Origin of the sequence: Streptomyces sp. NPDC006259 (genome assembly GCF_042870975.1) — a bacterium.
Taxonomy (GTDB): domain Bacteria; phylum Actinomycetota; class Actinomycetes; order Streptomycetales; family Streptomycetaceae; genus Streptomyces.
In genome coordinates, this window is the sequence record NZ_JBIAHY010000005.1 from 219,410 (window position 1) to 275,422 (window position 56,013).

Consider the following 56,013-nt stretch of genomic DNA (forward strand, 5'->3'; position numbering starts at 1 on the left):
CCGCAGCCGCAGCCGCAGCCGCAGCCGCAGCCGCAGCCGCAGCCGCAGCCGCAGCCGCAGCCGCAGCCGCAGCCGCAGCCGCAGCCGCAGCCGCAGCCGCAGACCGGAGGCGGAGCCGTGAGGGTGGCTATGCTGACGGGATGAGGATCATGGTGGGTGGCCTGGCGGCCGGGTCGGTTTTCGGATCGCTCACCTCGTTCGTCAACGCGCTGTCGTCGCCGTACGCGCAGCTGGGAACCCGCTTCACCGGCACCGTCTGGGCCAAGACCGCCAAGGTGCTCAGCCTGCTGATGGACGCGGGATGGTGCTGGGCCGCGCTGGCGGTGGGAATGGGCTGGCTGGCCGGCGGCCGGGCCCTGGGCGCGGCGACCGGTGCTCTGTCGCTGGTAGCGGCCTCGGCGGCCTACTACGCGACGGACGCCTACCTCCTCGGGGAACCGTTCGCACTGTTCGCGGGGGAGACGCTGATGTGGTCGGTGACGGGCCTGCTGTTCGGGTCGGTCCTCGGGGCGGTGGGCGCGACCGTCGGACGACCTGGGCTCCCCGGCCTCCTCGCCGCGTTGACGGTGCCGTTGGGGGCCGCGGCCCAGATGCTCGTGATGCCTCCCCGGCCGCACGCCACCGTGACCCCGTCCGTCCTCCTCGCCGAAGTCGTCGTCTGGACAGCCGCAGTGCTGGGCGCCGGCTGGGCCGTCCACCGTTTCCGGGTGACGAGGCGCGTCGCCGGGTCCGAGTCCGGGTCTGGGTCCGAGTCCCGGTCCGCGTTCGAGTCCCGGTCCGGGGTCGGCTCCGGGTCCGGGCGCGCGTGACGTCGTGGCGCGGTCGCCGAGCCACCTCGGTGATCGGCCGTCCCCGGTCCCTCCTCGCACCGCACCCTCGCGCAGCCTGAGGATCAGGCCTGGGACTGGCGCCTGAGACAGCGTCAACTCCGTCGGACCACAGGGCGGTTCACCGGTGCCCGGGTCAGCGCAGGACGAGCAGGACGGTCAGCGCGACGAGCAGCGAGTCGATCCGGTCCAGCAGGCCCCCGGAGCCGGGCAGCCAGCGGCCGGCGTCCTTCACCCGCGCACCCCTCTTGATCATCGATTCGAGGAGGTCCCCGGCCGGGGCGCCGACCGCGACCGCCGCGGCCATGGGCCAGCTGAACGCCGACAGCACGGCCAGGACGCCGAGTCCGGCCACGGCCCCCGCCAGGGTCCCGCTCCATCGCTTGGCCGGTGACAGGGACGACAGCCGAGGACCGCCGAGCCGCCTGCCGGCGAAGTACGCCACGATGTCGGCGATGGAGACCGCGACGAACAGCGCGAGCCCGCTCCCCCCGAGCGGCACCAGCGCGGCCAGGGGGCTCAGCCACGCCAGGCCGAGCAGTCCCGCGCCGAGCCGGCGCAGGCCGTGGTCGGCGTCCCCGGCCAGGAGCGGTACGGCGGCCACCGCGAGCGCCCCGACGGCCGCCACCCGAAGCACCTCTCCCGGCGTCAGCCAAGCGGCGAGTACGACGCCGGCGACCGCCGCCGCCAGCACCACCCGGTCCGCCCGGCCGAGCCGCGTCAGCCCGCCGTACTCCAGCACGGCGATCACCCCGACGGCGACGGCGACGGCCGCGGCTCCCGGGCGGCCCAGCCAGAACGCGCCGGTGACCGACGGCACGCCCACCGCCCAGGCACACCATCGGATCCGCAGCTCGCGGCGGCGGGAGGCCGCCACGGCGACACCGCTCAGCGCCAGCGCCCCACCGAGGTAGGGCACCAGCGAGGCCACGGTGGTCACCGGGCGGTACCCGCGGCCGCCACGTCCTCGGCCGCCGAGGCGCGCGAGACCGAACGCGACGGCAGCAGCAGCTCCAGCGCGGCCCGGAACGCGGCCACGATCCGGTCGTTCCCGGCAGCGTCGCGGACCGCGATGCGCACGGTGCGCCCCTGGTACTCCGGTGACAGCGGCGACAGATCGCGCAGGTACACGTCGTGACGGCGGCACTCGTCGACCAGTCGGGCCGCGCTCGGCCCGCCCGGCGGCAGGGTCACGGAGAGGAAGTTCGCCACCGACTCCTCGACCACCACGGTCTCGTCCGACTCCGCCAGATCGGCGGCCAGCCGACGCCGCAGTGTGTGCGTGCGAAGCCAGTGGTCGCGGTAGTGTGCCGGGTCGCGCAGGGCTGCCACCGCGGCGAGTTGCGCGGGGAGACCGACCGGCCACGGCGGCGTCCACCGGCGTATCCCGGCCGCGGTGCCGGGCTCGGCCACCAGGTAGGCGGCTCGCACGCCGGACAGGGCGTACATCTTCGACAGCGAGGTGCAGACCACCACCCTCGGGTCCGTCGCGGCGAGCCCGGCGAGCGACTCGGCCGGGTCGACGTAACCCAGGTAGGCCTCGTCGATCCACCAGCGGGTCCGGGCCGGTGCGGCGGCGATCAGGGATCGTAGCTCCGACGCCGGAGCGTGGCGTCCGGTCGGGTTGTTCGGGTTGACGATCACGACGAGGTCGTAGCGGCCGGAACCGACGACGGCGGACAGCCGGGCCGGGTCGATCCGCCAGCCCTCCTCCCGGCGCAGCCGGAACCGGTCCACCCGGCATCCGATCACCCTCTCGGTGACGTGCGCGTACTCGCCGTATCCCGGGTCCATCAGAAGGACCCTGCTCTCCGGGGTCAGCCACCGGCCGAACGCCCGGAAGATCAGGTCGGACGAGCCGGCGCCCACCGCGAGCGCCTCGACCGGAAGGCCGCGCACCGCGGCGATCTCCGCCATCAGGCCCTCGGCGCCGGTCGGCGGCGACGTCCGGGCCACCCAGCCCGGGTCCTCCGCGAGCGCCGCCCGCACCCCGGGGGCCGGCGGGAACCAGGCGTCCAGGACGTCGGCCGCGACGACCTCGTGGCGGCGATGCAGACTGCGGAAGTCCGTGCCGATGGCGGTGAACGAGGCACCGCCGTGCTCGCAGCCGTCGGGCCCGGGTGCGAACGGCACGTCCAGCCGCCAGTCCACCGCGGACCGCAGACGCTCCACCAGGGCGCGGTAGCGGTCCATCGAGACCCTCGTCAACTCGCCCACGCCGCCGTTCAGCACCTCGAACGTCAACGCACCGCCGCGCACGGTGCGGCCGACCGGTCGCAGGCCCGCGGCCAGGTACATGTCGAGCAGTTCGGTCCGCCCCATCGCCACGACCCGGCGGCCACCCCGGGCGGCGATCCAGCGCAGCGCCGCGTACATCAGCAGCGGTGCCGCGGCGGTGGCCCGCCAACGCGGCTCGACGGTGAGGACGCGCACCTCGAAGAGATCGTCCTCGGTCAGCAGCGGCAGCTCCTCGCGGGTCAGGTACTTGTCCAGCCCGTACCGCCCCGCCCAGGGGGGAGTCAGGCTGACGAAGCCGACGCGGGCCGCACCGCACGCCACGACCAGGTACGTGTTGTCACCGTCCAGCCCGTCACTGAGCCGCCCGGTCGGATTCGGCGCGTGCTGGCCCAACTCCTCCGCGTACACCCGGTGGCGCAGTTCGTGGATCCACGCGAGATCCGACTCGGTGGCAGCGCGCAGCTGTAGGTCACGGCCCATGGGCACCTCTTTCGACGCGGGGGTGGGGCCATGTCAGCCTGGGGCACCCGGACCGGCCGCGACTGAGCCGGGCGACATGATCGACTAGGTACGGATACTCAGGCGCGGACGGCCGCCGCGTGCCGGTGGCCCGCGGCCACGGAGAGCGGCCGGCGCGAAGTCCCGTCCACTGCCCCGGATCGGTCGGCGCCTCCTGCGGCAGCCGCCCCGCGGACCGTCCGGCGGGCACCTGCCCGACCACGCACGACCGTCACCACGACCGGCCGTCGCCCGGTATCCGCGCGGGCACCACGAAGGCCAGGGACGAGTGGGGGATCAACGGCACGAAACCCTGGTCGACGGCCCCCGTCCGCGCGCCGGACGGGGGCGCGCCGGAGAGGCCGCCGAGGCCGAGGGACGACGTCGGCCCGGCGGGACGAACCGCCGGGGCGTCAGCCCGACGGCGGGCGGTGACCACTCACACCGCGCGCTCCATGCACACCAGTTGGTCGCGAGCGTCCCATGACTCGGTCACGGTGAACCCGAACCGTTCGTACAGGGCGACGGCCTCGGTCCGCCATCTCCACACCGACAGTCGCACGGTGCCCACGCCGTCCTCGGAGGCGCGCGCCAGGGCGGCGTCGAGCAGACCGGAGGCGACGCCCCGGCCCCGGAAGGCCGGGTCCGTCCAGAGCCTCTTGATCTCCGACCGTCCGTCGGCGGGAGCGGTCACCACCAGGCATCCCACGGCGGTGTCCCCGCTCATGGCCACGAGCACGACATCGTCGGCGAAGACGCTCCGCGGGTCCGAGACCTCTGCCCGGTACCGTTCGGGCAGTTCGTCCACGCCCGCGACGGCCGCGCCCTTCTCGGCCTCCGTGCGCAGATGGTAGGCCGTCAGCAAGGCGGCCGGCCCGCCCTCGGCCGAAGGGAACCGGCCAGGCCAACGGACGATGGCCACCCCGCGCTGATCACTCATGGCATCAGCATCACACGACGGCGGGCTGGGAGGGCGCCGGCCGAGGCCGCCGCTCTCGCCCGCCGCGCGGCCGAGGCGGCAGGCACGGCCGCCGGGGTGGGGCGATCCGGCGACTGTCAGGGACGGGGCCGCAGTTCGGGGGCGGCGGGGGGCCGGCCCGTGAGGTTGGTGATCAGTTCGGCGCAGAGGTCGCGGAGTTTGACGTTGCGGTGCTGGGAGGCGGTGCGCAGGATGCCGAAGGCCTCGTCCGCGGTGCAGCGTCGCTGGGCCATGACCACGCCGAGGGCCTGGTCGATGACGCTGCGGGACTGCATGGCGGTCCTGAGTTGTTCGGCGAACTCCTGGGTGTCGTTGATGCGTTGGGCCAGGGCGATGCCGCCGGTGGCCTGGGCGGCCAGGGACCGCAGAGCGGCGAGGTCGGTGTGCTCGAACGCGTCGGGCGGAGCGGCGTAGAGGTTGAGCGCGCCGGCCGTGTGGGTGTGCGCGGCGATCGGCAGGGAGAAGGAGGAGCGGATCCCGCAGGACACGGCATAGGCGGGGTAGTCGCCCCAGCGCCTCTCGTCGAGCATGTCGGGAACGGAGACCTCCTCGTCGGTGCGGAGGGACTGGAGACAGGGGCCGTCGTCCTGCCCGTACTGCTTCTCGTCGAGCTTCGCCGCCACGGCCCCCGCACTGGCCACGGTGATGGGCCGGCCGTCGCGCTCCAACGTCACTCCGGCGCCGTCGGAGCAGGACAACTCCAGGGCGGCGTCGGCCAGCGACTGGAGGAAGTCCTCGAGGGAGTCGGTTTCCAGCAGCCACTGGGTGATACGGCCGCCGTCGTATGTGCCGTCGGAGTTCATGGTTTTTTCCTTCACAAGGCCCTGGGCCCCTCTGGTCGGCATCTGTCGTGCCACCGGGGTCGACGGAGTCCACGTTCCGAAGGAACAACCTCCAGTGTGACCACTGCCTGACGCCGGTCGACGTCGGGCGCTGCTGTGCTCCACACGCTACTCCTGCACGACGGCCGCACCGACCTGATGATTCGGCCGCCGCTCATGTGTGGCTCCTGTGACGCATAAGTGCTCCCGTGGGGCTTATCCGCTCACGTTCTGGGAACTCGGCGTCATGCAGTGGTCGCCGTCGGTCCCCTGACCGGCAGGTGGTCGTCCGGTGCGGATGAGGGAGAGCCGTGGCCGTTCGCATAGGGGTAGAGGAAGAATTCCATGTCGTGGACGTCGAGAGCGGGCTGCTGGTACCCCGCGCCGACGAGGTCCTCGGCCGCCTGCGCCGCAGGCCCGATTTCACGGCCGAGCTACAACGGTCGGCCGTGGAGTGGAACAGCCGGGTGCACGCCTCGCTGGACTCCCTGCACGCCGACGTGGTCAAGGCGCGGCTGCGGCTGGACGCGGCGGCCTCCGGTCTCGGACTGGCCGCCGTGGCGGCCGGCACCGTGCCGCTCGCCCGAGCCACACCCGGCGACGTCACCGCCGACCCGCGCTACCGGCACATGGCCGACGAGTACCGCCAGGTCGCCGACGAGCACCTCGTGTGCAGCGCACAGGTCCATGTCGACGTGGCCGATCGGGACACGGCCGTACGGATCATGTGCGTGATCTCGCCGTGGCTGCCCCCGCTGCTGGCCCTGTCCGCCAGCTCACCCTTCTGGCTCGGCGCGGACACCGGATACGCCAGCTGGCGCTCCATGCTCTGGCAGCGGTGGCCCACCTCCGGGCCGGCCGGCTGCTCCGCCGGAGCCGACGAGTACGACGCCACCGTCACGGGCCTCGTCGCCTCCGGGGTGATCAGCGATCCCGGAATGGTCTACTACGACGTACGGCCGTCCGATCACCAGCGGACCCTGGAGCTGCGCATCTGCGACGCCTGCCCGCGCGCGGAGACGGTCGTGCTCATCGCCGCGCTGTTCCGCGCCCTGGTCGAGGACGCGCGCGTCCGGCTGGAGCGGTCCGGCGGCCAGGGGGTCGACTGCGACGGACGCCACGAATGGCTGCGGGCCGCGAACTGGCGGGCCGCCCGCGCGGGCCTGGAGGGCGTTCTCGTCGACCCGGCCACCCGCCTCGCCGCGCCGGCCCCCGCCGTCCTGCGGGACATGCTCCGGCGGCTGCGCCCGGCACTGGAGGCCCTCGGCGACTGGGACACCGTACGCGTCCTCCTGGACGAGGCCCTGGCCGGCGGGAGCGCCGCGCACCGGCTGCGCGGGGTCGTCGAGGAGAACGGTCTGCTCGCCGGCGTGGAGACACTGGTCGCCCAGACCCGTGGCCGGCGCGGACCCGACCTCGCACCCGCCGCCGTACACCGGCCCGTCGCGACGGCCGGTGCCGCTCCGGCTGTGTCCGGGGCCGGGGCCGGGGCGCCGGGCTGGGGGAAAGCCGTGGGCGGCTGACGCCCGCGCGGCCATGCGGAACAAGTCAGGAGCCGGCCCGTCGCCCCCCGACGGGACGGTGGCCGCAGCGACGACGCCCGGCTCGCGCCGTCGTGCGGCGAGGACCGATCAAGGAGAGCAGTTCACCATGCCCAGCAGTAGGACGACCCCGCACCCCATCGGCCCGTGCGCGTACCGGTGCGCACCCCGCACCCCTTCGGCGACCAGGCCGGGCCTGGCCGACGGCGCCCGGCGAGGGGGTGCGGTCTGATGTGCGGCCTCAGCGGAGAGGTCCGTTTCGACGGCGGACGCCCCGACCTGGCGGCGGTCGAGCGCATGACCGACCGGCTCGCCGCCCGGGGGCCGGACGGCAGGGGTCTGTGGTCGCAGGGCGCCGCCGCGCTGGGGCACCGCCGCCTGAAGATCATCGACCTGTCGGAGGACGGGGCCCAGCCGATGGCCGACCCCGCGGGGCGGATCGCCGGCGTCTTCAACGGTTGCATCTACAACTACCAGGAGTTGCGGGCGGAACTGCGCGGTCTGGGCCACCGCTTCGTCTCCGGCTCCGACACCGAGGTGCTGCTCAAGGCGTACCAGGAGTGGGGTACCGCCTGCGTCGACCGCCTGTACGGCATGTTCGCCTTCGTCATCGTGGAACAGGCCACCGGCCGCGTCGTCCTGGGACGGGACCGGCTGGGCATCAAGCCGCTCTATCTGGCGCAGGCGCCGGGGCGGCTCCGTTTCGCGTCCTCGCTGCCGGCGCTCCTCGCGGGCGGCGGCGTCGACACCTCCCTCGACCCGGTCGCGCTGCACCAGTACATGAGCTGGCAGGCCACCGTGGCCGCGCCCCGTACCGTCCTGGCCGGCGTGCGCAAGCTGCCCCCGGCCACCGTGCGCGTCGTGGAGCCGGACGGCCGCCAGCGCGACATCCGCTACTGGCAGCCGTCGTACACCCGCCGGGACGAGTACGCGCACCTGGGCGCCGACGACTGGCGCGACGCGGTCCTCGACGCCCTGCGCACCGCGGTACGGCGCCGCATGGTCGCCGACGTGCCCGTGGGCGTCCTCCTGTCGGGCGGCCTCGACTCGAGTCTGATCGTGGCGCTGCTGGCCGACGAAGGGCAGCGCGACCTCGCCACCTTCAGTGTGGGATTCGAGTCGGAGGGCGGCGAGGAGGGCGACGAGTTCCACTACTCGGACCTGGTGGCCCGGCACTTCGGGACGGACCACCACCAGCTGATGGTTCCCTCGGACCGCGTGTCGACGGCGCTGGACGCGGCGATCGCCGCCATGAGCGAGCCGATGACCAGCCACGACGTGGTGGCCTTCCACCTGCTGTCGGAGCAGGTGGCGAAGGAGGTGAAGGTCGTCCAGAGCGGTCAGGGCGCGGACGAGGTCTTCGCCGGCTACCACTGGTATCCGGCCATGGCCGCCGTCCCGAGGCGGCAGGCGCCCGAGGCGTACGCCGACACGTACTTCGACCGGTCGCACGCCGACCTCGCCGAGCTCCTCCGGCCTGCGTTCCTGCCCGACCACGACGTGTCCGGCCGCTTCGTGCGCGAGCACATGGCGGAGCCGGGCGCCGAGACCGCCCTCGACGCGGCGCTGCGGCTCGACTCCCACGTGATGCTGGTCGACGATCCGGTCAAGCGCGTCGACAACATGACCATGGACTGGGGCCTGGAGGCCCGCGTCCCCTTCCTCGACCACGAGCTGGTGGAACTCGCCGCCGCCTGCCCGCCGGAGCTGAAACTCGCCGACGGCGGCAAGGGGGTCCTCAAGGCGGCCGGCCGCGAGGTTCTCCCCAGGGAGGTCGTCGACCGGCCCAAGGGCTACTTCCCGGTCCCGGCCGTCAAGCACATGGCGGGCCCCGTCCTGGAACGCGTCCGCGAGGCGCTGTCCGCTCCCGAGGCCAAGGCACGGGGCGTCTTCCAGGAGGCCTACGTCGACAGGCTGCTGTCGGCCCCGGACGAGCACCGGAGCAGGCGTGGGGCGAACGCACTGTGGCAGGTAGCGTTGCTGGAGATATGGCTGCAGACGCACGGGATCAGGTGACCGGGGCGCCGGGGCCGCACGGCCCGCCCCCGGTGACGGGGGTCCGGCCGCACCTGCTCGGAGTCCCTCCGCTGCGCCACGCCCCCGGCAGGGACCTCACCGAGGGGGTGCCGCCGCGCTCCTGGCACGAGGCCCCCCGCGTGGTGACGCCCGCGGCGGCCGACGGCCGCGTGGATCCGGCCACCGTCGCGGTGACGGCTCTCACGGGGCCGGTGCCGGTGCCGCTCCCCGACACGGCCGGGCCGCGGGACACCCCGCAACGGCTCACGTCCCACGGCTGCTGGTATCCGTCGGTGGACCCGAGCGGCAGGTCCGTCGCGTTCATCTGCGACCGCGGCGGCGTGCCGCAACTGTGGACCGGACCGGTCGACGGACACGAGGTGCGGCTGCTCGACTCCGACCCGCACCCGGTCAAGGAGGTGGCCTGGTCGCCGGACGGCCGCTGGATCGCCTACACCACCGCCCCGGGGGGCGGCGAACACACCCAGGTGCTGTGCGTACGCCCGGACGGCACCGGGCGACGCGTCCTCGCCGGCGCCGAGCCGGGCAGCTCGGCGCACCTGGGCTGCTGGCAGCACGACGGCTCGGCGCTGGCCGTCACCGTCGCGGAGCCGGTTCTCGCACGGGCCGCGGGTGACCCGGAGGAGGGGCCAGCCCGGGAGGAGCCGGGACTCGCCGATCCGGGCACCTACACCACCCCGCGCGCGGCCGGCTGGGCCTCCCGTGACGGCCGGGCCGTGCTGCTGGGCAGCCCGCGCTACGGAGACGCCAGCCCCGCCGCCCACCCCCGTGAAAGGGAGACCGGCGCCACCGCCCCAGGGCCGCTGCGGCAGGACGCCCCGCCGGCCGGAGCGCCACGCGCCCTGGACGCCCTACGCGCCGTATCGCTCCGTACGGGCGACGGATACGACGGCGTCGCGGCGGGCCACGGCGCGGGAAGCCCGGACGCGCACGGCGAGAGCGGGCCGGACGGCACGGCCGGCGGAGGACTGGCCGCCTACCTCGTCGACCCCGAGGGCGCCGCCGCGCCCGCCCTGCTGGCGGTCGAGCGCGGCGCCGCCACGCTGCGGGTGTGCGACATCAGCCAGGACGGGCGGTTCGCACTGGTGCGCCGGGGCCCGCGCGGCCGACGCGAAGCCCTCGTGGTCCGCACCGCCGACCTGCGGACCACGTACGCGCTGCCGGTCGCCGACGGCGATCCGTGGATCGGCCGTTTCTCGCCGGACGGCAGGACGCTGTGGCTGCGCAGCGACGCGGCACGCGAGTTCGCCGCGCTGTTCGCCGTCCGTCTCTCGCCCGCGGGGGAGAGGCTGGGGCTGAACGTCGTCGCGGAGCGCGCGGACTGCGGACTGGAACTGCTGGCCTTCGGCCGCGACGGCCGCACCGTGACCCTGGCCTGGAACGTCCGCGGTGCCAGTGAGCTGGAAGTCGCCGGCGTCATCTCGCGGGCCCCTGCCGGGGACGCCCTGGCGGGCCCGCCGCGAGCGGTGCCCCTGCCGCACGAGGTGGTGACGCGCGTCGCGCAGGCCGACAGCCGGGCCGGACTGGTCCTGGCGCTGTCCGGGTCCCAGCGCCGCCCCGGCGTGTGGTGGCTCGCCGACGGGTCCGGACTGCGCACTCCGTGGTCGTCCCGTGACGAGGACGCCGTCCCACCGGACCGGCCACCCGTCCGTCCCGTGCCGCTGCGGCTGACGGCACGCGACGGACTGCCGCTGAGCGGCTGGTACTACCGGGCGCCGGGCCGGGGAGCCGGAGAACCGGCCCCTTGCGTGATCCATCTCCACGGCGGGCCGGAGGAGCAGGAGAGGCCCGTGTTCAACCCGCTCTACCACGAGCTGCTGGGCCGCGGCCTGGACGTCTTCGCCCCCGACGTGCGCGGCTCCTCCGGCCACGGCCGGTCGTTCGTCGACGCCGACCTCGGCAAGGGACGGTTCGCGGCCATCCAGGACGTCGCCGACTGCGCCGCCCACGCCGTCGTGGCCCGTCTCGCCGATCCCCGGCGGCTGGCCGTCATGGGCCGCTCGTACGGCGGCTACCTGGTGATGGCCTCACTGGTCTGGCACCCGGAGCTGTTCCGCACCGGCGTCGCGGCCTGCGGCATGTCCGACTTCGCGACCTTCTACGCCGGCACCGAGCCGTGGATCGCGGAATCGGCCGCCCACAAGTACGGCCATCCGGAGCACGACCGCGAACTGCTCCACTCGCTGTCACCGATGGCCCGCGTCGACGCGCTCCGGGTGCCGCTCCTCGCCGTCCACGGCGAGCACGACACCAATGTGCCGCTCGGCGAGTCCGAGCAGTTCGTCCACGCCGCCCGCGAACGGGGGCTGGCCGCCGAGTTGTTGGTGCTGCGCAACGAGGGCCATGACTTCCTGAGGGCGGACAGCCGGCGGATCTTCCGACGGGCGGCGGCCGACTGGATCCAGCGCCACGTGGAGGCGTGACCGGGGCGCCGGGACGCGGAGACGTGACCGGTAGCGGCGGGAGGCGGTGAGGTGATCGGTAGCGGCGGGACGTGGAGACGTGACCGGTAGCGCCGAGACGCGGAGACGTGACCGGAGCGGCGGAACCGGGATGCGTTCGGGGCGCAGGAGTCAGGCGGGCGGCACAGCCGCGGACCCGCCGCTTCCGTCTGCTCCGGAAGGGGCGGGTCCGCAGTCGGCACCGCCGTGTACGCCGATGCCGCGGTCATCCGGTGACGTCGTCCTACGGCTCCTGCGGATCTTCCGTGGCGCTGCCGTCGGACGTGTCCGGCTCGGGGCGCCCTTCCTCCTCCGGAGGAACGTCCCGTTCACCGGTCTCCCGCTCCAGGGGGGACTCCGGCTCGCGTTCGGCCTCGGGACTGCTCATGGTCACTCCTTCCCGGATTCCCTGCACAGGCCTGCCGACTTCCCGACGGCCGCGAGACGAAACTCCGCGCTCTCCGCGCGGGCATGATCGAGACTTCCCTGGCCGCGCTGCCGGACCAGGAGCGGCGGGCGGTGGGGTGTGCCGACACGGGATGGTCGACTGGGCCGGGGTACCCGCCACCCGGAAGCCCCGGAAGCCCCGGAAGCCCCGGAAGCCCCGGAAGCCCCGGAAGCCCCGGAAGCCGCCCCGCCGCCCTCTCGGACTGGGTGTGGGCGACAGGCCGTCCTGCCGACCGCACCGGAGGGAGAGTTCCCCATGACTCCACTGGCCGACGACTCGGTCCACATCCACTTCATCGGCAACGCGACGGTCCTGCTGCGCTACGGCGACCTCACCCTCCTGACGGATCCGAACTTCCTCCACCGCGGTCAGCACGCCTATCTCGGCTACGGCCTCGTCAGCCGCCGCCTGACCGAACCGGCTCTCGACATCCGCGAGGTGCCGGAGCTGGACGCCGTGATCCTGTCGCACCTGCACGGGGACCACTGGGACCGCGTCGCCCGCCGTCACCTGAGCCGCGCGTTGCCCGTCGTCACCACCCCGCACGCCTCACGCCGGCTCCGAGGACTCCACGGCTTCCACCACGCCCTCGGCCTGCGCACCTGGCAGGACCACGTCCTGCGGGGCCGGACCACACAGGTCCGAGTCACCGCCATGCCCGGCCGCCATGCCGGGAACCGGCTGCTGCGCCGCATGCTGCCACCGGTGATGGGCAGCATGCTGGAGTTCGGTCCCCTTCGCGGGCCGGTCCGGATGCGCCTGTACATATCGGGTGACACGCTGCTGTTCGACGGCCTCGACGAGATCGGCCGACGCTACCCGGACGTGGATCTGGCCGTCCTGCATCTGGGCGGCACGCTGCTTCCCGGCGGGATCCTGTTGACGATGGACGGCGCCCAGGGGGCCGAGCTGGCGAGCCGCCTGCGCCCCGGTGCGATCCTGCCGGTGCACTACGGCGACTACACGGTGATGCGTTCGCCCCTCGAAGCGTTCCTCCACGAGGCGGAACGGCGCGGACTGGCCGATCGGCTCGTCCACTGCCGCCACGGACAGCACGCGACCGTCAGGGCGGACGGCGGCCCGCCCACGGTCGCCTGACCCCCGAGGTGGGTCACGGGCCGACCGGACGATCGCGCTCGCGTGCCGTGTGCCGCATGCCCTGTCCTCCGGGCCCAGTCGACGAGGCGGGCTGCCGGTCCCACCCCGCACGGCCCGACGCGCGAGCGAAATGATCACGCGTCCGGACTTCTCGTCCGCAAATGTGTTGGGTTTGTGATGAAGCGATCGCGGCACTCGGAGGCAGCCCCCGGCGTGCGTCTCGCGAGGCGATGGACGCCACCGCACGGGCTGGAAGCATCGCGAGCCGGTCCCACGGCGGCGACCTGAACAGAGGGCGGTCGATGACCACGATCGGTGTGGAAGAGGAGTACCTGCTGGTTGACCCCATCGTGGGGCTTCCGGTGCAGCAGGCGGAGAAGGTGCGCGTGGCGGCGGACCTGGGGGACATCGCGGGCGGCAAGGAGGTGCAGTCCGAGCTGTTGCAGGTGCAGGTGGAGGTGGCGACTCCGGTGTGCGACACGCTGGAGGAAGTGGGTGGGCACCTGCTGCGGCTGCGGCACGCCGTCGGTTCGGCCGCCGAGGAGCACGGGTGCCGGATCGCGGCCGCCGCGACGCCGCCGCTGCGCGACGGCCGACCGGTGGGCGTCACGGACGAGGCACGGTACCGGGCCATGATGGTCCAGGCGCCTCAGCTGGTGGCGGAGCAGCTGGTCAACGGCATGCACGTGCACGTCGCCGTGCCCAGCCGGGAGGCGGGCGTGCAGGTGCTGAACCGGGTACGGACGTGGCTGCCGGTGCTGACGGCGATGTCGGCGAACTCTCCGCTGTGGGACGGCCACGACACGGGGTTCGCCAGCTGGCGAACGGTGATCTTCAATCGCTGGCCGGTCGCCGGCATCCCTCCGGTCTTCCGCGACGCGGAAGACTACGACCGCCGGGTGGAGCGCCTGCTGGAGAGCGGTCTGATCTCCGACACCGGACAGGTGTACTGGCAGGCCCGTCTCTCGGAGCGCTATCCGACGGTCGAGGTGCGCTGCCTGGACGTCCAGTTGCGCGCGGACGACGCCGTCATGCTCGCCGGAATCGTGCGTGCCCTGGTGGAGACGGCCCTGGCCGAGGCAGCCACCGACCGGGCTCCTTACCCGGACTGGGCGCCGGAGCTGCTGCAAGCCGCCATGTGGCACGCCACCCGGCACGGGCTCGGGGACACCCTGATCGACCGGAGTGGCGACCGGCGTCGCGCCGGTGACGTGCTGTGCGGGCTGCTCCGGCATGTCGGCCCCGCTCTCGACGCGTCCGGCGACACCCGGCAGGTCACCGCCCTCGTCCACCGGCTCCTGCAGAACGGCACCGGCGCCGACCGGCAACGGGTGGCCCTCGCGGAAGGCGGCATGCGCGCCGTCGTCGACCTGATCACCAGGGAAAGCACCGCGCCATGATCTCGGCCGCCCCGAGCCGTGGGTGCCGAAGCCGCTGTGGCCGCTGTAGCCGCCGTAGCCATCGTGGCAGGAGAGCCCTCGCGGGAAGGCGGCGGGGAAGGGCGTGTCCCATGTGAGTCCTCCGGAACACCGTTGCCTCCGGGCCCTCAGCGGCGGCGCGGCATGATGGAGCCATGATCACGATTCATCTGAAGTACGAGATCGACGCCGACAAGATCGAGGCCTTCGAGGAGTACGGCCGTCGCTGGGTCGGGCTCGTCAACCGATTCGGCGGGACGCACCACGGCTACTTCCTGCCGAGTGAGGGCGACAGCGACATCGCCTACGCCCTCTTCTCCTTCCCCAGCCTCGCCGCGTACGAGCGGTACCGCACGGACAGCATGTCGGACCCGGAGTGCCTGGCCGCCTTCGAACTGGCCCGCAGCACCGGCTGCATCAAGCGGTACGAGCGCCGGTTCCTCCGGCCGCTGGACGGTGTGTCCTAGGCACCGGCGGGGGCGGCGCGGTCGCGGTCGGTCGCGGGCACGGCCGGCGGGATGACGAACGCGAACTCGGGGCGGTCCCACCCGACGGCGGGTGGGCTCGCGGGCGCGGTCCCGGTGCGCACCGCACCCACGCCGCGGTAGAAACCCTCTGCCGGAGGATGCGACACCACTCGGACACGGTCGAGCCCCGCGGCGCGCGCCTCGGACTCCATGTGTGCGACGAGCAGCCGCCCGATGCCCCGTCCCTGCGCCTCGTCGGCGACGAACAGCAGGTCGAGTTCCTGTGCGGCGAGGAGCAGCGAGTAGAAACCGAGGACGCGGCCGTCGGGCCCGTCGCCCTCGACGGCCACGAAGACGCGATGGGCCTCGATGTAGTCGCGGCCCACCCGGTAGTCCGCGACCATCGCCGCGTACTGCCCCTCGTATGCGCGCGAACCGCGGACGAGCCGCGTGAGCCGCTTGGCGTCCCTCGCCACGGCCCGCCGTACGGTGCTCGTCCCGATCCGTGGCGTAACACTCGACTTCATGAGGGGAGTATTACGCATCGGAGGGCGCCGAGGCGTGCGGGCGGGAGCCTCTCGTCGGTCTCTCGTCCGCTCGTGTCACGACGGGGCACCGCCCGCCGCCGTCGACCGGGCGCGCCGAACGGGGAAGAACGTCGGGACCGGATCGTGCCCGAGGTGGTCCAGGACGAGGCGGTTGACCTGCTCGGGCTTCTCCATGGGCAGCGCGTGCGAGGTTCCGGGGACGACGGCCAGCTCGGCGTCGGGGACGGCGCGGTACAGGGCGATGGTGTGTTCCAGCGTCACCAGGTCGTCGTCTGCGACCATCACCAGGGTGGGTGCGCGGATGCGTCCCAGGTCGTCGGTGGAGATCGTGGGCTGGGTGCGGATCATGTCGACCACCTTCCCCGCGACGATCGGCCAGTGCGCGGGACCGTCGGGCGACGTGGCCTCGTACATGTCGCGGAACATCGCCATGTCCGGAGCGTCGGGACTGAGGTGGTCGAGCATCTCCGGTGCCGCGGAACTCTCCGGACCCGGCAGGAAGTTGGCCCCCATGACCGCGACCTTCCGGACCAGCTCCGGACGGGCGAGGGCGACCAGCAGCGCCACGATCCCGCCGTCGCTCCACCCCACGAGATGGGCCGGACCCTCGACGACCGCCTCGATGAAGTCGATGGTGTCCTCGGCCATGGCGAGGTAGGAGAGCGGTCCGTCGACATCGGGGGTGTGGCCGTGCCCGCGGCGCTCGGGAAGGAGGACGCGGTACCGCTCCGCGAACGCGGCTCGCTGCGGCCCCCATGTGTCGTTCGTGCAGAGACCGCCGTGCAGAAGGAGCAGCGCGTCGCCGGTGCCCTCGGACTCGTACCAGGTCCGCACACCGGGGAGCTGCACGTATGTGCCCATGGGTCCAGGCCTCCTCGACCGCGACTGCCGCCGGTGATTCCAGTCTCCTCGCCCGGCCGGACGGCCCGCAACACGGGACCCGATCGGGAGACCTGGACCGCGCGGTCGTATTCGGCGGCACGTCGGGTACTCGTCGCCACGGGCCCGACCGCCGTCGGGCCGACTGTCTGAGGGGTGACCGCCTCGTGGCCGACGGCCCTGGCGTCACCATGGAGAACGGAGCGCGCAGATGGGTACGGTCAAGGAAACGGTCGAGGTCGACGTTCCGGTCCACACCGCCTACAACCAGTGGACGCAGTTCGAGGAGTTCCCGCGATTCATGGAGGGGGTGGAGGAAGTCAGGCAGGTGGACGACCGCCACAACCACTGGACGACCAAGATCGGTGGAACTCGGCGCGAGTTCGACACCGAGATCGTCGACCAGCTCGCCGACGAACGCATCACATGGCGCACCACCAGTGGCGACACCCAGCAGAAGGGCACGGTCCGCTTCGAGCGCCTGGACGACACGCACACCCGGGTGGAGCTGGTGATGGACATCGAGCCCAGCGGTGCGGTGGAGAAGGTCGCGGATGTGCTCGGCACGATCGACCGGCGCGTCAAGGGGGACATGAAGCGCTTCAAGGAGTACGTCGAGGAACGCGGAAGCGAGTCCGGAGCGTGGCGCGGCCGCATCAGGCCGGGCGACGCCGGCCCCTCCCTCTGACACGGCGATCCCGCTCGTGGTCCGCGGCACCCGCCGCGCGAGCGGCCGGACGGACCGCGGCGGCTCCGGCGGAGCGATGACGGCGAGATGCGCCAGGCTTCGGTACCGGGGGACGGGGATGCCGCTGTGCTCCCGCCCCCGGTGCCAGGGCGCCGAAGCGGTGACGAGACTCAGGCCGTGCCGGGTACGGCAGCCGACCACGGGCTCGGCGCGTGCGGGCGGTATGCGGCGGACTCAGCGGACGCGGTCGTAGACCAGAGCCAGGGTGCCGTGATCGCCGACGGCCTGGCTGACGAGCGTCCACCGACCCGTGGGGAGGCCGTCGTCGAAGAGGCGCGGTCCGCCGCCGAGGAAGACCGGGAAGACCGTGAGCGCCAGCCGGTCGACCTCGTCCGCCGCCAGCAGCGCCTTGATGACGCTCGCGCTGGACAGGACGAGGACGTCGCCGTCGCCGGTGGCCCTGAGATCGGCGACCACCTCTGCGGCCGGTCTGTCCACGACCGTGCTCCGCTCCCACGGCGCGTCGCCGAGGGTGGAGGAGAGCACCACCTTCTCGGTGCCGACGAGCCACTTCGCGAAGGCCTCGTCGCGCGGGTCGACCCCTTCCATACCGATGACGGTCGGCCAGAACCCGAGGAACCCCTCGGCGTTGACCCGCCCGAGCAGAGCCGTCGTCGCGGGCTCCCAGAGGCTGGTCAGGTGGTCGCGGGCGACGTCCGTGTGGGCGTACGGCATCACCCAGCCCATGTCCTCGGGGCTGTCCGGTCCGGCGTAGCGGCCGTCGAGGGAGAGCGCCATGTTGGTGACGATGCGGCGGCCCGCGGTCTGCTCGGTCATTTCGTACTCCTTGTGTCGGTGTCGGTGTCGGCGTTGGCGCCGGTGTCGGTGTCGTGCGCCTCGTCGGTGAGGGTGGCCGCGAGCTTGTCGAGGCTCTGGCCGAAGCCGATCTCGATGCCCGCGACGAAGTCCGCGGAGTCGACCGTGCTGTCGGTGATCCGGTAACGGACGTCGAGGTCGGTGCCCGCGTCGGTGGGCCGCAGTCCCAGGTCCAGGTGGGCGGTGAAGGCGAGGCTCCCGTCGGGAAGGAGCGGTGAGAGCCGGTAGGCGAGACGCTCACCGGGGCGTACGTCGTCGACGGTTCCCTCCGCTCGCCCGGCCACCGGGTCGAGGCCCTGGGTGTCCTCCACGTCGCGGTACTCCTGGACGATCCGTCCGCCCGGCCGCGCCTCGAAGATCAGCTCCGAGACGCGCAGGTCGTCGGGCGTCCACCACCTGGTGAGCAGGGGGGCCTCGGTCAGGTGGCGCCACACCAGGTCGGGCCGCGCGGCCAGCGACCGGCGGAACGTGAACGAGCGCCCGTCGGCCCACCCCGGCTGCTCGGCGGCGAGCCGCTCCGCCTCAAGGCCGGCCCCGTAGCGGTCGTGGGTCTCGTTCGCCCCGCCGGGCCGGTCGGCGGAGCCGGCGAGCCGGTCGAGCGCGGCCGCCAGGTCCCGCAGGGGGGCGGACCGGAGGGCGTAGACGCGGCGCCGGCCGGTGCGCTGAGAGGTGACCACGCCGGCGCGCTCAAGGGTCTGCAGGTGCTTGGTGGTCTGCGGCTGACGCGCCCCGGCGAGCTGGGCGAGGACGCCGACCGGCCGCGGCCGCTCCGCCAGGAGGTGCACGAGCCGCCAGCGGGCGGGATCGGCGAGTGCGGTGAGGAGTGCGTCTGCGTCCATGCCGCAAGTATTCACGCCAGAGAATATTCGTGTCAAGGAATATGTGGGGGTCGTGGCGTCGTGGCAGAGACTCCTGTCCAGCCATGGACCCACCGTGCGACGAATCCGGGTGGGCGCACTGTGCGGGGTCGCTGCGACCTCCTGCTCCGATGCCTGAGCGCGGAGTTCACGTTTCGATTTCCCGGGGCGGGGATGGGTAGAGGTCCGGGATGGGTAGAGGTCTCCCAACAGGAGAGCGTGACGCGCTCGCCCGGGGTGCCGGTGCCGCGGTGAGGTCCGCGACCACGCCTTGCGAGCACCTCCGCCGACCGACGGACGCGACCCACCCGCCCTGTCGGTCACCATGGACGGTGCGACCCGCGTTCACGCGCTCGCGTCCTCGGAAGGGGGCCCTATGGATCCCTGGCTGGTCTGGTTGATCGTTGCGGGGTTCCTTGCCGTGGCGGAGATCTTCACGCTCACCACCGCGCTCGGCATGCTCGGCGCGGCCGCGCTGGTCACGGCCGGCACCGCTGCCCTGGGGCTGCCGGCGCCCTTCCAGTTCCTGGTGTTCACCGTCGTCGCCACCCTCGGCGTGGTGTTCCTGCGCCCCGTCGCGCTGCGGCATCTGTCGCAGCCCCAGACGGAGCGGTTCGGCATCGACGCGTTGATCGGGAAGTCCGCCTACGTCGTCTCGGAAGTGACCGGCCTCGGTGGCAGAGTCCGCATCGAGGGGGAGGAGTGGACGGCGCGCGCCTACGACGAGACGTTGGTGATCCCCCCTGGAACGGCCGTCGACGTCATGGAGATCAGCGGCTCCACCGCACTCGTCTACCCCCGGGAGTGAACCATGGAAGCTTCGGCGTTCCTCATCGCCGGCCTGATCGTCGCGCTGATCGCGGTCTTCACCGTGGTGCGGGCGGTGCGCATCGTGCCCCAGGCGCGCGCTCGCAACGTCGAACGACTCGGCCGCTACCACCGGACGCTGAAACCCGGCCTCAGCCTCGTGATCCCGTACATCGACCGCGTGTATCCGGTGATCGACCTCCGGGAACAGGTCGTCTCCTTCAAACCGCAGCCGGTCATCACCGAGGACAACCTCGTCGTCGAGATCGACACCGTCCTGTATTTCCAGGTCACCGACCCCCGAGCGGCCTTCTACGAGATCGCCAACTTCCTCCAGGCGGTCGAGCAGCTCACCGTCACCACCTTGCGCAACGTGGTGGGCTCCATGGACCTGGAGAAGACCCTCACCTCACGCGACACCATCAACAGCCAGCTCCGCGGAGTGCTGGACGAGGCCACCGGGAAATGGGGCCTCAGGGTCAACCGGGTCGAGATCAAGGCCATCGACCCTCCCCAGTCCATCAAGGACGCGATGCAGAAGCAGATGCGGGCCGAGCGGGACAAGCGGGCCGCGATCCTCGGGGCCGAAGGCCAGCGCCAGTCGCAGATCCTGACCGCCGAAGGTGACAAGCAGGCCGCCGTCCTGCGCGCGGAGGGCAACCGCACGGCCGCGATCCTCCAGGCCGAAGGACAGTCCCGGGCCATCGACGAGGTGTTCCAGGCCGTGCACCGCAACGACCCCGATCCCAAGCTGCTCGCCTACCAGTACCTCCAGACACTGCCCCACCTCGCCCAGGGGCCGGGCAACAACTTCTGGGTGATTCCCAGCGAGATCACCTCCGCACTCCGCGACGTCTCCCGGGCGTTCACCGACGTGCTGCCCCAGTCGCCGGCCACCCGCGAGAAGCGCCCGGACGACGGGGTGGCCCAGGCCGCCAACGACGCCGCGCAGGCAGCGGAGGCGGCTGCCGAGGCCCTCGCCGACGCGGCCAAGGCCGACGGCGTCACCTCCGTCAGCCCCGTCGCCCTCCCGGACGACCGGACACCCGGAAACGGGTGATCGGTGCCGCCGTGGCGCCGAGGGGACGACCGCCTGCGCCGACCCGTCGGGGTGCCGGGGCTCTGGGGGCTGGTCGTCACCGAGACCTGCGCTCGTTGGGGCTGACGTCGTGGGGAGGGGCCGTCGTCAAAGCCTGGCCGGTCGACCGCCGGGGCACCCTGTCCGTTCCCGACGCCTTCGGCCAGGACGGGCTGAGGAAGTAGCGATCACGCACCCGGAAGCGCCACACGAGCCGGGCGGCAGGTGTGACGGCGCGGGTGATCCGGGCTTCCCTGACGCCGAGCGCCCGCCCCGGTCACGGTGACGCCGCCGGGGACGGCGCTGCCTGACCGCTGGTCAGTTCGCGCCGCGCAGTCCCGCGACGAGGACCTCGACCAGTCGGCGCGCGTCGTAGCGGGGGTCGCTCTCCGCGCCGATGCAGAGGTTTCCGACGCCGCGCATCAGGGCGTAGGCCTCCAGGTCGTAGTGGATCTCGTCGGCGGCCGCGGCGGCTTCGAGCAGCTGGGCGCAGACGGGCACGAGGCGGTCGAGGAAGTAGGCGTGCAGCGCGTCGAAGCCGGCGTTGTCGGACTGGAGCACGGCGGCGAGACCGTGCTTGGTGACCAGGAAGTCGACGAAGAGGTTGATCCATCGGGCCAGGGCGGCGTGCGGGGTCGGGCTGGTCGCCAGCAGGGCCGGACCGGCCTCGGCGCAGGCTTCGACCTGGTGCCGGTAGACGGCGATGATGAGGTCGGCCCGGGTCGGGAAGTGCCGGTAGATCGTGCCCAGTCCGACGCCGGCCCGGGCCGCGATGTCGCGGACCGGAGCCTCCACGCCCGAGGCGACGAAAACGGCGGCGGCCGCGTCGAGAAGGGTTTCCTTGTTGCGCCGGGCGTCCTTCCGCTGGGACTGCGCCGCCTCTCCCGTGCGCTCATCGCTGTCGTTCACCGCTCGGCTCCTTCCGTCACCGGCCCTGCACAGCGGAACGGTGTCTGATATTTCCTGTTCCGGAACAGGGTTCCGCTTGCTCATGATGCCAGAGCACGGACCGACCACCAAGCCACGGGTTCGCCACCGCAGCCTCACCCGTCCACGGAGGAGACACGGTCATGCGCTACCGCACCCCGTGGCGCACCGGTCGGTGTACAGGTCGGCTCGCTCGTGCTCGGCGCGATGAACTTCGGCACGATCGGACGCACCACACGGGGTGAGGCCATCGCCATCCGTCGTCGTCTCCCCGGGCGCCGCCCTGGCCGCACGCGAGAAGCACGACACCCCGCCCGCACCGCTCGACCCGGCTCTGCGGCGCCGCTGAGCCCCTCGGCCGACGGCGGCGACAGAACACCTCCGGGAAGCGACGGCCGGTCACCGCCAGGGCGGAACGAGCAAGGTGTGTACGTCCTGGCCGGCGAAGATCAGGCCGTCGGGGTGGCCGAGGTCGATGGCGAGTGCCAGATCCTCGTCGGTGGGCCAGTTCGCCGCCAGCAGACCGAGCGGTATCTGGTGCCCGATGCGTACGTCGGGGAGCGCCTCGAGCATGCGCTCCACCGATGTGAAGACGGGGACCGTATGCGGTTGCGGCGGGTCGTCGATCACCGGGAGGGTCAGCCGGCCCTCCTCGGGGGAACGGCGGGCGATGAACTCGTCCGGCTCCGGGACGAGGATGTCGCAGGCGACCAGGGTGTCCAGCACCGCCCGGTCGTCGGGGGTGCGGTTGAGGTCGCGCAGCGCCTCCTGTGCGGCCGTCACCAGCAGTTCCTCGGGGATGCTGTCGTCGCGCATGGCCTCACCCCATCGTGGCCGCGGCCGGAGCGCCCGGTGCGGGATGCGCCAGGCGGCGGCGTCGCTTCACCTTCCCCGTACCCGAGGCCGGTGGGCCCATGCGGCGTCCTCGCGTACGGCGCGTACGGTACGGCGCGTACGGGCTTCCGGCGGGTGCCCCGACAACCGGTCCGGTCCCTCTCGTCCGCGGGGGGCGTTCGTGGTGCCGGAGGCCGCCGAACCGCTGGACACGGGCCGCCGCGGACACGGCCGCCCCGTCGCCGGCCTCCGGGCGCGCGCGGGGACGAACTTGGCGAGACGGACGCGGAGATCGCCGACCTGCCCACCCTCCCCACCGCCTGACCGCCGACGTCGACGCCGGGTGCGACGGCCTGACCGTCCGCGCGTCCCGCTCCGGCTGCCGCATCCCCTTCACCGGCCTTGCCGAGAAGGACCGCCCCTCCGAACGCCGCTCCTGATCGCGCTCCGGGCGCGTTCGGCGGTCAGGCCAGGCCGCCGTTGGCGTACAGCACCTGTCCGTTGATCCAGCGCGCCGGGCCGGCGAGGAACGCGACGGCTTCGGCGATGTCGTCGGGTGTGCCCAGGCGCTCCAGAGGCGCAGCCTTGGACAGGTTGTCGATCGTGGCCTGGTCCTTGCCTTCCAGGAACAGGGGCGTGGCCGTCGGGCCGGGGGCCACGGCGTTGACGGTGATGTCCTTGCCGCGCAGTTCGCGGGCGAGGACGAGGGTCATGGCCTCGACCGCGCCCTTGCTCGCCGCGTAGGCGCCGTACGTCGGGAACTGGAGGCGGGTGACCGAGGTGGAGAAGTTGACCACGGCGCCGCCGGCGCGGACCCGTCGGGCCGCCTGCTGGGAGACCACGAAGGTGCCGCGGATGTTGGTGCGGTGCATCCTGTCCAGGTCGTCCAGGTTCAGCGTGGCGATCGGCGACAGCAGCATGATGCCCGCCGTGTTGACGACGACGTCGATGCCGCCGAACGCCTGCTCCACGGCGTCGAAGGCCTCGGCCATAGCGGTCTCGTCGGCGACGTCACCGCCCACGGCGACCGCCCGGCCGCCGGCGGCGGTGATCGCGGCGACGGTGTCGTCGGCACGGGTCTTGTTTCCGGCGTAGTGGACGCCCACGGCGATGCCGTCCTTGGCGAGGCGCTCGGCGACGGCGCGGCCGATGCCGCCGGAGCCGCCGGTGACCAGAGCGACGCGGGAGGTGGAGTCGTCTGTCATGGTGATCCGTCCTTCGTGAGAGGCCTTGGGGGTCCGGGTGACCCGCAACCGGTCGCGCGGCCATGGGTATCGCCGCTAACTTTTCTGTCATATCAACGCTAACACATCGATGATGTGGTGGAAGTGTTAGCATCGATGCATGGCGACGGTCGACACGACGACAACCCAGCCCCGCGAGCGGATCCTGCGGGCCGCGACGGCCTTGCTGGCCGAAGGCGGCCGCGACGCGGTCTCCACACGCGCGGTCAGCGCGGCCGCCGGTGTGCAGGCGCAGACCATCTACCGGCACTTCGGTGACATGCAGGGGCTGCTCGACGAGGTGGCCCAGCGGGGATACGCGACCTATCTGGCCGCCAAGCAGGCCCAGGACGGCGACGGCGACCCCGTGGCGCAGCTGCGCCACGGATGGGACGCGCACGTGGCGTTCGGACTGGCCAACCCCGCGCTCTACAGGCTCCTGTACACCGAACCGCGGCCCGGCCGGCAGTTCGCCGTCACCGGTGACGCCCACCAGGTGCTGCTGCGGATCGTCGAACGGGTGGCCAGGGACGGCCGGCTGCGGACGGGGGTCGAGCCGGCCGCGACGATGGTCCACTCAGCGGGCATGGGCGTGACACTCACCCTCATCGCCGCGCAGGCCGACGGCAGGCTCGCGCAGTATGAAGGTCTGTCCGAGAACGTCCGGGAAGCCGTCCTCGGCTCCGTCCTCGCCCCCGCCGCCGGCCAGGACGACGACGCCTCCCGGCCGGGCATCGCGGCCCACTCCGCGGCCGTGCACGCCGTCGCCCTCAAGTCCCTGATACGCGACCGGGTGCGGACGCTGACCTCCGGTGAGCGCACGTTGCTCGCCGAGTGGCTGGACCGCATCGCGGCCGAGGAGGACCTGGCGCGGGGCGACTCCGGTCGGGACGGTGCGCGGGCCGACCCTGGTACAGCAGGGCCCGGCGTGGGCCCCGCACGGCGGCAGCGGTGAGCGGTGGCGGCGCGACAAGCCACGGGTGCCGTCCGTGGAGGGGCCTGTGCGGGGGCCCGGTGCGGCAGTGCCTGCCGACGCCGGACCGATGCGGCGGCGGACCCCGTTCGTGCCGGGCCGCGCCCGACCGCCTCGCCGTCGACGCCCCGGACGGCCGACGGAGAGGCGTGGCAGCTCGTCGGCTTGTCAGCGAGTTCCGCGGGCGTTGAGCCGGGCCGCCTGGCGTGTCAGGTGGTCGCGCTCGGACAGGGTGGCTGCCTTCTGGGCCGCCTCGGCGTACAGCCGAACCGCCGTCGCCAGGTCGCCGTCGCGCTCGTGGAGGTAGGCCGCCACCGCGGTGTGGCGGGGCAGTGAGGCGTCCAGCGCCGCGAGCGCCGCCAGGCCGGCCCGCGGTCCGTCGGCCTCTCCCACGGCCACCGCGCGGTTGAGCAGGACGACCGGGCTGTCGGTCAGGCGCGCCAGCTCGTCGTACCACTCGACGATCTGCACCCAGTCCGTCTCCTCGGCGGCGGGCGCGTCCGCATGCAGCGCGGCGATGGCCGCCTGGGCCTGGAACTCGCCCAGCCGGTCGCGGGCGAGAGCCGCCTGGAGGATCTCGACACCCTCGGCGATCGACGCCGTGTCCCACCGGCCGCGGTCCTGCTCGGCGAGTGTCACCAGACTGCCGTCGGGCGCGGTCCGGGCGGCGCGCCGTGCATGGTGGAGCAGCATGAGGGCGAGCAGCCCCGCCACCTCCGGGTGATCGATCGCGGCAGCGAGCTGCCGGGTGAGCCGGATGGCCTCCGCGGCGAGGTCGACGTCACCGGAGTAGCCCTCGTTGAAGACCAGGTAGAGGACGCGCAGCACGGTGGCGACGTCGCCGGGCTGGTCGAACCGTACGCCGGAGACGGTGCGCTTGGCCCGGCTGATCCGCTGCGCCATGGTCGCCTCGGGCACCAGGTACGCCTGGGCGATCTGGCGGGTGGACAGCCCGCCGACGGCACGCAGTGTGAGCGCGACGGCGGACGACGGCGTCAGCGACGGGTGGGCGCACAGGAAGTACAGCTGGAGCGTGTCGTCCACCGCGGGCGTCGGCCCGGGCGCCGGCTCCTCGTCGACGCGGTCCTCACGCCGGCGGCGGGCGGTGTCCGCCCGGGTCGCGTCGAGGAACTTGCGCCAGGCGACGGTGACCAGCCAACCCTTCGCGTCCCGCGGCGGTTCGGACGGCCAGACACGGACCGCCTCGACCAGGGCGTCCTGCACGGCGTCCTCGGCCGCCGCGAAGTCGGCTCCGCGGCGGACGAGGATCCCGAGCACGCTCGGCGTGAGGCTCCGTAGCAGGGCCTCGTTCACCTCAGAGGTCACTCGGTCACTCCGTGATGGTGGGCGACACGCCGTAGAACGGACGCAGCTCGAGCCACTCGTGGATCGGGTTCCCGCCCGCGCCGGGGGCGGCCGACAGTTCCCCGGCCAGCTCGACGGCGCGCTCGTAGCTGTCGACGTCGATCACCATCCAGCCGGCGATGACGTCCTTGGTCTCGGCGAACGGGCCGTCGGTGATCGGCGGGCGGCCCTCACCGTCGTACCGTACGAACGTCCCCTCGGGGGCGAGCGCCTGACTGTCGACGAACTCGCCGGTCTTCTCGAGCCGGGCCGCGAAGTCGTTCATGTACTGCACGTGCGCCGAGATCTCCTGCGGCGTCCACTGGGCCATGGGCACGTCGTTGACCGGGGCCGGGGCGCCGCGGTAGTGCTTGAGCAGCAGGTACTTGGCCATGGTGTCTCTCCTCGATGCCGTGCGACCCATTGTGGTCGCCTTCACCACGGGGACGGAGCCGACCACGCGTTCTCGACATGCCGTCCGGAGTTGTTTTCCGCTGCCTCTCGTGAAGCGTCCTCGCACCGGTGAGCGGCGATCCGAGGACATGGCCGTGGAGTGACCGGTCAGCGGCGAACGGAGCGAGGACCGAAGACACGCGGAGCCGCCGTCCGCCAGCACGTCACCCGCGGCCGACGCTCCCGCTCCGGCGTCCGCTCCCATCCGCGCCCTCGACACATGCGCACGGTCTCCGGCGCCGTCCCCGTCGAGGGCGCGGGCCGTCGAATAATGCCGCGCCGGGACCACCGACGGTGGTGCAGACTCGCCTGCATGGCGGACATGCGGGCGTTCCGGGACGAGGTGAGTGCCTGGGCGGCCGGCGGTTCCGGGACGTCGGCGAGTGATCTCGCGAAGCGGCTGGGGGTACGGACCGCGGTGCTGCTGGAAGGGCCCAGCGACCTCGCCGCCGTCGAGGCGCTGGCCGCACGGCGTGGCCGGGACCTGGCCGGCGAGGGAGTGTGCGTCGTGTCCATGGGCGGGGCGATGAGCGTCGCCCGTTACGCCGATCTCCTCGGACCCCCGGGCCTCGGCCTCCGGCTGACCGGACTCTGCGACGAGCGTGAGCGGCCCTTCTACGACCGGGGCTTGGACCGGGCGGGGGCGCCGCGCCAGGGCTTCTTCGTGTGCGTGTCGGACCTGGAGGACGAACTCGTCCGCGCGCTGGGCACGGCAACGGTCGAGGAGGTCGTCCGGGCAGAGGGTGACCTCCGCGCGTGGCAGACCTTCCTGCACCAGCCCGCACAGCACGGCCGGCCCCGACAGCAGCAGTTGCGGCGCTTCCTCGGCACGAAGAAGGGCCGCAAGATCCGCTACGGCCGCCTCCTGGTCGAGGCCCTCGGCCCCGCACAGGTACCTGCCCCGCTCGACGACCTCCTCACGAGCCTGGACTGACGGTCCGGTTGCCTGCGGATCGGTGGCTGACGGTCCGATGGCCTGCGGATCGGTGGCTGACGGTCCGGTGTTTTCACCGATCGGTGGCTGACGGACCGGTGGCTGACGGTTCCGCGGCTGCGGTTCCACGGACGAGGTCCGTGTGACGCGATGGAGACACGACGGCCGTGTGACATGCCGGACGAGGACGATCGTGGTGACCGCGGTGACCGAGCGCCGGTCGTTAATGAGTTGACCGGGAGCCGCCGCCTGGGCAGGGTCGGCCGGGTCCAGCCACGCCCCTCTTCCAAGCCTTCTCGCCGGTGGCCCGTCCCGCACGACCGGACGGTGGGACAGCGAGCCGGCAGACCGGAGCTGACACACGATGACCACTCACCTCCAAGCGCTCACCTTCGACGCGAACGACGCACCCCGTCTCGCGCGCTTCTGGGGCGACTTCCTGGGCTGGGAGACGGCCGACGACCACCACGACGGCATCCAGCTCCTACCGGACGACGACACCGGGTTCCGGATGCGTTTCCTTCCGACCCAGGAGCGGAAGACCGGCCCCAACCAGATGCACTTCGATCTGACGAGCACGTCCCTGGACGACCAGCGACAGGTCGTGGCGAGGGCGCTCGCGCTCGGCGGCCGGCACATCGACATCGGCCAACGCCCGGAAGAGGGGCACGTGGTGCTCGCCGACCCGGAGGGCAACGAGTTCTGCGTCATCCCGCCGGGCAACAAGTTCCTCGAGGACTGCGGATTCATCGGAGCGCTCTCGTGCGACGGTTCACAGGACGTCGGGTACTTCTGGAGCCGTGCGCTGGAGTGGCCGCTGGTCTGGGACCAGGACGAGGAGACCGCGATCCGCTCGCCGCACGGCGGTCCGAAGGTCACGTGGGGCGGACCGCCGCTGATGACGAAGACCGGGAAGAACCGGCTGCACCTCGACATCGCCCCGCCTGCCGACGGTGATCAGCAGGCGGAGGTCGACCGACTCGTCTCCCTCGGGGCGAAGCGCGTCGACATCGGCCAGGGGGACGTCGCTTGGGTGGTGATGGCCGACCCCGACGGCCACGAGTTCTGCGTCCTGCCCCCTCGATGATCCGCACGCCCCCGTGAAACCGGTGCTGCCGCACGGCGGCGCGACGGCCGATGCCGGAGCCGGCGACGAGCGTGCGCCGACCTCAGCCGGGGGCGAGCTGATCGCCACCGGGTTCGGCGGCGTTGACGAACATGCCGGTCCCGCGGCGTCCGGGCCCCGTCCGGCGGGCCGCGCGTGACGGCGTGGGATTTCGCGACCGACGTCGCGGTGGCGGGACACGGGCCGTTCGCAGCGCGGACAGCCCGTCGTCCGTGACGTCGAAGGGCCGGCATCGAGCAGCCCGGCGTCGGCGAGGAGGCGGCGTGTGATCGTCTTCCTCGGCCCGCCACCAGCGTGTACGTTCGGACGTACTCGGCGCGGGGCGATGCCCGCCCTGCCTTATTCGCGTGAAGAGAACACCTCCCCATGGACCTGGCTACGCGCCGCCGTCGAGCGGCACTGTTCCTCCTCTTCCTGGTACCGGGTCTGTCGATCTCCTCCTGGGTGACACGGACGCCCGACATCAGGGACCGACTCGGCGCGTCGACCGCGGAGATGGGGATCATCCTGTTCGGGCTGTCCGTCGGCTCCATGATCGGCATCCTCGGTTCCGGAGCGATGGTGGCCAGGTTCGGCACCCGGCCCGTCATGGGAGCGGGGACGCTGCTGATCATCGTCAGCATGGCAGTCGTCGGTGGCGGGGCGATGCTCACCTCCGCGCCGGTCGTGACAGCCGGTCTGTTCCTCTTCGGTGCCGGAATGGGCGGGGGAGAGGTCGCCGTCAACGTCGACGGGGCCGAGGTCGAACAGATCTCGGGGCGCACGGTGCTGCCCACGCTGCACGGCTTCTTCAGCCTGGGCACCGTCGTGGGAGCCGCGTGCGGCATCGTGTGCACCGCGGCCGCCGTTCCGGTGCAGTGGCACCTGGCCGCCGTCGTCGCCGTCACGGCCGGCATGTTCGCCTACGCCTTCCGCGCCATCCCCGGCGCGGTGGGAAAGACCCGGCACCCGAACCGGCGGTCCGAGAGCGGTTCCGCGTCGACCCGGGGCACGGTCTGGAGGGATCGACGGCTGCTCCTGATCGGCGGTGTCATCCTGGCCATGGCCCTGGCCGAGGGGGCCGCGAACGACTGGCTGCCGCTGCTCATGGTCGACGGTCACGGCACGGACCCCGCCCTGGGTTCCGCCGTCTACACGGGGTTCGCCGCCGCCATGACGATCGGCCGCTTCGGCGGCGGCTTCTTCATCGACCGTTTCGGACGCACGCCCGTCGTCCGGGCCAGCGCTGTCTCCGCGACCCTCGGCATCGCTGTCGTCGTCTTCGCCGACTCCGCCGTCCTGGCCGGCGCCGCGGTGCTGTTCTGGGGCATGGGAGCCTCGCTCGGCTTCCCCGTCGCGCTGTCGGCGGCCGGTGACTCCGGACCCGACGCGGCCGCCCGTGTCAGCCTCGTGGCCATGATCGGCTACGTCGCGTTCCTCGTCGGACCTCCCGGCCTCGGGTTCCTCGGCGACCACTACGGCCTCCGAACCGCCATGATCGTCGTCCTCGCGTTCACCGCCGTGGCCATCGCCCTCGCCCCCGCGGTGGACGCGCGCTCCGCCACGGCCACGGACGACGCTGACGCCCCGGTGCCCTCCTGAGTCGCCGAGGGCTGAGGCCACTGAGGTACTCAGGGCCGAGGCCAGCCCGGCGTCGTCCCACGAGTGACCGGCTGACCAGCTGACCAGCGCGTTGTCGGCGCAGCGATTGTCCTCGACCTCGGCCGGATGATGGCACGGTGGGCGGATTCGACGTTGCCTCCTGCGCCGTGTTCTGGCTGATCGGGGCATGGCGTGATCTCGTAGCGACGCCGGTCCCGGCTCTGACCCCACTGTTCTTTCGGCCCCACTGCCATTTCGGCCCCACCGTTCGGTCGGCCCCACCATTTTCTTCGGCCCCACCGTTCCTTCGGCCTCCCGGTGGAGCGGGAGAAACCCACCTGCCCTGCGGAGGCAGTCGCTGCCGCGTCAACGGGACCGAAGGCCCTCGGTTCCAGCCGGGGCCTCCAGAGCCTCACCGAAAGCGCCGGCAGCGTTCCGAGGGGGTCGCCTCGACTGACGGATGCGGTCAAGTGCCTTAGATCCCACGGCTGTTGGGCAGCCGTCGCACCAACCGGTGCCGGGTGACCAGGAGCCATCCAGGGGTGTACAGACCCGGATCACTCCGCGATGCTGAGCTGGGACCGAACCGGGGCCGGAAGGGGTGCGTGAATGAACCTGGAGGAGCGCTTGGAATGCCGGTCCCACACGCCGCGCACGTGGTGGATCATGCGGCCCTTCCGTCGTGTGAACAGGCCGCAGTGGATGACTCCGGCGGAGATCACATGGCGCTTGGACCACCTCGTCCGGGCTCTGGGCCCCGATCACCCGGACGCCGTCACCGCCCGTTCGCACGCCGCGTACTGGCTGTCGGAGCGCGGTGACCACGCAGACGCCGTGCTCGTGTCAGAAGCGCTGGTCGCGCGTCTGAGGGCGACGCGCGGTCCGAACCACCCCGTCACCCTCAGGCATCGCCAGTCGCTCGCCGACCATCTGGCGAAGGACGGGCGTCCGGGCGCGGCGATCGCCGAACGGCAGGACATCGCCACGGCCATGGCCGACTCGCTTGGCCGCGACCACCCCGACACCCACGCACAACTGCGCATCGCCGCCTACCTGCGGGGCAGGAACGGGCAGACGGCCGAGTCCGTGAGGCTGCTGACCGCCCTGCTCGCCCAGAGCGAGTCCCGCTTCGGACCGAAGGACTACGGCACCTGCGTGTGCCGGCAGTACCTGGCGGAGGTACGGGAACTCAACGGTGATTTCGCCAAGGCGCTCCAGCTCGTGAACCGGGCGATCGCCGAAGAGGAGGACCGCGTCTTCCGCCTCGAATGCGGGCCGACCCGTGACCTGGCCGACCTGCGTGCCGCGCGGGCCCGGCTCACGGCACGGGTGTGAGCGCTCCCGCCGCACGACGCGTCCACACGCTCACGGCACGGGTGTGAAGGCTCCCGCCGCACGACGCGTCCACACGCGTCGGCACAGTGCCGTGTTCGACGCGGACGGCCGGCCGTGTCCGACCTGCCCTGGCTCTACGGCGTTTGGTGTGCTCGACGGTAGTCGTGCTGCTCGGCAGGAGGCGCCGCGGCCGCAAGTCCGCCCCTGGTCTCCGGGTCCTCATCCTCCCTCGGCACCCGAGGGTGGCGCCACGACCGGCTGTCTCCCCCCACCTGGCAGGTGGAGTCCCGCATCGTTCTGGCGTGAAGAGCGCGCAGCCACCCGACCGCCGTGCGCCGCGAAGTCGGGGAAGTCAGGGAGGTCGGGGAAGTCCGGGAAGAAATCCTCGCGTGCTGACATAGATGCCGGGGGCGTCCGCCGTCTGAGACGTGTAACCGATCACCGATCGGACGGAACACCGGAGGAACCCATGAAGACGAGAAGGCTTGTGGTAGCGGGAGTCGCCGCGATGGCCCTGGCGGGCGGGGCCGGCACCGCGCTCGCCGTGGGCGGCCTGACGCCGCCCGCCGAGGCCGGCGCCCCGGACACCGGAAGCCGTCCGGTGGCGGCGGGCCAGGAAGCAGCGGGCGTCCACCTGCCCGGGCGAGGCCCGGCCGCCCCGAACGGTCCGCGCGTCGTGCGGCCGTACCAAGCGGTGGAGATAGGCCAGGGCGCGAAGATGGGGCTCCTTCCCGAGGGCAGGCAGAACTACGTGGTGGCCTGGGACGACTACGAGGACGCCGTCGAGCAGGCCAAGGGCCTCGCCGGTGACAACATCCGCCCCGACAGCATCAGCGGCGGGATGGGCGTCGACGGCGACGACGTGCTGTTCACCGGCGCCTTCCGGACGGACACGGTGCCGGCGCGCATCACCCTGCGCATCGGCACGGGCGCCGAGGTCGAGGCCGGCATGCTGATGCTGCCCGGTAGGCCCGGCTGGGGCACCTACTACCACGACGCCGGCGGAGCGGGCAGCCCGCGGGGGACGGTCGAGGTCACGGCGTACGCCCAGGACGGTTCCGTGCTCGCCCACCTGGCATACGACCCCTCGCCCGCGATCCGCTGACGGCCGTTCCGCCCACCCGGTGGTGACGTCACGCCGTCGCGCCCCGCGCACACCATGGGCACGACGGCGTGACACCGACCGCGCAGGCGGCAGAACACGAGGACTCGATTGAAGACGAGCACGGAGGCGGACTTCCGGGCGTTCATGGTCAGCCGCTGGCCCCGCATGCTCCGCACCGCCCACCTCCTGACAGGGCACCATCAGGACGCGGAGGACCTGGTCCAGGCCGCCCTGGCCAAGGCCTACGTGAAGTGGGAACGCGTACGGCGCACGGACGACCCGGACGCCTACGTATGGCGCATCATGATCAACGCCAATGCGGACCGACTGCGGCGCATGAAGGTCCGCGAATGGCTGACCACGCGTTTCCCGGAGCCCGCCGCCCCGGACGACAACGAGGCCTTCGCCGAGCGAAGCGCGGTACTCGACGCGCTCGCCCGGCTGCCGGCGAAGCAGCGAGCGGTCGTCGTGCTGCGGTACCTGGAGGACCGCAGCGAGACCGAGGTGGCACGCCTGCTCGGCACCGGCGTCGGTACGGTGCGCAGTCATACGGCCCGCGCGCTGAGGAAACTCCGCGAACAGGCGGTGACGACCGAACCGGTCACACTCGGTGTGGACCGCGGCACACAAGGGGGACAGCGGCCGTGACCGACGACGCACGACTCGGCGAACTCCTCCGCCGTGAGGCGGACACGTTCCCCAGCAGCCCCGCTCCCGTCGACGCGGTGCTGCGCAGAGGCCGCAGCGCGCGCCGCCGCCGCACAGCCGCCGCGGTGGGCGCGGTCGTCGCGGTGACGGCATGGGCCGCGGCCCTCGGCCTGACCGACCTCGCCCGCCCCACGCCCACGACCCCGCCGGCCACGGCGCCGGTGTCCACGACTCCGCCCGGCCCCGTGCCGTCGGCGGAACACCCGGGCCCCCGGACCGTGTCCCCGTACGAGGTGGTGGGCATCGGCCACGGCCACAGCATGGCCCTGCTCCCGGACGGCCGGCAGAACTTCGTCGTGGGCACGGGGGACATCGTGGCCGCGGTCGAGCGGGCCAAGGGCTCCCTCGGCGACAACGTCCTTCCAGAAACGCTAAGTTCGGGCAGGAGCGTCGCCGGGGAGAACGTGCTGTACTTCGGAGCGTTCCGCGCGAAGACCCTCCCGTCCAGGATCGAACTCCGCTTCGACTCCGGACGCCGCCACACCGCCGAGGCGCTGACCCTGCCGGGCCACCCGGGGTGGGGTACGTACTACGTCTTCTGCGACGCCTCGACGGCGGACACCGGCTACACGGTCACCGCCTCCACACAGGACGGCGAAGTGCTGATCGGCCAGCACTTCGACGGCACCGCCTCCCCCTAGCGGCCGGCCACGGGGGCAGGCATCCGGCCGGGCATCCCTGCGGGGGTGCCCGGCCGCTCGGGGGCCGCGCGCCCCTTCGTGCCGACCGTGGCCGTACGCGGCGGTCGCGGCCACCCCGGCCACCGGGAACGCCGCGAACACCCGCGACCGCACGCGGCGATCGCGCACACCACCGCATCCCGCTCCGGCGCGCGGGCCGCCCTCGACCGCGTGGGCTGCCCTCGACCGCGCGGGCTCCCCTCGACCGGGCCGGGGGACCGTGCCGGCCAGGCCGTCGCCGGCGGCGAGGCCGACAAACCGGTGTTCCGGGCGGCACCCGACTGTGATCATGGGGAGGGAAGACACTGACACCGCGTCCACGAGGATCCACTCGCCATGCCCGTGCCCCTGCCTGCCGACCCGACCGTGCTCCACCCGATGCCCGACCAACCCCGCGTGGTGCTGCTCAGGCCCCTGATCACCTCCCCGTTGATCGAGGTGGGGGAGTACTCCTACTACGACGACCCGGACGATCCGACCGCGTTCGAGACGCGCAACGTCCTCTACCACTACGGGCCGGAGAAACTGGTCATCGGCAGGTTCTGTGCCCTGGGCACGGGAGTGCGGTTCCTCATGAACGGCGCCAACCACCGCATGGACGGCCCCTCGACCTTTCCCTTTCCCACCATGGGCGGCTCGTGGGCGGAGCACGTCGATCTGCTCACCGGACTGCCGACCAGGGGTGACACGGTCGTGGGCAACGACGTCTGGTTCGGTTACGGCGCCACGGTGATGCCGGGCGTACGGATCGGGCACGGCGCGATCATCGGGGCCGGCGCCGTGGTCGCGTCCGACGTGCCCGACTACGGGATCGTCGTCGGCAACCCGGCCCGCCTCGTCCGCACCCGCTACGGCGACGAGGACGTGGCCCGGCTCCTGGCCGTGTCCTGGTGGGACTGGCCCGCCGAGCACCTCACGCGGCACGTGCGGACGATCATGTCGGGCAGCGTCGCCGACCTGGAAGCCGCCGCCCCGGACCCCCGTCGCACGTGACGGGGACGAGGGGACTTCGGCCGAGCCGCTTCGCCCGTCCGACGACGAGGCCCTCGGGGCCGCGGACGTGGCGGAGCCGACAGCTGTCCTCGAACCGCCCCACCTCGCCGAACCGCCGCACCTCGCCCAACCGCGCCACCTCGCCGGCGAGTTCCCACCGCGGGTGCGCAGGCGGAGGAGGACGTCCTCGATGTCGTCGACGGCGAACACGACGCGACGCACGGTCTCCCGCGCGGTTGCCCCGTGCCCGGCGTGACCTCGGCTCCGTGGCGGCGTCCGCGGAGCCGAGCGGGGTCACTTGGTCGCGCCCTGCGAGAAGCCGTTGTAGATGTAGCGCTGGAGGAAGAGGAACACGAGCAGGGTCGGGGCGATCACCAGGATGGTGCCGGCCGAGATGTTCTCCCAGTGCGCGCCGAAGGGTCCCTTGAAGCGGAACAGCGCGGTGGAGATGGTGCCGAGGTCCTCTGCGGGCATGTAGAGGAAGGGGATGTAGAAGTCGTTGTAGACGGTGATCCCCTTGATGATCACCACCGTGGCGATGGCCGGCTTCAGCAGCGGCAGGATGATCTTCCAGTAGATGGTGAGGGAGTTCGCCCCGTCCAGGCGCGCGGCCTCGTCGAGGGAGACCGGGATACCCCGGATGAACTGCAGGAAGATGTAGATCGAGACGATGTCCGTCCCCATGTAGAGCAGGATGGGTGCCCACAGGCTGTTGAACAGGCCGAAGCTGTTGACCACTTGGAACGTGGCGACCTGGGTGGTCACCCCGGGGACCAGCGTGGCGATCAGGAACAGCGCCATGACCGGCTTCTTCGCGCGGAAGGCGAAACGGTCGACGGCGTAGGCCGTCATCGAACCGACGAGGACCGTCCCGGTGATGGAGAAGAGCAGGATGAACGCGGTGTTCCCGAAGGCGGACAGCATCTTGCCGTCGGTGAAGGCCGTCGCGTAGTTGCCGAAGTTGAGCCAGTCGCCCGGCAGTGTCAGGGCGCCGCCGTCGGCGACCTCCTCGGACGTCTTCAGCGAGGTCAGGAAGACGACGACGAGGGGGACCAGCACGATCAGGGACGCGGCGACCAGCGACACGTAGGTCAGGGCCGGTCCGATCCGGCGTCGGCGCGGGGCGGGCGGCGGCGTGGTCATACGAGGTCCACCTTCTCGTCGGGTACCAGGCGGCGCTGGATCCAGGTGACCAGCAGGATGATCAGGAGCAGGACGACCGCGGCGGCGGACGCCAGGCCCGTCTTGTTGAACTGGAAGGCGAGCTTCACCGTCTGGATGACGAAGGTCGAGGTGCCGGTCGCGCCGCCGGTCATGATGTACGGGATCTCGAAGACGGACAGGGACCCGGAGATGGCCAGGATGACGCTGAGGCTGACGACCGGTCGGATGCTCGGCGCGATGATGTGCCGGAACTGCTGCCACCGGGTCGCCCCGTCCAACTGCGCCGCCTCGTACAGTTCGGCCGGGATCGACTGGATCGCGCCCAGGAACAGGACGAAGTTCAGCCCGGTGAAGCGCCAGACGGACACCCCGGCCAGCGAGGTGTTCGCCGACGTGGGATCGCCCATCCACGCGTGGTCGGAGCCGGCGCCGAACCAGGACAGCACCGAGTCCAGCGTGCCGCCGTCCTGGAAGAAGTAGAGGAAGACGAACCCGATGGCCACACCGTTGACGAGGTAGGGGAAGAACAGGATCCCCTTGAAGAGGTTCCTGAAGCGCAGGTCGAAGCTGAGGACGGTCGCGAAGTACAGCGCGATCACGATCTGCACGGCGGAGGCCGCGAGGTAGTAGAAGCTGACGAAGAACACCCGGAACAGTTCGGGCCGGGTGAAGATCTGCCGGTAGTTGTCGAAGCCCGTGAAGTTCCGGTCGGGGCTGACACCGTCCCAGTCGGTGAAGCTGTAGAAGATCATGTTTCCCACGGGCACGTAGGTGAACGTGACCAGCAGGGCCAGGGGCGCGGCGAGGAAGAACCACGGGGTGAGGCGGCGCAGCAGCGGGGGGCCGCCCCGGGGCGTCGGGCGGCGTGCCGTCCTGGGGGGCCGGGTGGCGGCGCGCGGCACCTTCGCGGGTGCCGTCTCGGTGGTCTCGGGCATGTCGGGCCTTTCGTCGTCCGCTGATCTGCGGCGGGCGACCGGCCCCGTCCGTGGGTCCGGACGGGGCCGGTCGCGGCTGGGGGAGGGGGAGAGGCCGGCCGGCGGTCAGGAACCGACGGTCCCGGCCGCCTCGTTCCACCTCTTGTCCAGGTCCGCGAGGAAGTCCTCCCTGCTGCCCTTCTGCGCGCCGCGAGCGGTGTCGACGAGCTTCTGCCGGTAGTCCGGCTTGTTCAGGCCGATCTCGGCCGCGTTGTCGATCGCGTTCACCTCGCCCGTCTCCGCCTCGGAGCGGTCCAGGAAGGTGACATCGTTGTCAACGAAGTCCTTGAGGGTGCTGGGCATCGCGGCGGACTTCAGCGCGGACACGGCGCCCTCCTTGGCGGGGAAGCCGGACTTCTCCGCGAACCAGTCGACCCAGGCCCGCGCGGCGGCCTTGTGGTCGGAGTGCGCGTTGACCGCCTGCTGGTAGTCGGAGGCGAGCAGGGCGCAGTACTTGCCGTCCTTGCGCACCGGGAAGGGCATGAAGCCGATGTCGTCGGGATCGGTGCCGGCCTGGCGGGCGGCGTCGCGCATCTGGGTGATGGCCCAGGAGCCCAGCTGCATGGTGGCGACCTGCCCCTTGGCGATCATTGCCTTGGACGCCTCCCAGTTGGTGGTGTTGGGGTCCTTCTCCGACAGGCCGGAATCGACGATGTCGTAGAGGAGGGAGTCGATCGTGTGCAGCTCCCCGCCCTTCTTCCACGGGGAGACCGGGCCGGCCAGCTTGTCGTTGGCCCGGGCGTCGCAGGTCACGGAGCCGATGTTGTTGCTCCACGCGGTCAGGGGCCAGCCGTCCTTGAAGTTCGTGTAGTAGGGCACCGAGTCCGTCCTGGACTCGATCGCCTTCAGATCGCCGAGGAACTCCTGCGGCGTGGTGGGCCAGGCGGTGACGCCGGCCTTCTTCCAGACGGCCTTGTTGTAGAGGAAGCCGTTGGCGGTGCCGAAGGTGGCGATGCCGTAGATCTTGCCGTCGACGTCGGTCTTGTCGCTGAAGCGGTACTTCCCGCCCAGGTCCGCGCTGCTGCCCAGCGGGGCGAAGAACTTCGGGTAGTCGTTCTTGGCCACGACGGACGGGATCATCAGGACGTCACCGTAGTCCTCGGTGTTCATCCGGATCTTGACCTCCCCCTCGTAGTCGGTGAGGGCCTCGAACTTCACCTTCACCTTGGGGTAGGTCTTGTTGAACTCGGCGGCGTACTTGTCCATCGTCCCGTTCTGGACGAGGTCGGTGCGGTGCGTCAGGACCTTGATGGTGCCCGAGGCGTCGGCGGGATCGGCGGGTGCCGTCGCCGTCTCTCCGGAGACCGCGGCCTGGCCACTGCAGCCCGCGACGGTCAGGATCGCGACGGCCAGAAGCGCTCCCGTGAGCGTCTTCCTCTTCCCCATGTGCCCAGCTCCTTCAGGATTGCGGCTCAGCTCTGCGGGTGGGATGTGGGCACTATGGCAGCCAGGGGTTAACCGGTAAAGCTCAGATTTCCAGCACGATACTCAATCGTTACCAGGTCGTGCGCCTGCGGGCGCTGACGTGCTGCCGACCGACGCCTTTCCGCCACCGCTGCGACTAGACCGGTTTATGGACAGGGGCTGATCAGCGGGTTAGGTTGTCGGCCGTTGTCCATCCACCCGGCCTGAGTCAGGCGATTGGAGCCGCACCATGAAGGACGTCACCCAGCTCTCCGAGGGCTGGAGCCTGCGCCACGGACAGGAGCTGCTGGAGGCCACGGTGCCCGGCTGCGTCCACACCGATCTGCTGACCGCCGGGGTCATCCCCGACCCGTTCATCGGACTCAACGAGACCGAGGTGGCCTGGGTGGGCCGCCGCGCCTGGACCTACGTCCGCGATCTCGGGCACGTCAGCCCGCACGAGCGCACCGATCTGGTCCTCGACGGCCTCGACACCGCCGCGTCCCTCACCCTGGCCGGCCGCCCGGTCGGCACGACCCGCAACATGCACCGCCGCTACCGGTTCGACGTCACCGGCCGTACCGGGCGACTGGAGATCCGCTTCGCCTCCGCCTACGACGAGGCGGCGGCCGTCCGCGCCGTCACGGGGGAGCGGCCCAACGTCTACCCGGAGCCGTCGCAGTACATCCGCAAGATGGCCTGCAACTTCGGCTGGGACTGGGGTCCGACGCTGGTGACCGCCGGCATCTGGCGGCCCGTGCGACTGGAGCACTGGTCCACCGCCCGCATCGCCCGGGTGCGCCCGCTGGTCACCGTGGACGAGGGCACCGGCCGGGTGGAGGTGCGTCTGGAGGTCGAACGCACCACGCAGGGGCGGGGACGCACGCTGCGCGCCGAGGCGCGGATGGCCGGCGCGCGCACGGAGGCCGTCCTGGACGGCGACGAGGCGGTGCTGCGCCTGGAGGTGCCCGACGCGCGCCTGTGGTGGCCCCGCGGATACGGCGCCCAGCCCCTCTACGACCTCCACCTCGCCCTGAGCGACGACGAGGGCCGCCCCCTGGACACCTGGCACCGGCGGGTCGGCTTCCGCACGGTCGCACTCGACCGCTCGGCCGACGAGCACGGCACCGGCTTCACCCTCGTCGTCAACGGTGTGCGGATCTTCGCGCGCGGCGTCAACTGGATTCCCGACGACGCCTTCCCCTCCCGCGTCACCCCCGAGCGCTACCGGACCCGGCTCACCCAGGCCGCCGAGGCCAACATCGACCTGGTGCGGGTGTGGGGCGGCGGCATCTACGAGGACGACGCCTTCTACGACGCCTGCGACGAACTCGGTCTGATGGTCTGGCAGGACTTCCTCTTCGCCTGCTCCGCCTACCCGGAGGAACAGCCGCTGCGCGGCGAGGTGGAGGCCGAAGCCCGCGACAACGTTGTCCGGCTCATGCCGCACCCCTCGCTGATCCTGTGGAACGGCAACAACGAGAACCTGTGGGGCTTTCGCGACTGGGACTGGGAGGGCCCACTCGCCGGCGACTCCTGGGGCGAGGGCTACTACCTCGGCCTGCTGCCCCGCATCGTGGCCGAACTCGACCCGACCCGTCCGTACGCCGCGGGCAGCCCCTGGTCCGGCTCCTGGGACCACCACCCCAACGACCCGGCGCACGGCACCCATCACTCATGGGAGGTGTGGAACCGCCAGGACTACGCCGAATACCGCGCGAGCGTCCCCCGGTTCGTCGCGGAGTTCGGCTGGCAGGCGCCGCCCGCGCTCACCACCCTGCTGCGCGCCCTGCCCGGCGAACGGCTCGCCCCGGACTCCCCGGGCATGCTCCACCACCAGAAGGCCGAGGACGGGAACGGCAAGCTCGACCGGGGCGTCGCACGCCACTTCCCGCCGCCCGGCGACGACTTCGACCGCTGGCACTACCTGACCCAGCTCGTGCAGGCGCGGGCGGTCGCGGCGGGGATCGAGCACTGGCGCTCCCACTGGCCCGTCTGCGCGGGAACCGTCGTGTGGCAGCTCAACGACTGCTGGCCCGTCACCTCCTGGTCCGCCCTCGACGGCGACGGCCGCCCGAAGCCCCTCTACCACGAGCTGCGCCGGGTCTACGCCGACCGGCTCCTGACCCTGCGCCCCGGAACCGACGGTTCGGTGCTCGCCGCCGTCAACCAGGCCGCCGAGCCCTGGCGCACCACGGTGACGCTGCGCCGGTGGCGAGCGGACGGAACCCTGATCCACGAGAGCGTCCTCGACGTGGCCGCCGAGCCCCGCTCGGTCGTCCGGCTCCCCGTGCCGCACGACCTCGTGCCGGACGGGCGGTCCGCGAAGGAGTTCCTGGTCGCCGACGCCTGGGAGTCTCCCGGCCCGGACGGGACCGGGAGCGGGGGAGGGCTGCGCGCCCTGCACTTCCCGGTCGCCGACAAGGACTTCGCCTACCCCCGGCCCCGCTACGACGTCAGCGTGGAGCCCGTGGCGGGGCAGCGGGATAGAGTCGACGTCGTGGTGAGCGCCCGTACCCTCGTCCGAGACCTTCTGCTCCAGGCCGACCGGCTGGGCCCGGCCGCCGTCGCGGACCGAGGCCTCCAGACCCTGCTGCCCGGCGAGCAGGCGCGCATCCGGGTCACCGGCTGCGCCACCGCCGACGTACAGGACGTCAGGGCCGCCCTGTACTGCGTGGACGTGGCGTGAGCAGCTCGACGGAACGGGTCACCATCAAGGACGTCGCCGCGCGGGCCGGGGTGTCCAAGGGCGCGGTGTCGCTGGCGTTCAACCACAAGCCCGGTGTCTCTGCCGCCACCCGCGAGCGGATCTTCGAGGCGGCCCGGGAACTGGGCTGGGCCCCCAGCGCCACCGCGCGCAGCCTGTCCAACCAGCGGGTGGACGTCGTCGGCCTCGCCCTGTGCCGGCCCGCCCGGCTGCTCGGCCTGGAACCCTTCTACATGGAGTTCATCTCCGGCATCGAGAGCGTCCTGGCGGAGCGGTCGTGTTCGCTGCTGCTGCGGCTGGTGCGCGACCTCGACGAGGAGACGGCCGTGTACAAGGCGTGGTGGAGCGGCCGGATGATCGCCGGGGCGATCCTGGTGGACCTCCGTGAGGACGATCCGCGGCTGCCGTCCCTGGAGGGCGTCGGGCTGCCCGCCGTGGCCGTCGGCCATCCCTCCCTCACCGGTCCGTTCCCGGCGGTGTGGACCGACGACGCCTGCGCGGTCGGCGAGGCCGTCCGCTACCTGGCGGCACTCGGCCACCGCAGGATCGCCCGCGTCGGCGGCCCCGCCGACCTGGGGCACAGCGCCATCCGGACACGCGCGTTCGCGTCCACCATGCGCGAACTCGGGCTGGAGGAGGCCCGGCAGATCGCCACGGGCTTCGACGAGAAGGAGGGCGCCCGCGCCACCCGCTCGCTGCTGCTCGCCGCCGACCGGCCCACCGCCATCGTCTACGACAACGACATCATGGCGGTGGCGGGCGCCGGCGTCGCCGCCGAGATGGGCTTCACCGTTCCCGACGACCTCTCCCTGGTCGCCTGGGACGACTCCCAGCTGTGCCGCATCACCCACCCGACGCTGTCGGCGATGAGCCACGACGTGCACCACTTCGGGGCCGAGGTGGCGCGTGTCCTGTTCGACGTGATCGACGGGACGCACACCGGCCCGCACCAGGCGCCGACGCCCACGCTGACGCCGCGGGGGTCCACCTCCCGGGCGCCCAGGACCGGCGGGTAGTCCGGCGCACGTGCGCAGGGCCGCTCCGCTGCGGGACGCGACCCTGCGCCCGGCTGCCGGCCGGCGTCAGTTCGTCGTGCAGACCGCGCCGTTGAGGGTGAAGGACGCGGGCACCGCGTTGGTTCCCGTGGAGGAGCCGTTGAAGCCGAAGCTCACCGTGCCGCCGGCCGGGATCGTCTCCGTCCACGACTCGTCGGTGGCCCGCACCTGGCGGCCCTGCTGGGCGGCCCGGGCGTTCCAGGCCTGGTTGAGCCTCTGCTCACCGGGGAAGGCGAAGTCGAGCCGCCAGCCCTTCACGGTCGTGGTGCCGGTGTTGCGTATGGTCACGTCCGCGTTGAACCAGCTGCCCCAGTCACTGAGCCGGTACGTGACCGCGCAGGCTCCCCCGGTGGAACCGTCGTCCGGACCGGAGGTGAAGACGCCGGCCTCGCGCGCGGTCTGCCGGATGCCGTGGGAGCCGTCGAAGAGGCGTCGGCCCCAGTCGGTGAGCCGGGAGGCGTCGAAGCCGGTGGCCATGTCGAGGTACTCGACCCCGCCGCCGTTGCCGCTCCAGGACCAGCCCAGGTAGCCGACGCCGAGGCGCTGGGCGGCGGCCATGATGGCGTCCTCGTCCGGATCGCCGTCCGAGTGGGCGTTGCCGAATTCCCCCACCACGATGGGCAGACCCTGGGAAGTGAACCGGTTCAGGTAGTCATTCACCTCGGCGGCCGTGTCGAAGACGCCGTACATGTGGATCGAGAATACCGTGTTGCGGGCGGGGTCGGCCGCGAAGACCTTCCCGGCGTTGTCCCGCATGGTGAAGGTCCAGTCCTGCCCCCAGTTGGGCGCGTCGACCATGAGGGTGTGGTCGAATCCGGCGTCGCGCATGCGGGCGACGGCCTTCTGGGTGTCGGCGGTCCACGTCTGGTAGCCGGAATTGCCGTACGGCTCGTTTCCCAGGTTGAGGAGGACATAGTTCTCCTGGCCCCGCAGTGCGTCCTTGAGGGTGAGCCAGTAGTCCACCGCCCGGGCGAGGGACACCGCCCCGGCCTGCTCGCCGTAGCCGGTGGTGTCGTGCGCCTCCAGCACGCAGACCAGCCGGTTGCGCCGGCACTCGGTGACGATGGCCGCCACGTCGGCGGCTTCGGTCCTGGTCCAGCGGTCGCCGGTGGCGAGGACCACGCGCACCGAGTTGGCGCCCAGCGCCTTGACGTCCCTCAGCGCCTGGGGTGTCCGGGTGGGATACCAGGCGTGGGCGTGGTTCACGCCGCGCAGGACGAAGTCCTCGCCGTTCGCGTCCAGCAGGCGGCCGGCGCCGACGTGGAAACCGGATGCCGCCCGTGTCTCCGCCTGCGCGGGGGACGGGGTGGTCAGTAGCGAGGTCGCGATGGCCAGCAGCGCTCCCGCCGCGGTGGCCAGTGTTCTTCTCATTGCCGCTCCCAAGGTTGTCGCGGGCGCGGGCACGCGTGCCCGCCGTTCCCGGCCGGGATGAGGCCGGGAAGCAGGGGGTGCGCGTGCCCGCCTGGAGCCCCGCTGCCCGGGTCTGGCGTGCGGCTCGCACCGGGCAGCGGGACGTCGGGGCGCGCCGCGGAGGGGCATCACGCGTTTCCCGTGGTCAGGAGAGAAACGGGCGGTGGTGAATTCCTCCGGTCGGCGGTTGGGAGAGAGGCTAGAAGGAGAGCCGGTATCAGACAACCATTCGAGCAAACCGGTTAAGTTTAGTAGTGGTTCAGTTACCGGAAAGAGGTGACGACGGTCGGAACGGCGTTCCCGTAGGTTGGCGTGAAAGGAACTTTGATCGCGGCGGGAATGCGGGACCGGAACACCGCGTGCTCGGCGGCGGTCCGGCCTCACCGGATGGCCCGCCGGGGCTCGGCCCCACCGCGGCGCCCGTCCCGGCACCCACGCACCCCTCCGGCACCCGCGCCCACCACGAGGTCCTCTTCACGGAACGGGTCGCCCCCGGCCGGCCCGCGGCGCCGGCCACCCACGTCATCCGACCCGGTGCCCGTGACGTCCGCCGCCGGGATCTCACCGGGTCCGAGCCGTCCGGGTCTCAGCTGTCCGGGTCTCGACTGCCCAGGACCCCGCTGTCCGCGACTCCGCGGTTCGGGGCCGCGCTGTCCGCTGTCGGTTCGGTGCGGACGACGGCCTGATCGCCGTGGGGCCCGAACAGGTGCAGGATCTCCACCGCTTCGGTACCGGCGGGGCCGAACCAGTGCGGTGTGCCGGTGTCGAACTCGGCGACCTCGCCGGGCCGGAGCGTGGTGGAGCGCTGTCCCAGGATGAGGCGGAGTTCGCCGGCGAGCACGTAGAGCCATTCGTAGCCGGAGTGGGTCACCAGTTTCGGTTCGCGGGGCGCGAGCAGCTGTTTGAAGACCTGGACGCGGCCCGGGTACTGCGTCAGCGGCACGAGGATGTCCCCGCGTTCCCGGCTCCTGGGCGTGAGGTGGACCCGGGGATCGCCGGTGGCCGGGGCCGCCACCAGCTGGTCCAGCGCCACGCGGTGGGCCCGGGCGAGCGGGATGAGGAGGTCGAGGGTCGGACGCCGCAGACCCGACTCGACGCGGGACAGCGTGCTCACGGAGATCCCGGTGTCGCGCGCGAGGGTCTCGAGGGTGAGTCCGCGGGCGTGCCGCAGGGCGCGCAGCCGCGGCCCGATGCTGTCGATGAGTTCCGCGAGTTCGGCGTCCATACGAGCATTTTGCGGTCTCCGCAAAGTTCCTGGGCCTCGCCCCTCTCCCGGCCGGAGGCTGACCGGAGCCGATACCCGCACCGAAGGGGAACCTCCCTTGCTCACGACATCCCTGGCCGCTCCACCCACCCCGCCGAGTGCGCGCCGGCGCTGGACGGTGCTGGCCGTCTGCGCGCTCAGCATGTTCCTGGTGGGCGTCGACACCACCATCGTCAACGTGGGTCTGCCGGAGATCGGCCACGGTCTCGGTGTGGGCACCCGTGGCCTGGAATGGGTCGTCGACGCCTACACCGTGGTCCTCGCCAGTCTTCTCATGGTCTCCGGGGCGCTCGCGGACCGGTGGGGGCGCCGCCGGGTGTTCCGCTGCGGGCTGGTCGTCTTCGGCCTGGCCTCCCTCGCGTGTGCCCTCGCCCCGTCGCTCGGTGTGCTCGTCGCCGCCCGGGCCGTCCAGGGGGTCGGGGCGTCGATGCTGAGTCCGGTGGCTCTGGCGATCGTGGTGAACGCGATGCCCGACCGGCGGGAGCGGGCCCGGGCGATCGGCGTGTGGGCGTCGGTCTTCGGGCTCAGCATGGCGGCGGGCCCGGTCACCGGCGGGGCGCTCATCGCCGCGTTCGGCTGGCGTTCGGTGTTCTGGATCAACATGCCGGTCGTCGTGATCGCCCTCGTCCTGGTCGCCGTGTTCGTGCCGGAGTCCCGTGCAGCGCGCGCCCGGCGTCCGGACTGGCCCGGCCAGGCACTCCTCACCGGGGCGCTCTGCCTTGTCGTCGGCATCCTCATCGAAGGACCCCGTATCGGCTGGACCGCGCCCACGGCCCTCGCCGGCTACGCCCTGGTCACGGTCGCGGCGACCGCGTTCGTCCTCGTCGAACTGCGGTCCGAGGAGCCCTTGATGGACTTCGGCCTGTTCCGCCGGCCCCCCTTCGCCACGGCGGTGCTCGGTGCCATGGCGGTGTTCGTGGCCCTGAACGTGAGTCTGCTCCTCAACACGCTCTACCTTCAGCACACCCGGGGCTGGACCCCGCTGGCGACCGGCGCCGCCACCCTGCCCATGGCGCTGGGGGCCACGCTGTGCGCGCCGTGGTCCGGCAGCCTGGCGGGACGGCTCGGACCGCGGCGTCCGTTGCTCCTCGCGGGTGCCTTCACCATGGTCGGCGGCCTGTGCCTGACGGATCTGGACCAGGACACGGGCGTGCCGCTGATCCTGTTCGCCTACCTGCTGATCGGCATCGGATTCGGCTTCGCCAACGCCCCTCTCACCCATACCGCCGTCAGCGGTCTGCCGGCGTCCCGGGCCGGTGTGGCAGGGGCGATCACCTCCACCGCCCGTCAGGTCGGCGCGGCGGTCGGCATAGCCGTCGCCGGGGGACTGGTCGCCGGCACGGGCTCCGCCGGCATCGCCACCGCGTCGCATCCCGGCTGGCTGCTCGTGTCGGCCTGCGGCCTCTTCCTCCTCGTCGTGGCCCGCGCCGGGCAGCCGACGACGGTCGACACTCCCTAGCGGTCGGGACGAAGCGGCGGCGCTGCCCGACGAAGCGACGGAGCCGGCCGAGAGCACCGACTCCCGCCGTGTGCCACGCTGGGTGGCGGGAGCCGCGAGGAACTCGGCCTGCCGTGAGGCACACCGGATCACCGCGGACACCCGTCCGCCGCGCGCGCGTCAGGTGTGTCGCCGGTGAAGGGCCCCCCTTCGCGGGCGTTCGCCCGCGCACGTGGACCGCCGCCGGTCCTTCTGACAGGCCGTCGAGAGCCGGGTCCGACCGTTGCGGGTCAACTGCCCCGGCTTGTGGAAGAGTTCGGCTCGACGCGCAAAGCACGGCAGCGGGGTGACGCCGAGGCTGATGCCGCCCGCCACGAGGAGGTACGGCTCCGAAAGGTGCCGGCTCCGCGGGCCGTGGCGACGATGCGCGCGGGCCCCGGTGTGCGGTAGGACTTCTGCGAACCTCACAGGACATGCCAACTCACGTGGAGTCGCGATGACCGTTCGCCGTGCCATGCCCATCGTCCAGTCCGACGCCATGCAGGAGAACCGGGACTTCTACCGCCTGCTGGGCTTCGAGGAGGTCATGGACCTCGGCTGGATCGTGACGCTCGCCTCGCCCTCCACGCCGGCGGCCCAGATCAGCTTCATCACCCGGGACAGGACCGCCCCGGTCACGCCGGACATGAGCGTGGAGGTGGACGATGTGGACGCGGCCTACGCGCTCGTGCGGGACAGCGGCGCCGAGATCCTGCACCCCTTGCAGGACGAGGAGTGGGGGGTACGGCGGTTCTTCGTCCGCGACCCCAACGGCCGCGTCGTCAACGTGGTGAGCCACCGCTGACCGCGCGCCCGACGCGGCACGGCCGTACCCCGGCGGTGTCCCGGCGGACGCCGGCCCGAGCCGGCTGCCGGACTACCGCAGGCGGTAGAAGTGCAGGGGGGAGTTGGGTGCGAAGCCGATGCGCGGGTACACGGGTGCGCCCGCGGCGGTCGCGTGCAAGGTGGCGCGCGTCAGCCCGCCGGCCCGGGCTCCTTCGTGGAGCGCCTTGCGCGTCACGGCCTCCCCGTACCCCCTGCGCTCCCACCGGGGGTCCGTCGCGACGAGTACGACGAAGAGGCGGCCGTCGGCCTCCACCGCTCCGGCGCACGTGACCGGGACGCCGTCGCGCAGCCCCAGGTAGGCGTGCACCTTCTCCTTCCAGAGCACCGAGCCGGCGAGTCCGTCGCGACCGTGTTCCAGGGGGAAGCCGTAGGCGCGTGAGTTGAGGTCCGCGTAGGCGCGCAGGTGTTCCTCGTTGCCGACACGGACGAACGTGAGTTCCGGATGGACCGGCTCCGGAACGGGGAGCAGGTCTCCCGCCATGCCGGTGCCCGCGAAGGCGTGGGAGAGGCCCGCTCGCTCGGCCGCCGCCGGGACGCCCGCGCGCGCCCCGGCGGCGACGAGGTCCTCGAAGACCCACAGGAAGCCCGGGTGCTCCTTGGAGCGCATGATGTCCGCCGCCTCGGCCAGCCGCCGCTCCACGAGCGCGGCGTCCGCCCCCACCTCGGTCAACGTGACGCAGTTCCAGAAGGCGAAGTGGCAGTCCGCCCAGCGGACGGCGATCCCCGGAAGGTCCCGCACGTCGGCATCCGCGCTCCGGTCGAGCACCATGTGCCGCCAGACCGTGGCGAGTTGCTCCATCGATTCGACAGAGGCAGCGAGAGACGTCACCTTGGCTCCTTCGATCGTCGGGTGCTCCGCACGCCGCCACGGTGCCGACGACCTCGGCCCGTGCGCCGTGACGGTTCCGAGTATCCCGGCGGACGGGGCCGACTGTTCGCCCGTTCCGCGCCCGTCCGCCCGTCCGCCCGGCCTTTCGGTCGAAGGCGTCAGCGCCGACCTCGGGCCTCCCGCGCCCACTTCTCGACGACGGGCACGCAGGCGTCGGCGAAGTACTCGTAGTCGTCGGGTGTGTTGTAGACGTGGGCCGACAGCCGCAGGTAACCGGTTCCGCCGAAGCTGGTGAAGGCGGCCTCGACGCCCAGTTCCGCGGTCGCCCGGTCGCGCAGGGCGTCGGCCGCGATCCGGGTGGTCCCGAGGCCTTCCGGTAGCCGGACCAGGCGCATTCCCGGCACCGGCATGCCGACGTCGACCGGCCCGGCGGGGCCGCCGGACGCCTCGAACGCGGCCGCCACCACCCGGGCGCCGTGGTCCGCCAGCTCGTCCATGTAGGTGCGGGCCGTGTCCCAGCCCCAGGTGCGTCCGACGAAGTCCAGCGCCGCCGGGGCCGCGAGCCAACCGGTGGCGTCGATCGTGCCCTGCTGGTCGAAGCGGTCCGGGTAGGGTTCGGCGGCGCTCCAGGAGTCGATCAGCGGATGCAGTTCCTCGCGCAGCGGCCCGCGGGCGACGAGAGCGGCGGTGCCACGCGGCGCGCACCCCCACTTGTGGAGGTTGCCCACCCAGGCGTCGCAGACCACGCCCGCCAGGGGGGCCGCGAGGAGTCCGGGGGCGTGCGCGCCGTCCACGAGCAGCGGAATGCCGTGCCGGGCCGCCTCGTCGCCGACCCGTCCGACCGGCATCAGTCGTGCCGTGGCGGAGGTGATCTGGTCCAGGACGATGAGTGCGACCCGCTCGTCCACCTGGGACATCACCGCCGTGCAGGCCTGACCGGCATCGGCGTCGAGGGGTACGTGGGCCGTGCGGACGCGTGCGCCCCAGCGTCGGGCGAGCCGCTCGGCGCCCATCGTGACGGCGCCGTAGCCGTGGTCGGTGACCACGATGGAGCCGCCCGGACGCGCGCCGAGGGCGGCGTACACGACGCTCGCACCGGCGCTGGCGTTGGGGACGAGCGCCAAGTCCTGGGCACGGACCCGCAGATGGCCGGCGATCGCTTCACGGGCGGCGGCGACCCGGCCGGGCAGTCGCGGGAACCAGGCGACGGGGGCCCGCTCCATCTCGTCCCGCAGCGCGCTCTGTCGTTCCTGGGCGACGCGGGGGACCGCCCCGAACGACCCGTGGTTGAGGTGCCGCATCCCGGGATCGAGGGTCCAGGCCAGTGCGGCGTCCCGGCCGTCAGCCAGCAGCAGCGGACGGGGTGCGGCGAGCGCTCGGGTCTCGGTCACGTGGATCCTGACGTGGGCGACGGGGCGACGGGGCGACGGGGCGGCGGGGCGACCGTACGGCCGGGACGCGCGATCACGATACCCATGCGTGGAGGTCTCCCGGCGATCGGCGTGTGCCCCGCTGCCATCGGCGTGTGCCGTGCGGAGGACTTTGACCGCATCGATGACAAAGTATGGACATGACAAGCGGAAGTCCCCTAGCTTTGCGGCGGAACCCGCAGCCCATACCGAGAAAGACCGGAACGACATCCGGCACGGTCCGGTCCCCAGTTCAGGAGGACCAATGCGCCAACGCCCGTTCCCCCGGGCCCGAAGACACCTCATCCCGTTGCTGACGACGGCCGTCCTCGCCGGCGGCGCCCTGGGCGCCCCGGCGGCCGCCGGCGCCGTACCGGCCGACCTCCCCCCGCAGCAGCCCGGAGTCACGCTGCGCGTGTACGACGTGCAGACACCACTGGACGAGCTGTGCACCCTCAAACCGGGGCAGACGCCCAACCACGACCAGCTCATGCCGACGATCGACTGGTCCACGCCCGCCGACTTCGGCGGGTTCGACGACCACTTCGTCACGGAGGCCACCGGCTACCTGGTCGCCCCGCGCGAGGGGTCGTACGCGTTCCGGCTCACCAGTGACGACGGCTCACGGCTGAGTCTCGACCACGCCACCGTGATCGACCACGACGGCCTCCACGGCGCCGAACCGAAGGACGGCACCGTCCACCTCACCGCCGGGCCGCACCCCCTGCGGATCGACCACTTCGAGCGGGACGGCGGGCAGCGGTTGCAGCTCTCCTGGAAACCGCCGGGTGCCGAGGACTTCACCGTCGTGCCGGGCGAGGCGCTGAGCACCGACGCCGGTGTCGTCCGGGTGACGGCGCCGGGACGCAAGGAGTGCGAGGCGAGCGGTGACACCCCGGGCGACGGCCTGCCGCTCACCTCGGTGCGCCCGGACCTCACCCTCACCGACCTGCGCCCCGAGGGCTTCCAGCCGCAGGTCACCGGTATGGACTGGCTGCCCGACGGGCGTCTCGCCATCAGCACGTGGGGCGGCAGCGGAAACGTCGCCGGAGAGGTGTATCTCCTCGACCACGTCACCGGTGCGACCAGCCGCGACCAGATCACCGTGAAGAGGGTGGCGAGCGGACTGCGGGAACCCATGGGCATCAAGTACGTCGACGGTGCCCTGTACGTCTCGCAGAAGCACGAACTGACCCGGCTGGTCGACCAGGACGGCGACGAGGTCACCGACGCGTACCGTACGGTCGCCACCTGGCCGTACGGGGGGAACTTCCACGAGTTCGCGTTCGGACTGCTCTACCGCGCCGGCTACTTCTACGTGAACCTCTCCGTCGCCATCGACCTCGGCGGCGCGACCACCACACCGCAGCCGGCGCCCGGCCGCGGCACCACGTACAAGGTCAGCGCGAGGACGGGCCGGATCAGCCCCGTCGCGGGCGGTCTGCGCACCCCCAACGGCATCGGATGGGGCCCCGGCGGCGATCTGTTCACCACCGACAACCAGGGCGGATGGCTGCCCTCGTCCAAGCTGGTCCAGATCAGACAGGACCGCTTCTTCAACCACTACACCGAGCCCTCCGGCCCCTTCGAGGACGCCCCCGTCACCCAGCCGGTGCTGTGGCTGCCCCAGAACGAGATCGCCAACTCGCCCTCCACACCGCTGTATCTGACGAAGGGCCGGTTCGCCGGACAGATGCTGATCGGCGACGTCACCTACGGGGGACTCCAGCGGGCCTACCTCGAAAAGGTCGACGGCGAGTACCAGGGCGCCGTCTTCCGCTACACGCAAGGCCTGGAGGCCGGGGTCAACCGCATCACCATGGGTCCCGACGGCGCGATCTACGCCGGTGGCCTGGGCGCCGACGGCAACTGGGGCCAGGAGGGCAAGCTGCGGTTCGGCCTGCAGAAGCTGACGCCGAACGGCGGCGACACCTTCGACATCCAGACGATGCGGGCCGTACCGGGCGGCTTCGACCTGACGTACACCCAGCCGGTGTCCGCCGAGACCGCCGTCGATCTCGCCGGCCGCTACCGGGTCGAGCAGTGGCGCTACACGCCGACGGCGGACTACGGCGGACCGAAGATCGCCGAACAGCGGCTCTCCGTGCGCTCCGCGACCCTCTCCGGGGACGGCCGCACGGTCCGGCTCCGCCTGGACGGCCTGAAGCCCGGCCACGTGGTGCACGTGCGCTCCCCGCGTCCCTTCGCCGCCGCCTCCGGCGAGACGCTGTGGAGCACCGAAGCCTGGTACACACTCAACGCCGTACCCGGCAAGCAGCCGCCTCCCGCGACCCTCTACGAGGCCGAGGAAGCCCGGCTCACCGGCAGGGCGGGCATCAACACCGACCACACCGGCTACTCCGGCAGCGGCTTCGTCGACCGCTACGCCACCGAGGGCGACGTGGCCACGACGTTCGACGTCACGGTCCCGAAGAAGGGGACCTATGACGTGAACCTGCGCTACTCCAACGGCCCGAACCCGTTCCAGGGGACCAAGTCCCTCTCCCTGTACGTCAACGGGGGCAAGGTCCGGCAGACGCAGCTCGCCCCCACCGGGGACTGGGACACCTGGTCCACCCGAGCCGAGCGCCTGACCCTGCGCGCCGGACCCAACACGGTCTCCTACCGGTACGACCCCGGCGACACCGGACACGTCAACCTCGACCTGATCACCGTGCGCCCCCAGGGCGCCACCGTCCCCCTCTTCGACGGCACCGCCGCCTCGCAGTCCCAGTGGCAGCACACCGACGGACGGAGCCTGGCATGGCCCCTGACCGAGGAGGCGTCGATGGAGGTGTGCTGCGGCGACATCCGCACCAAGGACGCCTACCAGGACTTCGCTCTGCACGTCGAGTTCCGCGTCCCGCTCCTGCCCCCGGAGGTGACCGGCCAGGACCGCGGCAACAGCGGCATCTTCCTCCAGGACCGGTACGAGTTGCAGATCCTCGACTCCTACGGCGACACCACCCTGGACGACAACGAGGCCGGGGCGATCTACCTGAAGAAGCCGCCCGACGTCAACGCGGCGACCGCACCGGAGAGCTGGCAGACGTACGACATCGTCTTCCACGCCGCCCGCTACGACGCCGAAGGCCGCAAGACGGCCGACGCCCGGCTGACGGTCGTGTGGAACGGCACCAAGGTGCACGACGACATCGCCCTCGACGGACCCACCGCCTCGGGCCGGTCGGAGACCCCCGCGGCAGGAGCGATCCGGTTGCAGGACCACGGCAACAAGGTGAGGTTCCGGAACATCCAGATCCGGCCACTGACGTGAACCGCCGGTAGCCATCGAAGGTGACGGAGCCGGCGGCGCGAGCCGCCGGCTCCGTCACCGCTGTTCGCGGCCGTGGCGCCGTCCGACTTGATAGGCAAGTGGGTAGTTGCCTATGCTGTGGGGGTGGCCGACGACGTTTTCAGGGCTCTGGCCGACCCCACCCGCCGCGTCATCCTCGACGAGCTGACGGAGAAGTCCGGGCAGACACTGTTCGAGATCTGCTCGCGGCTGAGCATGAAGCACCAACTGGGCATCTCACGCCAGGGCGTCTCCCAGCACCTCGCCGTGCTGGAGGCCGCCGGGCTCGTCGAGACCAGGCGCGAGGGCCGCTACAAGTTCCACGACCTGAACACGGACCCGCTGCGGCGGATCGCCGAGCGATGGCTCGCACCCGACCCCTCCGGACCGCGGGAGAGCACCCCATGAAGATCCATCTGACCAGCGTCTTCGTCGACGACCAGGCCAAGGCCGAACACTTCTACACCGAGATCCTCGGCTTCGTGAAGAAGCACGACGTCCCGCTGGGCGGGCAGGACCGGTGGCTCACCGTGGTCTCGCCCGACGAGCCCCACGGCACCGAACTCCTTCTCGAGCCCGCCGGTCACCCGGCCGTCAGAACCTACCGCGACGCGCTCGTCGGCGACGGCATCCCGCTCGCCCAGTTCGCCGTCGACGACGTGAGCGCGGAGTACGAGCGTCTCCGAGGCCTCGGCGTCCGCTTCACCCAGGAGCCCCTCGCGATGGGCCCCGTCACCACCGCCGTCCTCGACGACACCTGCGGCAACCTGATCCAGATCGCCACCCAGCCGCGGTAGGGCGATCCGGACCGGAACCGGCCCGAGGACGGACCCTTCCGGCCGCGGAGGCGACCGGCGAGGAGGTCCCGCGCGGGGACGACGAACACTCGCGGCCACGGCGGGAGGCGCGCCCGCCGGTCGACCGGTGAATGCCCCGGTCGCCACCCGTGTCACCCGTGGCGCCGCCACTGACCTCCGCCGTCGCGGGAGATCCACAGCCCCTCGCCCTTCACCAGGTCGTACGTCGCGGTCGTCGTGTCCGCGATGCCGTAGAGCGTCGTGCCGTCGACGGTGAGGGACGTGAGGCTCGCCGGTGTCCTCAGCTGGTGGAAGGCGCTGTTGGCGCGGTCGTCGGCGAGCCAGTAGCGGCCGCCTTCCTCGCCGACGAGTACCCGCCCGTCCGCGAGCACGTCCAGAACAGACGACTCCGGTCCGCCCTGGAGGGTCTGCCAGGGAACGCCGCCGGCCAGCAGCGTCCGCCAGTGCTCACCGTCGTCGGTCGTCACCAGCAGGCCGCGCACGCCGTCGTCCCGGACGAGGAGCAGTGCGGCGGTGCCGCCGCGCGCGGCGAGAACGCCTCCGGCGTACGGCTTCGGGACGGCCGTGGAGCCGAGGGTGCGACCGTCGCGCTGCCGTACGACCCGGTGGGGGTCCCCGGTGAGGGGCTGGGCCAGGCTCCAGGCCGTGCCCCGTTCGTCGACGACGAGGTCGATGGCGTCGTCCGGCAACCCGGCCGGGGGTGCCACGGTCCGGGTGGCGGGGCGGTAGATGAGGGCCGGCTCCGGCGCGCCGAGCGCGATGTCGCCGGCACGGGTGGGCAACGGGGTCCGCGTGACGGTGAGTTCCTGCCGCTCGCCGCGTACGTCGAGGGCGTACGCTTCCTCGGCGTCTGCCTGCGGGATCCGCACGAAGCCCCCGGGCACCCCCGTGAACGCGACCGGCTGCGCCTCGGCGTCCGTGTGTTCCGCGTGCTCGGCGACCGTACGGCCGTCGGGGCCGACGACACGCCAGGCGGAGGCGGCCGGCCCCTCGTCGTCCTCGACGTTGCCGGCGGTGTACGTCAGGAGCAGCGAGCCGTCGTCCGTGCGGGCCACGCCGGTGGGAGCGCCGGCCGCTTCGATGACGTCGCCGGGGCGCGGGTGAGGGTCCTCGATGACGCGCTGGTACTTCGCCTCGCGGCCTCGCGAACCGCCGTGGCCCGAGCCGTCCGTGCCGTCCGAGCCGCATGCGGCCAGTACCAGCGCCGCACTCGCCGCAGCCATGAGTCCGGCCGTCCGCCTGCCACGATTCCTCAGCCACGCCATGGCCACATCCTCACACGGGGAGGCCGGCACGGGAGGGCCGACCGGCCCCAGGCGGCGTTCCCGTTCCGCGTCCGAGCGCCGGGACCAGCACGGGCGGCGCCCCTGGGGCCGGCCGTCGGGGCAGTGCTCCCCCACCTCACCGCGGCCGTACGGCGTCCTGTCGGGCCGGCCGCGACATCCGTTGGCCGCTCGTTGCCAGGGCCCGTCGTGGAGTGGGTGGGAAACACGCGGTCGCCGTCGCACGGGAGGCGGTTGCCGTTCCTGCCCCTGTTCCAGGGCCGCGACCGGTCCGTGCGGTTAGGGTCGTGACTGTTCATGGTCATGCAGAAGGGGGATCCGAGGATGGTCGGCTCGGTCACGGCGGTCAGCAGCAACGGCGAGTACTCGTTCACCAAGCCGAACCGGGAGAGCGTCACGCTGCTCGCCGGGCTCGGTGTGGAGGGTGACGTCCACGCCGGTGTGACGGTCAAGCACCGTTCGCGAATCGCGCAGGACCCCACGCAGCCGAACCTGCGCCAGGTCCATCTCGTCCAGGAAGAACTCTTCGCCGAGGTCGGTGCGGCGGGATTCGAGGTGGCACCCGGTGACCTCGGCGAGAACATCACCACCCGCGGTATCGACCTGCTCGGCCTGCCGGCCGGCACCCTGCTGCGGATCGGTGACGAGGCGGTGCTGGAGGTGACCGGACTGCGCAACCCGTGCCGGCAGATCGACAACTTCAGCGACGGGCTGCTGAAGCAGGTCGCAGGCCGCGACGAGGCCGGGAACATCGTACGCAAAGCCGGAATCATGAGCATCGTGAAGGAGGGCGGCGTGGTGCGCCCGGGCGATGTGGTCCAGGCGGACCTTCCCAGCGGACCGCACCGGCCTCTAAAGCGCGTCTGACGGCTGCGCGACGGGCAGGCCCTGACAGCGAGGCTTCCGGCCGGTCGGATATGTGCGGTCGGACGGCGAGCGGGCCCGTGAGGCATGGCCCGCGGGAGTGACCCCGGGTGAACGGGGGTGCGCGGCCTCCGGCCCGGCCTCGACCGCCGAGGGCGCTGTCCGTCACGGGTCTCGACCGCCGGGATGACGCTGGTCTTCGAAGACTCGCGGTGGAGCGGTCGAGCGGTCGAGTGGTGGGACGGCAGGGCGAGGGGACGGCAGGACGACGGGACGGCAGCGCGGTAGAGCGGCACTGGTCACGGGCCGGGCGCCTCCGGCCGGCCGCCGACCTGGGCGATGCCCGTCTCGTAGGCGAAGACCACCGCTTGGGCGCGGCTGTGCAGATCCAGCTTCGTCATCAGCCGGTGCAGGTGCGTCTTGACGGTGGACTCGCTGACGCACATCCGGTC

Annotated in this window: 50 protein-coding genes (1 of these 50 running past the window's edge); 27 read left to right on the forward strand and 23 right to left on the reverse strand. The window is 72.2% G+C overall.

Features of this window, described 5'->3' with window-relative positions; translation table 11 throughout:
- Positions 1 to 140: 140 nt before the first annotated feature.
- Positions 141 to 809 (forward strand): hypothetical protein, encoded by a 669-nt coding sequence (locus ACFYO5_RS21655; RefSeq protein ID WP_388710878.1) that lies wholly within the window; start codon positions 141 to 143, stop codon positions 807 to 809.
- 154 nt (positions 810 to 963) lie between these two features.
- Here ACFYO5_RS21655 and ACFYO5_RS21660 read toward each other — a convergent pair whose 3' ends face one another.
- The 4 genes from ACFYO5_RS21660 to ACFYO5_RS21675 form a co-directional block, all read right to left on the reverse strand.
- Positions 964 to 1,767 (reverse strand): phosphatidate cytidylyltransferase, encoded by an 804-nt coding sequence (locus ACFYO5_RS21660; RefSeq protein ID WP_388710881.1) that lies wholly within the window; start codon positions 1,765 to 1,767, stop codon positions 964 to 966.
- Complete coding sequence (locus ACFYO5_RS21665) at positions 1,764 to 3,545, reverse strand: aminotransferase class I/II-fold pyridoxal phosphate-dependent enzyme (RefSeq protein ID WP_388710884.1); 1,782 nt, start codon at positions 3,543 to 3,545, stop codon at positions 1,764 to 1,766. The genes ACFYO5_RS21660 and ACFYO5_RS21665 overlap by 4 nt, the downstream gene beginning before the upstream one ends.
- 457 nt (positions 3,546 to 4,002) lie before the next feature.
- Positions 4,003 to 4,503 (reverse strand): GNAT family N-acetyltransferase, encoded by a 501-nt coding sequence (locus ACFYO5_RS21670; protein WP_388710887.1) that lies wholly within the window; start codon positions 4,501 to 4,503, stop codon positions 4,003 to 4,005.
- Positions 4,504 to 4,619: 116 nt separating this feature from the next.
- Entirely contained in the window at positions 4,620 to 5,345 is a 726-nt protein-coding gene (locus ACFYO5_RS21675) for a GAF and ANTAR domain-containing protein (RefSeq protein ID WP_388710890.1), read from the reverse strand.
- A 329-nt stretch (positions 5,346 to 5,674) separates the two neighbouring features.
- Here ACFYO5_RS21675 and ACFYO5_RS21680 point away from each other — a divergent pair, with 329 nt between their 5' ends.
- The 3 genes from ACFYO5_RS21680 to ACFYO5_RS21690 all read left to right on the forward strand — a co-directional run bounded on the left by ACFYO5_RS21680 (position 5,675) and on the right by ACFYO5_RS21690 (position 11,364).
- Positions 5,675 to 6,886 (forward strand): glutamate--cysteine ligase, encoded by a 1,212-nt coding sequence (locus ACFYO5_RS21680; RefSeq protein WP_388710893.1) that lies wholly within the window; start codon positions 5,675 to 5,677, stop codon positions 6,884 to 6,886.
- Positions 6,887 to 7,135: 249 nt separating this feature from the next.
- On the forward strand, positions 7,136 to 8,920 hold the full coding sequence (locus tag ACFYO5_RS21685; RefSeq protein ID WP_388710896.1) for an N-acetylglutaminylglutamine amidotransferase: 1,785 nt from the start codon (positions 7,136 to 7,138) through the stop codon (positions 8,918 to 8,920).
- Entirely contained in the window at positions 8,893 to 11,364 is a 2,472-nt protein-coding gene (locus tag ACFYO5_RS21690) for a S9 family peptidase (protein WP_388710899.1), read from the forward strand. Before ACFYO5_RS21685 ends, ACFYO5_RS21690 begins: the two co-directional genes overlap by 28 nt.
- A 262-nt stretch (positions 11,365 to 11,626) precedes the next feature.
- Here the strand turns inward: ACFYO5_RS21690 and ACFYO5_RS21695 are convergent, their stop codons facing one another.
- Positions 11,627 to 11,770 carry a hypothetical protein gene (locus tag ACFYO5_RS21695; protein ID WP_356567939.1) on the reverse strand — a complete coding sequence of 48 codons (144 nt, stop codon included), beginning with the start codon at positions 11,768 to 11,770 and terminating at the stop codon, positions 11,627 to 11,629.
- Positions 11,771 to 12,085: 315 nt separating this feature from the next.
- On the opposite strand from ACFYO5_RS21695, the gene ACFYO5_RS21700 reads away from it, so the two are divergent.
- The 3 genes from ACFYO5_RS21700 to ACFYO5_RS21710 all read left to right on the forward strand — a co-directional run bounded on the left by ACFYO5_RS21700 (position 12,086) and on the right by ACFYO5_RS21710 (position 14,813).
- Complete coding sequence (locus ACFYO5_RS21700; protein WP_388710902.1) at positions 12,086 to 12,928, forward strand: MBL fold metallo-hydrolase; 843 nt, start codon at positions 12,086 to 12,088, stop codon at positions 12,926 to 12,928.
- A 302-nt stretch (positions 12,929 to 13,230) separates the two neighbouring features.
- Positions 13,231 to 14,328 carry a glutamate--cysteine ligase gene (locus tag ACFYO5_RS21705; RefSeq protein WP_388710905.1) on the forward strand — a complete coding sequence of 366 codons (1,098 nt, stop codon included), beginning with the start codon at positions 13,231 to 13,233 and terminating at the stop codon, positions 14,326 to 14,328.
- 173 nt (positions 14,329 to 14,501) lie between these two features.
- The gene (locus ACFYO5_RS21710) at positions 14,502 to 14,813 is read left to right on the forward strand and encodes an NIPSNAP family protein (RefSeq protein ID WP_388710908.1); all 312 of its coding nucleotides are present in this window, start codon (positions 14,502 to 14,504) and stop codon (positions 14,811 to 14,813) included.
- Here the strand turns inward: ACFYO5_RS21710 and ACFYO5_RS21715 are convergent.
- Together ACFYO5_RS21715 and ACFYO5_RS21720 are read right to left on the reverse strand one after the other, a co-directional pair.
- On the reverse strand, positions 14,810 to 15,340 hold the full coding sequence (locus ACFYO5_RS21715; RefSeq protein WP_388710911.1) for a GNAT family N-acetyltransferase: 531 nt from the start codon (positions 15,338 to 15,340) through the stop codon (positions 14,810 to 14,812). The genes ACFYO5_RS21710 and ACFYO5_RS21715 overlap by 4 nt on opposite strands.
- 75 nt (positions 15,341 to 15,415) lie before the next feature.
- Positions 15,416 to 16,222 carry an alpha/beta fold hydrolase gene (locus tag ACFYO5_RS21720; RefSeq protein WP_388710913.1) on the reverse strand — a complete coding sequence of 269 codons (807 nt, stop codon included), beginning with the start codon at positions 16,220 to 16,222 and terminating at the stop codon, positions 15,416 to 15,418.
- Between the two features lie 229 nt (positions 16,223 to 16,451).
- Between ACFYO5_RS21720 and ACFYO5_RS21725 the strand changes: the two genes are divergently transcribed.
- Positions 16,452 to 16,928 carry an SRPBCC family protein gene (locus ACFYO5_RS21725; RefSeq protein ID WP_388710916.1) on the forward strand — a complete coding sequence of 159 codons (477 nt, stop codon included), beginning with the start codon at positions 16,452 to 16,454 and terminating at the stop codon, positions 16,926 to 16,928.
- Between the two features lie 234 nt (positions 16,929 to 17,162).
- Here the strand turns inward: ACFYO5_RS21725 and ACFYO5_RS21730 are convergent, their stop codons facing one another.
- Complete coding sequence (locus ACFYO5_RS21730; protein ID WP_388710919.1) at positions 17,163 to 17,765, reverse strand: dihydrofolate reductase family protein; 603 nt, start codon at positions 17,763 to 17,765, stop codon at positions 17,163 to 17,165.
- Positions 17,762 to 18,643, reverse strand: a complete 882-nt coding sequence (locus tag ACFYO5_RS21735) for a metalloregulator ArsR/SmtB family transcription factor (RefSeq protein ID WP_388710922.1) — start codon at positions 18,641 to 18,643, stop codon at positions 17,762 to 17,764. Before ACFYO5_RS21735 ends, ACFYO5_RS21730 begins: the two co-directional genes overlap by 4 nt.
- A gap of 394 nt (positions 18,644 to 19,037) precedes the next feature.
- Between ACFYO5_RS21735 and ACFYO5_RS21740 the strand changes: the two genes are divergently transcribed.
- Entirely contained in the window at positions 19,038 to 19,469 is a 432-nt protein-coding gene (locus tag ACFYO5_RS21740) for an NfeD family protein (RefSeq protein WP_388710925.1), read from the forward strand.
- A 3-nt stretch (positions 19,470 to 19,472) separates the two neighbouring features.
- Positions 19,473 to 20,528 carry an SPFH domain-containing protein gene (locus ACFYO5_RS21745; protein ID WP_388710927.1) on the forward strand — a complete coding sequence of 352 codons (1,056 nt, stop codon included), beginning with the start codon at positions 19,473 to 19,475 and terminating at the stop codon, positions 20,526 to 20,528.
- Positions 20,529 to 20,864: 336 nt separating this feature from the next.
- On the opposite strand, the gene ACFYO5_RS21750 is transcribed toward ACFYO5_RS21745, so the two are convergent.
- The 3 genes from ACFYO5_RS21750 to ACFYO5_RS21760 form a co-directional block, all read right to left on the reverse strand.
- Positions 20,865 to 21,455, reverse strand: coding sequence for a TetR/AcrR family transcriptional regulator (locus tag ACFYO5_RS21750; protein ID WP_388710930.1), 591 nt, complete (start codon positions 21,453 to 21,455; stop codon positions 20,865 to 20,867).
- Positions 21,456 to 21,872: 417 nt separating this feature from the next.
- A complete protein-coding gene (locus tag ACFYO5_RS21755; RefSeq protein WP_356567915.1) occupies positions 21,873 to 22,289 on the reverse strand; it encodes an SseB family protein in 417 nt (138 codons plus the stop codon).
- A 482-nt stretch (positions 22,290 to 22,771) separates the two neighbouring features.
- Complete coding sequence (locus ACFYO5_RS21760; RefSeq protein WP_356567911.1) at positions 22,772 to 23,512, reverse strand: SDR family oxidoreductase; 741 nt, start codon at positions 23,510 to 23,512, stop codon at positions 22,772 to 22,774.
- 139 nt (positions 23,513 to 23,651) lie between these two features.
- Here ACFYO5_RS21760 and ACFYO5_RS21765 point away from each other — a divergent pair, with 139 nt between their 5' ends.
- Complete coding sequence (locus tag ACFYO5_RS21765) at positions 23,652 to 24,485, forward strand: TetR/AcrR family transcriptional regulator (RefSeq protein WP_388710934.1); 834 nt, start codon at positions 23,652 to 23,654, stop codon at positions 24,483 to 24,485.
- A gap of 186 nt (positions 24,486 to 24,671) precedes the next feature.
- Here ACFYO5_RS21765 and ACFYO5_RS21770 read toward each other — a convergent pair whose 3' ends face one another.
- Both ACFYO5_RS21770 and ACFYO5_RS21775 read right to left on the reverse strand, forming a co-directional pair.
- Positions 24,672 to 25,817 carry an RNA polymerase sigma factor gene (locus tag ACFYO5_RS21770; RefSeq protein ID WP_388712271.1) on the reverse strand — a complete coding sequence of 382 codons (1,146 nt, stop codon included), beginning with the start codon at positions 25,815 to 25,817 and terminating at the stop codon, positions 24,672 to 24,674.
- A gap of 16 nt (positions 25,818 to 25,833) precedes the next feature.
- The gene (locus ACFYO5_RS21775) at positions 25,834 to 26,241 is read right to left on the reverse strand and encodes a YciI family protein (protein WP_388710937.1); all 408 of its coding nucleotides are present in this window, start codon (positions 26,239 to 26,241) and stop codon (positions 25,834 to 25,836) included.
- Positions 26,242 to 26,613: 372 nt separating this feature from the next.
- On the opposite strand from ACFYO5_RS21775, the gene ACFYO5_RS21780 reads away from it, so the two are divergent.
- The 8 genes from ACFYO5_RS21780 to ACFYO5_RS21815 all read left to right on the forward strand — a co-directional run bounded on the left by ACFYO5_RS21780 (position 26,614) and on the right by ACFYO5_RS21815 (position 34,762).
- A complete protein-coding gene (locus ACFYO5_RS21780) occupies positions 26,614 to 27,234 on the forward strand; it encodes a TOPRIM nucleotidyl transferase/hydrolase domain-containing protein (protein ID WP_388712274.1) in 621 nt (206 codons plus the stop codon).
- A 364-nt stretch (positions 27,235 to 27,598) separates the two neighbouring features.
- Positions 27,599 to 28,321, forward strand: a complete 723-nt coding sequence (locus tag ACFYO5_RS21785; RefSeq protein WP_388710940.1) for a VOC family protein — start codon at positions 27,599 to 27,601, stop codon at positions 28,319 to 28,321.
- Positions 28,322 to 28,726: 405 nt separating this feature from the next.
- Positions 28,727 to 29,941 (forward strand): MFS transporter, encoded by a 1,215-nt coding sequence (locus ACFYO5_RS21790; RefSeq protein WP_388710943.1) that lies wholly within the window; start codon positions 28,727 to 28,729, stop codon positions 29,939 to 29,941.
- 729 nt (positions 29,942 to 30,670) lie between these two features.
- On the forward strand, positions 30,671 to 31,276 hold the full coding sequence (locus tag ACFYO5_RS21795) for a tetratricopeptide repeat protein (RefSeq protein ID WP_388710946.1): 606 nt from the start codon (positions 30,671 to 30,673) through the stop codon (positions 31,274 to 31,276).
- 469 nt (positions 31,277 to 31,745) lie between these two features.
- Entirely contained in the window at positions 31,746 to 32,381 is a 636-nt protein-coding gene (locus ACFYO5_RS21800; RefSeq protein ID WP_388710949.1) for a hypothetical protein, read from the forward strand.
- Between the two features lie 108 nt (positions 32,382 to 32,489).
- Positions 32,490 to 33,029: a SigE family RNA polymerase sigma factor gene (locus ACFYO5_RS21805; RefSeq protein ID WP_388710952.1), complete on the forward strand. Its 540-nt coding sequence runs from the start codon at positions 32,490 to 32,492 to the stop codon at positions 33,027 to 33,029.
- Complete coding sequence (locus tag ACFYO5_RS21810) at positions 33,026 to 33,730, forward strand: hypothetical protein (RefSeq protein ID WP_388710955.1); 705 nt, start codon at positions 33,026 to 33,028, stop codon at positions 33,728 to 33,730. The genes ACFYO5_RS21805 and ACFYO5_RS21810 overlap by 4 nt, the downstream gene beginning before the upstream one ends.
- Before the next feature lie 381 nt (positions 33,731 to 34,111).
- Positions 34,112 to 34,762 (forward strand): CatB-related O-acetyltransferase, encoded by a 651-nt coding sequence (locus ACFYO5_RS21815; protein WP_388712277.1) that lies wholly within the window; start codon positions 34,112 to 34,114, stop codon positions 34,760 to 34,762.
- A 294-nt stretch (positions 34,763 to 35,056) separates the two neighbouring features.
- Here ACFYO5_RS21815 and ACFYO5_RS21820 read toward each other — a convergent pair whose 3' ends face one another.
- From ACFYO5_RS21820 to ACFYO5_RS21830, 3 genes are all read right to left on the reverse strand, one after another.
- The gene (locus tag ACFYO5_RS21820) at positions 35,057 to 35,905 is read right to left on the reverse strand and encodes a carbohydrate ABC transporter permease (RefSeq protein WP_388710958.1); all 849 of its coding nucleotides are present in this window, start codon (positions 35,903 to 35,905) and stop codon (positions 35,057 to 35,059) included.
- Positions 35,902 to 36,861 carry a sugar ABC transporter permease gene (locus tag ACFYO5_RS21825; RefSeq protein ID WP_356567890.1) on the reverse strand — a complete coding sequence of 320 codons (960 nt, stop codon included), beginning with the start codon at positions 36,859 to 36,861 and terminating at the stop codon, positions 35,902 to 35,904. Before ACFYO5_RS21825 ends, ACFYO5_RS21820 begins: the two co-directional genes overlap by 4 nt.
- Before the next feature lie 105 nt (positions 36,862 to 36,966).
- Entirely contained in the window at positions 36,967 to 38,286 is a 1,320-nt protein-coding gene (locus ACFYO5_RS21830; RefSeq protein ID WP_388710962.1) for an ABC transporter substrate-binding protein, read from the reverse strand.
- A 268-nt stretch (positions 38,287 to 38,554) separates the two neighbouring features.
- Here ACFYO5_RS21830 and ACFYO5_RS21835 point away from each other — a divergent pair, with 268 nt between their 5' ends.
- Together ACFYO5_RS21835 and ACFYO5_RS21840 are read left to right on the forward strand one after the other, a co-directional pair.
- Entirely contained in the window at positions 38,555 to 40,993 is a 2,439-nt protein-coding gene (locus ACFYO5_RS21835; protein ID WP_388710965.1) for a glycoside hydrolase family 2 protein, read from the forward strand.
- Positions 40,990 to 42,027, forward strand: a complete 1,038-nt coding sequence (locus tag ACFYO5_RS21840) for a LacI family DNA-binding transcriptional regulator (RefSeq protein WP_388710968.1) — start codon at positions 40,990 to 40,992, stop codon at positions 42,025 to 42,027. The genes ACFYO5_RS21835 and ACFYO5_RS21840 overlap by 4 nt, the downstream gene beginning before the upstream one ends.
- Positions 42,028 to 42,093: 66 nt before the next feature.
- On the opposite strand, the gene ACFYO5_RS21845 is transcribed toward ACFYO5_RS21840, so the two are convergent.
- Entirely contained in the window at positions 42,094 to 43,437 is a 1,344-nt protein-coding gene (locus ACFYO5_RS21845) for a cellulase family glycosylhydrolase (protein WP_388710971.1), read from the reverse strand.
- A gap of 625 nt (positions 43,438 to 44,062) precedes the next feature.
- Positions 44,063 to 44,701, reverse strand: a complete 639-nt coding sequence (locus ACFYO5_RS21850) for a helix-turn-helix transcriptional regulator (RefSeq protein ID WP_356567880.1) — start codon at positions 44,699 to 44,701, stop codon at positions 44,063 to 44,065.
- Positions 44,702 to 44,798: 97 nt separating this feature from the next.
- Here ACFYO5_RS21850 and ACFYO5_RS21855 point away from each other — a divergent pair, with 97 nt between their 5' ends.
- A complete protein-coding gene (locus ACFYO5_RS21855; RefSeq protein ID WP_388710975.1) occupies positions 44,799 to 46,199 on the forward strand; it encodes an MFS transporter in 1,401 nt (466 codons plus the stop codon).
- A 475-nt stretch (positions 46,200 to 46,674) separates the two neighbouring features.
- Positions 46,675 to 47,022, forward strand: a complete 348-nt coding sequence (locus ACFYO5_RS21860; protein WP_388710978.1) for a VOC family protein — start codon at positions 46,675 to 46,677, stop codon at positions 47,020 to 47,022.
- Positions 47,023 to 47,094: 72 nt separating this feature from the next.
- Here the strand turns inward: ACFYO5_RS21860 and ACFYO5_RS21865 are convergent, their stop codons facing one another.
- Together ACFYO5_RS21865 and ACFYO5_RS21870 are read right to left on the reverse strand one after the other, a co-directional pair.
- On the reverse strand, positions 47,095 to 47,892 hold the full coding sequence (locus ACFYO5_RS21865) for a GNAT family N-acetyltransferase (RefSeq protein WP_388710981.1): 798 nt from the start codon (positions 47,890 to 47,892) through the stop codon (positions 47,095 to 47,097).
- A gap of 158 nt (positions 47,893 to 48,050) precedes the next feature.
- Positions 48,051 to 49,283: an aminotransferase class V-fold PLP-dependent enzyme gene (locus ACFYO5_RS21870; RefSeq protein ID WP_388710984.1), complete on the reverse strand. Its 1,233-nt coding sequence runs from the start codon at positions 49,281 to 49,283 to the stop codon at positions 48,051 to 48,053.
- A gap of 283 nt (positions 49,284 to 49,566) precedes the next feature.
- On the opposite strand from ACFYO5_RS21870, the gene ACFYO5_RS21875 reads away from it, so the two are divergent.
- The 3 genes from ACFYO5_RS21875 (at position 49,567) to ACFYO5_RS21885 (ending at position 53,393) form a co-directional block, all read left to right on the forward strand.
- Complete coding sequence (locus ACFYO5_RS21875; protein ID WP_388710987.1) at positions 49,567 to 52,578, forward strand: family 16 glycoside hydrolase; 3,012 nt, start codon at positions 49,567 to 49,569, stop codon at positions 52,576 to 52,578.
- Between the two features lie 123 nt (positions 52,579 to 52,701).
- Positions 52,702 to 53,004, forward strand: a complete 303-nt coding sequence (locus ACFYO5_RS21880) for an ArsR/SmtB family transcription factor (RefSeq protein WP_388710990.1) — start codon at positions 52,702 to 52,704, stop codon at positions 53,002 to 53,004.
- Positions 53,001 to 53,393, forward strand: a complete 393-nt coding sequence (locus ACFYO5_RS21885; RefSeq protein WP_388710993.1) for a VOC family protein — start codon at positions 53,001 to 53,003, stop codon at positions 53,391 to 53,393. Before ACFYO5_RS21880 ends, ACFYO5_RS21885 begins: the two co-directional genes overlap by 4 nt.
- Positions 53,394 to 53,545: 152 nt before the next feature.
- Here the strand turns inward: ACFYO5_RS21885 and ACFYO5_RS21890 are convergent, their stop codons facing one another.
- The gene (locus ACFYO5_RS21890) at positions 53,546 to 54,637 is read right to left on the reverse strand and encodes a hypothetical protein (RefSeq protein ID WP_388710996.1); all 1,092 of its coding nucleotides are present in this window, start codon (positions 54,635 to 54,637) and stop codon (positions 53,546 to 53,548) included.
- A 384-nt stretch (positions 54,638 to 55,021) separates the two neighbouring features.
- On the opposite strand from ACFYO5_RS21890, the gene ACFYO5_RS21895 reads away from it, so the two are divergent.
- A complete protein-coding gene (locus ACFYO5_RS21895; RefSeq protein ID WP_388712280.1) occupies positions 55,022 to 55,564 on the forward strand; it encodes an MOSC domain-containing protein in 543 nt (180 codons plus the stop codon).
- Positions 55,565 to 55,860: 296 nt separating this feature from the next.
- Here the strand turns inward: ACFYO5_RS21895 and ACFYO5_RS21900 are convergent, their stop codons facing one another.
- Positions 55,861 to 56,013, reverse strand: the 3' end of a protein-coding gene (locus tag ACFYO5_RS21900) for a response regulator (RefSeq protein WP_388710998.1). 534 nt of this gene lie beyond the right edge of the window; the window shows 153 of its 687 coding nt (coding positions 535-687); its start codon lies off the right edge, out of view; the stop codon is at positions 55,861 to 55,863.

What these genes read in the sequence shown, in the direction of transcription:
- ACFYO5_RS21655 (WP_388710878.1), top strand. Translation starts at nt 141, where the DNA reads ATGAGGATCATGGTGGGTGGCCTGGCGGCCGGGTCGGTTTTCGGATCG.
- ACFYO5_RS21665 (WP_388710884.1), bottom strand. Translation starts at nt 3,545, where the DNA reads ATGGGCCGTGACCTACAGCTGCGCGCTGCCACCGAGTCGGATCTCGCG.
- ACFYO5_RS21670 (WP_388710887.1), bottom strand. Translation starts at nt 4,503, where the DNA reads ATGAGTGATCAGCGCGGGGTGGCCATCGTCCGTTGGCCTGGCCGGTTC.
- ACFYO5_RS21675 (WP_388710890.1), bottom strand. Translation starts at nt 5,345, where the DNA reads ATGAACTCCGACGGCACATACGACGGCGGCCGTATCACCCAGTGGCTG.
- ACFYO5_RS21685 (WP_388710896.1), top strand. Translation starts at nt 7,136, where the DNA reads ATGTGCGGCCTCAGCGGAGAGGTCCGTTTCGACGGCGGACGCCCCGAC.
- ACFYO5_RS21690 (WP_388710899.1), top strand. Translation starts at nt 8,893, where the DNA reads ATGGCTGCAGACGCACGGGATCAGGTGACCGGGGCGCCGGGGCCGCAC.
- ACFYO5_RS21695 (WP_356567939.1), bottom strand. Translation starts at nt 11,770, where the DNA reads ATGAGCAGTCCCGAGGCCGAACGCGAGCCGGAGTCCCCCCTGGAGCGG.
- ACFYO5_RS21700 (WP_388710902.1), top strand. Translation starts at nt 12,086, where the DNA reads ATGACTCCACTGGCCGACGACTCGGTCCACATCCACTTCATCGGCAAC.
- ACFYO5_RS21705 (WP_388710905.1), top strand. Translation starts at nt 13,231, where the DNA reads ATGACCACGATCGGTGTGGAAGAGGAGTACCTGCTGGTTGACCCCATC.
- ACFYO5_RS21710 (WP_388710908.1), top strand. Translation starts at nt 14,502, where the DNA reads ATGATCACGATTCATCTGAAGTACGAGATCGACGCCGACAAGATCGAG.
- ACFYO5_RS21715 (WP_388710911.1), bottom strand. Translation starts at nt 15,340, where the DNA reads ATGAAGTCGAGTGTTACGCCACGGATCGGGACGAGCACCGTACGGCGG.
- ACFYO5_RS21720 (WP_388710913.1), bottom strand. Translation starts at nt 16,222, where the DNA reads ATGGGCACATACGTGCAGCTCCCCGGTGTGCGGACCTGGTACGAGTCC.
- ACFYO5_RS21725 (WP_388710916.1), top strand. Translation starts at nt 16,452, where the DNA reads ATGGGTACGGTCAAGGAAACGGTCGAGGTCGACGTTCCGGTCCACACC.
- ACFYO5_RS21730 (WP_388710919.1), bottom strand. Translation starts at nt 17,765, where the DNA reads ATGACCGAGCAGACCGCGGGCCGCCGCATCGTCACCAACATGGCGCTC.
- ACFYO5_RS21735 (WP_388710922.1), bottom strand. Translation starts at nt 18,643, where the DNA reads ATGGACGCAGACGCACTCCTCACCGCACTCGCCGATCCCGCCCGCTGG.
- ACFYO5_RS21740 (WP_388710925.1), top strand. Translation starts at nt 19,038, where the DNA reads ATGGATCCCTGGCTGGTCTGGTTGATCGTTGCGGGGTTCCTTGCCGTG.
- ACFYO5_RS21745 (WP_388710927.1), top strand. Translation starts at nt 19,473, where the DNA reads ATGGAAGCTTCGGCGTTCCTCATCGCCGGCCTGATCGTCGCGCTGATC.
- ACFYO5_RS21755 (WP_356567915.1), bottom strand. Translation starts at nt 22,289, where the DNA reads ATGCGCGACGACAGCATCCCCGAGGAACTGCTGGTGACGGCCGCACAG.
- ACFYO5_RS21760 (WP_356567911.1), bottom strand. Translation starts at nt 23,512, where the DNA reads ATGACAGACGACTCCACCTCCCGCGTCGCTCTGGTCACCGGCGGCTCC.
- ACFYO5_RS21765 (WP_388710934.1), top strand. Translation starts at nt 23,652, where the DNA reads ATGGCGACGGTCGACACGACGACAACCCAGCCCCGCGAGCGGATCCTG.
- ACFYO5_RS21775 (WP_388710937.1), bottom strand. Translation starts at nt 26,241, where the DNA reads ATGGCCAAGTACCTGCTGCTCAAGCACTACCGCGGCGCCCCGGCCCCG.
- ACFYO5_RS21780 (WP_388712274.1), top strand. Translation starts at nt 26,614, where the DNA reads ATGGCGGACATGCGGGCGTTCCGGGACGAGGTGAGTGCCTGGGCGGCC.
- ACFYO5_RS21785 (WP_388710940.1), top strand. Translation starts at nt 27,599, where the DNA reads ATGACCACTCACCTCCAAGCGCTCACCTTCGACGCGAACGACGCACCC.
- ACFYO5_RS21790 (WP_388710943.1), top strand. Translation starts at nt 28,727, where the DNA reads ATGGACCTGGCTACGCGCCGCCGTCGAGCGGCACTGTTCCTCCTCTTC.
- ACFYO5_RS21800 (WP_388710949.1), top strand. Translation starts at nt 31,746, where the DNA reads ATGAAGACGAGAAGGCTTGTGGTAGCGGGAGTCGCCGCGATGGCCCTG.
- ACFYO5_RS21820 (WP_388710958.1), bottom strand. Translation starts at nt 35,905, where the DNA reads ATGACCACGCCGCCGCCCGCCCCGCGCCGACGCCGGATCGGACCGGCC.
- ACFYO5_RS21825 (WP_356567890.1), bottom strand. Translation starts at nt 36,861, where the DNA reads ATGCCCGAGACCACCGAGACGGCACCCGCGAAGGTGCCGCGCGCCGCC.
- ACFYO5_RS21830 (WP_388710962.1), bottom strand. Translation starts at nt 38,286, where the DNA reads ATGGGGAAGAGGAAGACGCTCACGGGAGCGCTTCTGGCCGTCGCGATC.
- ACFYO5_RS21835 (WP_388710965.1), top strand. Translation starts at nt 38,555, where the DNA reads ATGAAGGACGTCACCCAGCTCTCCGAGGGCTGGAGCCTGCGCCACGGA.
- ACFYO5_RS21845 (WP_388710971.1), bottom strand. Translation starts at nt 43,437, where the DNA reads ATGAGAAGAACACTGGCCACCGCGGCGGGAGCGCTGCTGGCCATCGCG.
- ACFYO5_RS21850 (WP_356567880.1), bottom strand. Translation starts at nt 44,701, where the DNA reads ATGGACGCCGAACTCGCGGAACTCATCGACAGCATCGGGCCGCGGCTG.
- ACFYO5_RS21860 (WP_388710978.1), top strand. Translation starts at nt 46,675, where the DNA reads ATGACCGTTCGCCGTGCCATGCCCATCGTCCAGTCCGACGCCATGCAG.
- ACFYO5_RS21875 (WP_388710987.1), top strand. Translation starts at nt 49,567, where the DNA reads ATGCGCCAACGCCCGTTCCCCCGGGCCCGAAGACACCTCATCCCGTTG.
- ACFYO5_RS21885 (WP_388710993.1), top strand. Translation starts at nt 53,001, where the DNA reads ATGAAGATCCATCTGACCAGCGTCTTCGTCGACGACCAGGCCAAGGCC.
- ACFYO5_RS21890 (WP_388710996.1), bottom strand. Translation starts at nt 54,637, where the DNA reads ATGGCTGCGGCGAGTGCGGCGCTGGTACTGGCCGCATGCGGCTCGGAC.
- ACFYO5_RS21895 (WP_388712280.1), top strand. Translation starts at nt 55,022, where the DNA reads ATGGTCGGCTCGGTCACGGCGGTCAGCAGCAACGGCGAGTACTCGTTC.